This window comes from Tardiphaga sp. OK246 (assembly GCF_900188215.1).
In the GTDB taxonomy this organism is placed as follows: Bacteria; Pseudomonadota; Alphaproteobacteria; order Rhizobiales; family Xanthobacteraceae; genus Tardiphaga; species Tardiphaga robiniae.
Window position 1 is genome coordinate 1 of the sequence record NZ_FZOX01000003.1, and the last position, 55691, is coordinate 55691.

Sequence of the window (55691 nt, forward strand, 5' to 3'; positions counted from 1 at the left end):
ACGCCTGCACCGACGGTGCGGCCGCCTTCACGGATGGCGAAGCGCAGCTTCTCTTCCATCGCGATCGGCACGATCAGGTGCACTTCCATGGCGATGTTGTCGCCCGGCATCACCATTTCGGTACCTTCCGGCAGATGCACCACACCGGTCACGTCGGTGGTGCGGAAGTAGAACTGCGGACGGTAGTTGGTGAAGAACGGCGTGTGACGGCCACCCTCTTCCTTGGTCAGAATGTAAGCCTCGGCCTTGAACTTGGTGTGCGGCTTCACCGAACCCGGCTTGCACAGCACCTGGCCGCGCTCGACGTCTTCACGCTTGGTGCCGCGCAGCAGCGCGCCGATGTTGTCGCCGGCCTGACCCTGATCGAGCAGCTTGCGGAACATTTCAACGCCGGTGCAGATCGTCTTCTGCGTGGCGCGGATACCGACGATTTCGATTTCCTCGCCGACCTTGACGATGCCGCGCTCGACGCGGCCGGTCACGACCGTACCACGGCCCGAGATCGAGAACACGTCTTCCACCGGCATCAGGAACGGCTGGTCAACCGGACGCTCCGGCTGCGGGATGTAGCTGTCGACGTTCTTCATCAATTCGAGGATCGCGTCGTGACCGAGCTTCTGGTCCGAGTTTTCGAGAGCGGCCAGCGCCGAACCCTTGATGATCGGAATGTCATCGCCCGGGAAGTCGTACTTCGAGAGCAATTCACGGACTTCCATTTCCACGAGCTCGAGCAGCTCCGGATCGTCGACCATGTCGCACTTGTTCAGGAACACGACCAACGCGGGAACGCCGACCTGGCGGGCGAGCAGGATGTGCTCGCGGGTCTGCGGCATCGGGCCGTCGGCAGCCGACACGACCAGGATGCCACCGTCCATCTGCGCGGCGCCGGTGATCATGTTCTTCACATAGTCGGCGTGGCCGGGGCAGTCGACGTGGGCGTAGTGGCGGTTGGCGGTCTCGTATTCGACGTGCGCGGTCGAAATGGTGATGCCGCGGGCCTTTTCCTCGGGCGCCTTGTCGATCTGGTCGTAAGCGGTGAACGTGGCACCGCCCGTCTCTGCCAGCACCTTCGTGATCGCCGCCGTCAGCGACGTCTTGCCGTGGTCAACGTGACCGATCGTACCAATATTGCAGTGCGGCTTGTTACGTTCAAATTTTGCTTTGGCCATAGATCCACCTGTTAAGCCACGCCCGTGCGCAGCACCAAACCGGCGGCTGGTTACAAGGGAAAACGGCCCTGTTCAAGCCCGAACTTCTGGGCCAAGCTCGTCCAACCATGCCGGCGAGCCCCCTATGTAAGCCGGCAAATGACAAGATCAATCAAAGCACTATCGGGAGCCCCCATGAACGCCCAAACTGCCGCAAAACACGCCGTTTCCCTTGAGACCCCCGAGCTGCCGCAGGCCCGGCCGGAAACGCTGGGATTGTCATCAAACCGTCTTCAAATCATGTCGGACGCGTTCAAGCGCGAGATCGACAAGGGCACCACGCCGGGCGTCACCATGCTGGTCTCCCGCCGCGGCCAGATCGGCTATTTCGAGGCCTTCGGCAAGCAGACCCCGGACGGCGCCACTGCGATGTCGAAGGACAGCCTGTTCCGCATCTTCTCGATGACCAAGCCGATCGTGTCATTGGGCATCATGCAGCTGGTCGAGAACGGCCATATCCTGCTCAACGATCCCCTCGCCAAATACATCCCCGCATTCGCCGAGACCAAGGTCGGCGTCGAGCGCAACGGCGCGCTCGAACTGGCGCTGCCGCTGCGCCCGATCACGATCCAGGACCTGCTGCGCCACACGTCGGGCATCTCCTATGAGATCACCGGCAACGGCATGGTGCAGCGGATGTATCAGAAGTCGAATCTGCGCAATCGCAACATCACCAATGAGGAGCATGCGACAATCGTCGCCGGCCTGCCGCTGATCTGCCAGCCCGGCAGCGAATGGAATTACAGTCGCTCCACGGACATTCTCGGCCGCGTCATCGAGGTCGTGGCCGGCAAGTCGCTGGGCAACTATCTCACCGACAACATTCTGGCGCCGCTGCAGATGGCCGAGACCGGCTTCCACACCGCGACATCCAACAAGGATCGCATCGCCCAGCCCTTCCCCACCGATCCCTGGACCGGTGAGAAAGTCGCGCTGTTCGATCCGCTGGAGATTCCGAAAATGGAATCCGGCGGCGGCGGCCTCGTATCAAAGACGATGGACTATGCACGCTTCTGCCAGATGCTGCTCAATGGCGGCACGCTGGACGGCAACCGCGTGATCGGCAGCCGCACGCTGCACCTGATGGCGTCCAATCACCTCAGCCCCAACGTGAAGCTGGAGACACATCTCGTGCCGCCCGGCCACAGCTTCGGCCTCGGCTTCGCCGTGCGCACGGACGATGGTCACGCGCCTTATGCGGGATCGAAGGGCCAGTTCTTCTGGAGCGGAGTCGCCGGCACGTTCTTCTGGATCGATCCGCAGGAAGAACTGTTTGCGGTGTTCATGTCGCAAGGGCCGGGGCAGCGGGAATATTTCAGGACGCTGATCCGGAGTCTCGTCTACGCGGCGGTGGAGTAAGCAAGAAAAACTCGTCATTCCGGGGCGTGGCCGGCAATTGCCGGACACGAACCCGGAATCCCGACATTGCCTGGCGCCGTCAGAGACTCCCATGCCGAGGTTCCGGGTTCGCGTGCGCAAAGATGCGCCCGCGCCCCGGAACGACGAACGTGAGGCTCAACTGATCGTCGCGCCGCCGTCGATCACCATCGTCTGCCCGGTCATGAAATTCCCGGCCGCCGATCCCAGGAACACTGCAGCGCCCGCGATTTCATCGGGGATGCCGATGCGCAGCAGCGGCGAGCGTGCGGTGGAGGCCTTGAGGTTCTCCGGATTGTCCCACAGCGCTTTCGCAAAGTCGGTCTTGATGAGGCCGGGCGCGATGCAGTTCACACGGACATTGAACTTGCCGTATTCGCAGGCGAGATTGCGCGCGAGCTGCATGTCAGCCGCTTTCGAGATCGCATAGGCGCCCAGGATCGTCGAGCCCTTCAACCCGCCGATCGACGACACGATGATCACCGAGCCGTCCTTGCGTTCGATCATGTCCGGCACGACCATGCTGGTCAGCCAGTTGTTGGCGACGATGTTGTTGTCGAGAATCTTGCGGAACTGATCGTCGGAAATGCCGGCCAGCGGCCCGTAATACGGATTAGACGCGGCGTTACACACCAGCACGTCGATCTTGCCGAACGCTTTCTTGCTCTCGTCGACGAGGTTCTGCAGGTTTTCCTTGCTGGAGATGTTGGCGGCGATCGCCACCGCAGTCCCCTTGCCGAACTGCGCGTTGATCTCCGTCGCCACCTCGTCGCAGACATCCTGCTTGCGCGACGAGATCACCACCTTGGCGCCGTGCTCCGCCATGCGCTCGGCAATGGCGCGGCCGATGCCACGCGTCGAGCCGGTGATGACGGCAACTTTTCCGGTCATGTCGAACAGGTTCATGTGTGTTTCTCCCTAGTTTTTTCTGTTTGAGTTTTCCTCCGTCATTGCGAGGAGCGAAGCGACGAAGCAATCCAGTCCTTCTTGTTGACGAAAAGAACTCGATTGCTTCGTCGCCAAGAGGCTCCTCGCAATGACGGCTATGACTAAGCCAGTTTCGTCGGCGTCACTTCCGGCCCCGCCGGCTGATGCATCGCTGCATGCGACGGATCGGCGATCCATGGCTGCTGGTTGACCATTGGAATGCGCCAGCCACTGTGGCCGTCGCTGGCGAGATGATCGAGCCGCGTCACCGAGCAGTTGTCGATGGTGAAAGCGAGGCCGCGATCCGGCTGATCGTTGAGCGCAAGACCGATGGCCGCCTTGATCGTGCCGCCATGCGCGACCGCAATGATATCCTTGCCGGCGTGCTCGACATTGATGCGTTCGATGCCACGGCGGACGCGGTTGTAGAGGTCCATGAAACTTTCGCCATTCGGCGATGGCTCATCGATCGGCGCGAACCAGTAGCTGCCGACATTGATGGGACGGCTGGCGAAGAACGCCGCGCGGTTCATGCCCTGCCAGTCGCCGAGATGCTGTTCGGCGAAATCCGCTTCATGCGGCATCGAGTCGGGCTTCGGAAATCCCGCGGCCCAGATCGCACTCGCCGTCTGATGCGTCCGCTTGAGATTGCTGGCGACCCAGACAGCATTGCGCGGCAGTATCTTGCCGACCGCATCGAACACCACGCGGTCGCTGCAGTCGCAGTCCATGTCCTTCTGGCCATAGATGTTGCCGCCGTCACTCCGCACCGGGGCATGTCGCACCCACCACCACCGCGTCGCCGTCACGCCTTGAGGGACTGTATGCTGCGCCACGAACGGTTTCTCGGCGTTGGACATCGTGACCACCCTTCAATACTGTTTCATCCGTCCTACGTCAGAGCGCGAAGCGCCTCAAGCATCTTCGCAGCTTGGCACGCATCATTGAATTCCATATGGCGGCACGCCGCACAAAAAACATACAGGGAGAGAGTTATGGGCCGCCTCGCAGGCAAATCCGTCATCATCACCGGCGCAGGCAGCGGCATCGGCCGCGCCGCAGCGCAATTGTTCTCGCTAGAAGGCGCCAAGCTCATCATCGTCGACCGCAGCGAGAGCGTGCATGAGACAGCCAAACTTGTGAGCGATGCCGGCGGCACCATTGAAGCGATCACGGCGGATGCCGGTTCCGAGAGCGATGTGAAAGCCTATGTCGAAAAGGCGCTTTCAAAATACGGCAAGCTCGACGCGATCTGGGCCAATGCCGGCGTGTCGGGCGGCCTCGTGCCATTGCTGGAGCAGACCGTCGAGCAATGGCAGGAAATCCTGCGCATCAATCTGATCGGGCCGTTTCTCGCGATCAAGCATTCCATGCCGCATATGGTGAAACAGGGCCACGGCTCCATCGTTCTCACCGCCTCTGTCGCAGGCCTGAAATCCGGCGCCTCCGGCCATCCTTATGCGTCGAGCAAGGCCGGCGTCATCAGCCTGGTGCAGACCACGGCCTATTCGCTCTCCGGCACCGGCGTGCGCATCAATGCGGTATGTCCCGGCCTGATCGAGACCGGCATGACCAAGCCAATCTTCGACAACGCCAAGGAACGCGGCACGCAGGGCAAGATCGGCCAGCTCAATCCGCTGAAGCGCGCCGGCCAGCCGCATGAACTCGCGGCGATGGGATTGTTTCTGGCGAGCGACGAAGCGTCCTATGTGAATGGCCAGGCAATCCCGGTGGATGGTGGCCTGACGGCGTCGATGCCTTATGCAGGCAAGCCGATCTAAGACGGGACGCGGGATGGGTTTGGCTTCGCTCAACTCATCCTGCGATCCAGAACAACTGCTGCGTTCGTCGCCCGCGGGGCGGCCAGCACAGCAAGCGCCGAGGCCACCTGAATGGCGACGCCGATGAAAATCGGTGTCGCGTAGCCGCCCGTAAGGTCGCGCAGAAGCCCCATGGTTGCCGGCCCACAGGCATTGATCACGCCGGCAATCCCGATGGACAGCCCGAGCACAACGCTGAACGCGTTCGACGGGAATTCGCGCTGAACGATTAGCGCCGGCAGCGTGATCAGATTGCCCATCGAAAAGCCGAACACCGCGCAGGCAAGGAATAGCCCGGTCGTGCTGGTCGAGAACCCCAATACGCTCAGTGCCGCAGCCTGGCTGAAGATCGATACCGCGGCAGCGCGGCGTGGGTCGACGCGGTCGGCAACGAGACCAAGCGTAATGCGCCCGACCAGCGACATGGCCGTTGTGAGCGAGACCGCGCCGCCCGCCGACTGAAATCCGATTACCGGCGTCAGGATCGATATCTGATGCACGATGAACGCAACCTGCACCAGGATCGCGAACGCGAATGGTGCGGTCAAGCTCCAGAAGCCGGGATCGCGCAGGAGGTCTGCACGTGACAATGGCGGAGCCGCATGTACAGCTTCGGCAATCCGCCGTTCCCCTGCGCGCGGGAATCGAACCATGATTGCCACGACCGGCACGAGCACAATGGCCAACACCGCGGCGGCGATATCCAGCGCGTGACGAAATCCGGTGGCTTCGACCAGCAGGACCAGGCCGGGCATCAACAAGATGCCACTGAACGTCGCCCCGGTGAAGGTGAGACTGATCGCCAGGCCGCGCTTGCGGTCGAACCACGCACCGACGATCGCCGCAGCAGTGATCGTCCCGAGGCCGACCCAGGCCAGCGCGAGCACGACAAAGCCCGCATAGAGATGCAGGAGGGAGTCCGCCGATGCCAATAATACAAGACCTGTCGCAAGCGCGGCGACGCCCGCAAGGACCAGGCTGCGCGGCCCGATCCAGCGCAACAGATCGCTGACGAACATCGATAGCAGGGAGCCCAGTACGAGACAGAGCGTACTTCCCGTTGCGATTAACCCGGTCGGCCAATCGTTGAGGCGGCGGAGTTCGGCGACATAGATGCCCTGCCCGTACAGGCCGAAACCAAAGATCGAGATCTGGACCAGAAACAGGGCGGCAACAATCCGCCAGCCCATATAGCGCAACGACGTCTCGTCAGCCGGATCGGTCTCGGCCATCGCATGCGTTTGCATTTCCCCACCGCCGCGCTCAATGCGTCCTCATAGAACGCTACCTATGATTGCGGCGCCATGCCATCGCTGCGTATCGAATGGCAGTCAAGAAATAACGCAGACAGTTACAATCCATCGGGCGGAGCGTTCGATGAATTCGTCGCCAGCAAGCGGTCGCGCACGCGCTCGCGGTGGAATGTGTAGATGCCGGACAGCACGATGACGCTCGCGCCCAGCACCATCATGGCGTCGGGCACATCACCGAAGACCAGATAGCCCAGCAGCATCGCGTAGAGCATCTGCGAATAGCGCATCGGCGCGACCGACGAGACATCGCCGACGCGCAGCGCGAGGATGACGCACTGGAATCCGATCAGCGTCATCACCGCCGCCAGCGCCAGCAAAGCGAGCGAATGAAACGATAGCGCAGTCCAGTCCCCGTGCAGCAGGGTGAACACTGCCCCTGCCAGCGTCACCGCAATGGCGGTGAGAAAGGTGACGAACAGCGTGGGAATTGCGGCCGGAATGCGTTTGGTGACGAGATCGCGCGTGGCGTAGAACAACACCGATAGCAGCGCCACCAACGTGAACTGGCTGAACCCCTCGGCGCCCGGCCGCACGATGATCAGCACGCCAATGAAGCCCGCGGCAATCGCCAGCCATCGGCGCCACCCCACCGGCTCGCCCAGGATCAGCACGGCGCCGCAGGTCATCACCAGCGGCAGCGATTGAACGATGGCGGTCACATTGGCGAGCGGCAGCGCGCTGACCGCGACCAGGAACAGCGCCGAGCCGCCGATCTCGCCGGAGATGCGCAGCGCCACTGACGGCACGAACAGCAGCCGCAGCGGCCGTAGCGCGCCCTGATGCACCGCCAGCGCACCGATCATGACGCTGGCGAACAGCCCGCGCAGCATCATCACCTGGCTGAAATGCTACTGCACGGTCAGAAATTTGGCGATCGCGTCGTTGACGCTGAAGGTTGCCATGGACACAGCCATCAGCAGGCTGCCGCGCAGATTGGGAGAGAGAGGCAAGACAATCCTGGATGAGTTACGGTCAGAGCGGACAGGCTCCGAACAGAGCAAGACTCAGGCCAAATGATTGCGCCTCGTGTGCACCAAAACAGAAACGCGAGCCAGACGACCCGCGCGTCCCTGCCATTCACTGCGCGCTGGGCCCGGCGCTGACAGCCGAGTGGAGCGACGCCCATCCTGAGGATCCGCTGTGATCGCCCTACAACCCATCCGGCGGCATGCTCGGCGCACTGGCCGCCGGCAACCGGTTGCGAACACGCTCGCGATGGAACGCATAAAGACCGGACAGCACGATAACCGACGCGCCGAGAACCATCGGGCCGTCCGGCACATCGCCGAACACGAGGTAGCCAAGCAACATGGCCCACAGCAGTTGCGAGTACCGGAACGGCGCAACAGCGGAGATATCGCCGGCGCGCAGCGCCAGGATCACGCACTGATATCCAATCAGCACCAGCACAGCGGCGAGCGCCAGCAGGCCGAGCGACCGGTTCGAGGGTGGCGTCCAGCCGCCCAGCGGAACGAGCAGGATAGCGCCAACGATCGTCACGACGATCGTCGTCAAAAACGTGACGAACAGTGAAGGGATTTCGGTCGGAATGCGCTTGGTCGCGAGATCGCGCACGGTACAGAACGCGACCGACAACAGCGCCAGCAGCGAAAACTCGTTGAATCCCTCCAAACCGGGCCGGACCACAATGAGAACGCCGATGAAGCCCGCGGCAATCGCCAGCCAGCGCCGCCAGCCCACCTGCTCACCGAAGATGAGTGCCGCACCGAGCGTGATCGCGAGTGGCAGCGATTGAAAGATCGACGATACGTTTGCAAGGGGCAGATGTGCGAGCGACGCCAGAAAAGTCACGGTGCCGCCGATCTCGCCGAATATGCGCAGCGCCACAGACGGCACGAACAGGATGCGCAGCGGACGCAGGGCCTTCCGCTGGGTGGCGAGCGCGCCGATCAGCACGACGGCGAACAGACCGCGCACCAGCATCACCTGGCCGAAGTTCATGTGCAGCGTCAGGAATTTCGTGAGCGCGTCGTTGAGGCTGAAGCCGGCCATGGCCGTGGCCATCAGCACGCTGCCGCGAAGACTGGGAGAGAGAGACAAGTGCGTTTCCAGGTCGATCGACGCAGCAGCACTTGCTGCGGCCGGCCCTCTTGGCGGGGCATCTCTGAAGCGATCATGAAAGAGGCGCGATCCCCAGTCGGTCGCGCCTCCTCAATCGTTTATTTCGCGCCGGCGAGCTGTGCGTATTTCCACGACGCCTGCGCCAGCGGCACGGTGCGCTTGGCAGACTCCATCGCCTTGGCTGACGACGCGGTGCCGTCGCGCACGCGGCCGGCAATACCCTGCAGAATGCCGGTGAGCCGGAACAGGTTGTAGCAATAGTACCAGTTCAGATCGGGCACGCTCTTGCGGCCGGCCTTGTCGCAATAGATCTTGGCGGCCTCGTCCATGGTCGGGATGTTGAGCGCCTTGAAATCGAGCCCATCGAGGCCCGGCATGATCCACTGCATCAGGAGATAAGTGAAGTCGGCCATCGGATCGCCCAATGTCGACAACTCCCAATCCAGAACCGCCTGCACCTTCGGCTGCGTCGTATGGAACACCATGTTGTCGATGCGATAGTCGCCATGCACCACCGACACCCGCTCCTGCTCCGGAACGGAGGTCGGCAGCCATTCGATCAGCCGTTCCATTTCCGGAATCAGTTGCGTCTCGGAGGCGCGATACTGCTTGGTCCAGCGATCGACCTGGCGGGAAAAGTAATTGCCGGGACGGCCGAAATCGCCCAGCCCTATTTTCTCGGGATCGTAGCTGTGCAGTTGCGCCAGCGTCTCGATCTTCGCCGTGAAGATCGCGCGGCGATCTTCCTTCGGCACCGTTGGCAGCGCCGGATCCCAGAAGATCCGGCCGTCTTCCATCGACATGATGTAGAACGCCGAACCGATGACATTGTCATCGGTGCAGAGTGCGTAGGCCTTGGCGACCGGGAAGCCTTGCTTGCCGAGCGCCGCGATCACCTTGTATTCGCGATCGACGGCGTGCGCCGATGGCAGAAGCTTGCCGAACGGCTTGCGCCGCATCACGTAGGATTGCTTCGGCGTATTCAGCCGATAGGTCGGGTTGGACTGTCCGCCCTTGAACTGCAGGACGGTCAGCGGCCCCTCATAGCCTTCCACATGCTCGCGCATCCAGGCCTCGAGGCTCATCTCGTCGAAGCGATGCCGCTCCTCGACTGGCCTCGTGCCGTTATACTCGTCGTCGCGCTTCACACCATCGGTCACGTCAGTCTCCGCTTAGCGTTTCTTAGTGCTTCGACTCATTGGCATACTTGCGCAGTTCGAGCCGCGCAATGGCACGGTTGTGCACCTCATCCGGACCGTCGGCGAGACGCATGGTGCGCATCGACGCATAGTCACGGGCGAGACCCGCATCGTCGGACACGCCGGCGGCGCCATAAGCCTGGATCGCGTTGTCGATGATCTTCAGCGCCATGTTGGGGCCGGAGACCTTGATCATCGCGATTTCGAGCTGGGCGGTCTTGTTGCCGACCTTGTCCATCATGTCGGCGGCCTTGAGGCAGAGCAGACGGTTCATCTCGATATCGGTGCGGGCTTCGGCGATGCGCTGCTCCCAGATCGAATATTCGATGATCTTCTTGCCGAAGGCGGTGCGCGACGATAGCCGGCGCACCATCTTCTCCAGCGCTTCCTCGGCCTTGCCGATGGTGCGCATGCAGTGATGGATGCGGCCCGGACCGAGACGGCCCTGCGCGATCTCGAAGCCGCGGCCTTCGCCGAGCAGGATGTTGCTGGCGGGAACGCGGACATTGTCCAGCTTCACCCGCGCATGGCCGTGCGGTGCGTCGTCGAAGCCGAACACTGGCAGCATCTTCTCGATTGTCACACCCTTGGCATCGCGCGGCACCAGGATCTGCGACTGCTGCTGATGCTTCGCCGCGCTCGGATCGGTCTTGCCCATCACGATCATCACGGCGCAGCGCGGATCGCCCATGCCCGACGACCACCACTTGGTGCCGTTGATGACGTATTCGTCGCCGTCACGCTTGATCGAGGTCTCGATATTGGTCGCGTCCGACGATGCGACATCCGGCTCGGTCATCAGGAAGGCGGAGCGGATCTCGCCGTTCATCAGCGGCTTCAGCCACTTCTGCTTATGCTCTTTCGAGCCATAGCGCATGAACACTTCCATATTGCCGGTGTCAGGCGCCGAGCAGTTGAACACTTCCGAGGCCCAGCCGATATGGCCCATCTGTTCGGCGAGCAGCGCATATTCCAGATTGCTCAGTCCCGCGCCGTGGAATTCGTCGTCTTCATGCGACGACGGCGGCATGAACATGTTCCACAGGCCTTCGGCCTTTGCCTTCTTCTTCAATTCCTCGACGATCGGGATCACCTTCCAGCGCTCGCCCGCTTCGTCCTGCTGACGATAGATCGGCACGGCGGGGCGGACATGCTTGGTCATGAAGGAGGACACGCGCTCGAGCCATTCGCGCTGGCGGTCCGACATATTGAAATCCATGGGGCGATCCTCGCGTTTTTTAGAATTGTTGGCGGCACTGTTGTCCCGTCGCTGGATCACCGCAAGAGCAAATTTGTCTCTGCTGATGCGGCACAGATCCGCGCGGGGGCGATGGCGTTGAGCAGATGCAATATGCCATCAGGCGCACATTGACATTTCCCGACGCTCAAACGATAGTTTCATACACGCGTTTGAAATGCAATGACCCCGATCCGCGCCGCTTGCATGGGGCCATGTTGCAAAAGGACCGTTTTGATCAGGACGATCGCATGGCAGCAGACCACACACGGACGGCGATCATCACCGCAGCCGAACGGCTCTATGCCGAACGCGGCTTTGCGGATGTGACCATGCGCGACATCGTGGCCGCAGCGGACGTCAATCTCGCTGCGGTGAATTATCATTTCGGCAGCAAGGACGAACTGATCGCCGAACTGTTCGTGACGCGCAGCCTCGCCACCAATCGCGAGCGCCTGCGCGAATTGAAGGCGGCGGAGGAAGCCGGCGACGGCCGCGCCGACATCCATGCGATCTTCGCCGCCCTGGTCGGCCCGACGCTGCGCGGCTGCCTCGGCCCCGAGAAACAGCGCTCGGACGCCGCGCGCTTCATGATCCGCGCCTCGATCGAATCCGTGCCGCCGATCCGCAAGATCAAGAACCGCGAGGTCGATCACCTCAAGCGCTTCGCCGCGGCGATGCGCCGATCCCTGCCCGATCAGGACCCCGCCGATATCTTCTGGGCGCTGCATTTCGCGCTGGCCATGGCGCACCAGACCATCCGCGACAGCGAACGCCTGACGCGCATGTCCGACGGGCTGTGCGACCTCAACGATGTGCAGGCGATCACCGACCGGGTGGTTGCGGTCGCTGTTATGGCGCTGACGGGGAAACCCGCCAAGGCCGCGCAGAAGGAACCGGCCAAGGCGAAAGCGCGCGCCTGAACGGTAAAGCCCGGTTCCCGTTTCAGATTGCTGGTGACGTCCCGCCGATTCGCGGCGTAGGACGGGAGCGGATCGGGACCCCAGCATGAGCGCACAGGACGCTATCGACTTCGTGTCGGACAATATCGCGGAAGTGGGCACGCTGATGCGCTCGCTGTCCGGCCGTTATGAAGGCATCTTCGGCAATCTGCGCGCCGCCTATGGCGTCGCCTTCGAACAGGCGGGCAGCATCGCGGATGCCGCGCGCGACGCGACCACCATTGCGGATGCCGCCACCGCAAGCTTTCGCGACAACATCCCGAACCAGCCGGGCAATGCCTGCACCAGCGGCTGCGCGGCCTGCTGTCATCTCTATGTCCAGGTGCCGCCCGGCACCGCGACGGTGATGGCACAACATATCGCCGCGCATTTCACGCCGCACGAACAGCAGGCGCTGCGCGCGCGCCTCGAAGTCGCCGCGGCTGCCGCGCGCGATGCCCCCGACGTCATGAAACTTCGCATGCGCTGCGCGCTGCTCGGATCGGACAATCGCTGCACGGTCTATGAGGTCCGCCCGCTGACCTGCCGCGCCTTCACGTCACGTTCAGTGGCGCGCTGCCACGACGTGGTGTTCGGCGACGTGCCTGAGGGCACCGGCGTCGAACAGAACGCCGCGCATTTCCGCATTCACATGGAAGCGACCTTCGCGCTGGAGCAGTCAGCGCGCAATCGCGGCCTGCCCGATACGCAGAAGGGACTGGCGCAGGCGCTGCTGGACGAGATGGGAACCATCGCTGGGCCTGCACCGGAAGCTAAGCGCCATGCCGGTTCGTGATGGCGCATGCGCGACCCCGCTCACGACCAACAGCCGACATGATCGATGAGTATGTCCGTCCCTTCGTCGCGCGACTCTCCATTCATATCCAGGGGCTGACGCCCTCCCCGCCACCGGCTATCGGCGCCGCGATTTGCGTGAGTGCTGGACTGGCGCAGGCGCAGCCGGCTGCGACACGAGTGAGCCTGATTGGTTTGTGACGTAGCCGCGCGATTCCTGCAGCCGGCGCTGATAGCCCGGCGAGTTCATGAAGCTGCTGCCACCGCCTCGGGCAGATGCCGCGTCAGCGAGCGCGAGTTCAGCAACGGCAGCCAGGACGAGCAGCGCAGCTTTCTTTGACATGATGGTCATAGTTCGAACCTCTCCGACCTGAGCAAGCAGCGCAAGGCAAAATCGTTCCGATAATCACATGGCACATAGAACGAGGCTGCGGGAGCGCACCAGTGTTCCCGATCACCGCACCGTGATCCTCGCCCACGTAATCATCGCGATCCCCGAACGTAACGCTATCGGCACCACGCCAAGAGCGTTACGTGAAAGGACGAAATATGAGAGCGTTTTCTGCTGTAATCACCGGGCTGGGCATTGCCCTGCTAAGTGCAGCCAGCATTTCCGCCGCAAGCGCAGCCGAGACGGTTCGCGTGCGCGGCACGGTCGAGAGCGTCGACGGCGCGAAGCTGACGGTCAAAACCCGCGAGGGCGATTCGACCGCGATCAAGCTGAACGACAACTGGAAAGTCACCGGCGTCGCCAAGGCGTCGCTCAACGACATCAAGCCCGGCGACTTCGTCGGCATCGCCTCGCTGCCCAAATCGCGCGGCGGCGACGGCGCCCTCGAGGTGCTGATCTTCCCGGCGGGCATGAAGGGCACCGGCGAAGGCAGCTATCCCTGGGATCTGAAGCCGAACAGCACCATGACCAACGCCACCGTCACCAACGCCGTCAAGGACGTCGACGGCCGCAACATCACGGTGACCTTCCACGGCAAGGAAAAGACCATCTCGGTCGCGGATGACACGACAGTCGTAACCTTTGCGGCTGCCGCGCAGGGCGACCTGAAGCCGGGCATGACGGTGTTCGTACCGTCGCAGAAGGCGGATGACGGAACGCTCTCCACCGGCAACGTGGTCGCCGGCACCAACGGCGTCGTTCCGCCGATGTAGTCCGCGCGAAGCGCGCATTGCGCCGGGGGATCAGTCGAGCGGTTTGTCGTCATCGGTCGGAGGCTCTGCCTCCGGCGAGCAGATGTCGCCGCCACCGAACTGATCCTCCGGAGCGGGATGATCTCCGAGAATCGTGAGCGGGTCCGGCTTTTCGCCCGGACCTTCCGGGGCCCGCTCCGCTGGCTTGCGAACATTCATGCTGGTGCCTCCCTTTGCAAGCCAACGCGGCCCCGTGCAATCCGTTGCATGGGAGGCGACGTCTGCGTTCTGAATGGGAGCGTCCTGGATCCGCGCCGCGATCAGTTGCCGGATGCGCAGAAGGGACTGGCGCAGGCACTGCTGGACGAGATGACGGGTTGATACGGGCCCTGCTCGATGCCGGACGCAACGACTGGCCGGAGAGCTATTTACCGCGCATTAAGCATAAACTGCCATCTTCCCATCGAAGCCGCCGACATAGGTGCCTCAGATGATTTCGGAAGCACAAATTTTACGTTTGATTGCCCTGCCACTGGCAGGTTGCGCCTTCCTGATCGCCGTTTATCTCACGACCGGAATCGGCTTGAGATAAAGCAACGCGGAAGCCGAGCAGCGGCTCATCCGGAAGCGGAAGAATGCGCTATCCCGCAACGCCCTGCCTGCGTTGCCTCCCTTGCGCGGCACCGCCAAGGTGCAAGCTTTAAAGCTCCACGTCCGAACGGAAGCGTTCTAGATCCGCGCCGCGATCAGCTGCCGGATGAACTCCGGCGCCTTCGCGCTGGGGAGCCACCGCGTCACCGCGATCATCTCCGCGTCGCGGTCGATCCAGATCATGTTGCCGCCGGCCCCTAACGCATAGACGGCGGTGTCCGGCGCGCTCTTGTTGGCATGCGGCCCGCGGTTCAGCCACCACAGGAAGCCGTAATTCGGCTGCTGTGACGACTGCGCCCACATCGCGTCGACCCAAGCCTGCGACAGCAGCCGCTTGCCATCCCAGTCGCCGCCGCGCGCCATCAACAGGCCGAAGCGCGCATGGTCCTCCGCGCCGATGAACATGCCGCCGCCCCAATGGCCGCCGCCCGGCACGGACTGCATCCGCTGACTGCCGATCTCGACAAAGGAATTCTCATAGCCAACCCACTCCCAGTCCCTGGACGCGCCGATCGGATCCATGATGCGCGCACGCAGCACCTCCGGCAGCGGGTGCTTGAACAGATTCAGCAGGCAGAGCGACAGCAGGTTCACGCGCACATCGTTATATTCGTAGAAACTGCCCGGCGCCTGCAGCTCACGCAGCTCGCCCTTGCGGCTATTGTCGGCATTCGGCGCGACCAGACGGTTGTGATCGATCTGGTCGGGTTTGCCGAACAGCTCGCCGCGCCATTCGCTGGTCTGCTCTAAGAGATGCCGCCAGGTAACCTTGGCATTATTCGCATCCGCAAACAGCGGCCCGGGCACGCGCTTGCCCACCGGCTCGTCGATATCCCCGATCAGCCCGTCATCGACCGCGAGGCCCGCCAGCACGGCGAGATAGCTCTTGGCGATGGAGAAGGTCATGTCCGCCCGCGCGATCTCGCCCCACGCCGCCAGCACGCGACCATTTTGCAGCACCATGCCCGCCGAGCCACCGCGCTCGCGCACCGGCCCCAGCACCGCGCTCCATGGCCCGGTCTCATTCCAGTCCACATTCGGCGCATAGCGGCCGTCGTCGTAGTAGAAGCCGCGCGGCCACGGCGTTTCATTGGCCTGCGCGAATGCGACGGCAGCAGCGAGCCTGTCGGGGGCGTAGCCGGCGGCGCGCGGATCGACCTTGTCCCAAGCGTTTGCGGCGGGGAAATAATGGGGGTCTGTCATGGGGATATCGGGCTCGCTTTGGATGACGCGGCACCGTTATTGACCGGATGGGAGGCGGCCACAAGCTATCGAGACGTCGTTGAGTTCGAAAGTGTCGCAAGCACAGCCCGGATGAGCGCAGCGATATTCAGTATCTTGGCCGACACACCCTGCCATTGCTAAATTATAGCACTAACCGCTATGCTCGCAGAGATTGTGGGGTGTGATGGACAAAGCAGAGTACGTTGCACGGGCGCCATTGTATTACGCGTTAGCGGTTGCTGCGGTCTTAGGCACAGTGTCCGGCCCGCTGACCGAGTATAAAATACGCGCAAAGTATCCACGAGACGACGATGGCAGTCCAGAGCCAGGCAGTCTTCTAGATCGTATGCTCGTATGGGATCGAGCGATATCGTGGTTGGCCGAGCGAGAAATGATCGCCGTAAAATATGACACTTTCGGGCCGCCGATCTATTTCAAGAATCCAGATTTCGACGAAAAGTTCGACGAGCTTACAATTGATGAAGCGTTGCCATTTGCTTCGTACCATGCTGCCGGCAGAACTGATGACTGGCTGGTGCCTGCCTTATACGGCGTGGATAACGCTTACGATAACTTGGGAATAAGCCTGAGAGACTTCGAAAATCCTGATGAGGAGTGGACTCCAATTAGGATTGAGCGGGGAGACGTCGAGTTTGAGAGTGCAGTTGCATCTCTACAGACCGTCATCGAAGAAGTTCGGGGTGATAACGGTTACGCAGCCAAACACCCGCATGAGCGGGACTTCGTGATTGAAGGCCTTCAGGGCACGCTCACTAAATTTCAGTCACAGTCCATAAGCGCAGGATACGTGAAACTCGCACTTGAGCGTCTAGCTGTGTTGGGACGGCGCTTCGCGGGAACGGTTAGAGAAGGAAGCATTACCGTAGCGAAAGCGGCATTGCTCGAGTTCGGTAAAAAGCACTTCGGCCAACTGTTAGAGCATCTTTGGCGATGGTTTATCTAGAGAGGCCTACAGGTACTCCATACACCTCCCTTGCTAGTTTCGTTTATGTGATCCTCTATTGTAGCTCGAATTTGAGCGCGGCATCGCTGCATGAATCGTGAAGTTGCGTGATCGCTACTACCTCTTTCAGCAAGGGCGTTCTCGATGAACTCACCACGCAAGAAGTTGGCCGTCAAACTGCTGATCGACGACGACACAATGCGCGCCATCGGGCACGTGACTGCCCAATGGTCATTCCTTGAAATCGAGTTCGATACTCTTCTCGGGAGACTGCTTAGGCACCCTGCCGCGAAAGCGATCGTGCCGAAGAATATGCCTCAAGCCTTTGACCGGCGAGCCAAGCTATTTCGCGGCTGCGTCAATCTTCTTTTGAGCGATCAGCCCGATCTACTCAAAGAGATCAGCGGCATCGTTAATGATGCGACTTCTGCTCGCGGCCAGCGCGACAAGGTGGTTCATGGCCAATGGCACCTCGGGCGCAAAAAAGGAAAACTTGGCACAGCGGTCACTACCGTGCGCCGCCGACCAGAATTCAAGATGGAGCTTCAGAACATGTCGGCTGAACAAGTTGAGAACGTGGCTGCCGAGATATCGAACGTTTCATGCAGACTTATTTGGTGGGCACAGATGAACATTAGAGACGGGTCTGAAGGCTAAATCACGCAGGAGCTTTGAACTCTTTGGTTACAGCCATACGCACACTGTTTTATTCGAACGGCAATCGCGCAATTGCCTTCGCTGCTTCTTCCTCGGTGCCGGCAAGATCCTTGCAACTCTTCAAAATAATGACGGGTTTTACCCGATCGTTTTCTTCTTTCATTTTGGTGATCTCAGCCAAAGAGCTTTCGAGCATTCTTTGATACGGCGCTCCGGTCTCTGGATATGTAATCGAGCCGGCGAGCGTGTAGACACGACTGACGCCGTCGAAGGTTGCGCTGGTTTGTGCGTCCTTCTTCTCTTTGGGCGCCTCTTTGTTGATCACGGCGTATAGCAGTCCACATTGCGTCAGACGCTTCGACACCGTCGCGTAAAGATTGATGCGCTGGTCCAGCGGATATTTCGTGACGGCGGCCCGGGCATTCCACATGACGTCAATAGTCATGGAAATTTGGTCTGCCCGATGAATCGGCGGGCGCTTGTCCTGGGCGAACGCAGACAGATGCAAACTCAAAAATAAGACCGCCACCAAAATGCCGCGCATGGTCTGCCCCCGGATCTTTAAAGACTCTATCTCAAGTGGAAAAAGCAGCGCCAGCGTCTACTGTGCTCTGATCGGGCGACTGCTACCTCACCAAAGTTGATCTCGTAGAGTCATACATCCGGCAGATGGTCACTCCCACGCGCAAGGTATCCCGCGGATTCACTCAAACCCTCCTCGCACTCACAGGTTGAGCGACGCGCAAATTCGTCGCAGGGCTGTGTACTCAGCGTGAAGATATAGTGTCTTAAGCGATATTCTGAAAATCGATTCAGGATCAAATACTTAAGGGCAACTTGCGCCCTAAGTGCGCCCGAAGACTCATCCACATGCTTCGAAACGTCTGCTTGACCGAAGACGCCAAGCGTCTACAACGCATTGATATTTCGGGACTTTGAGAGAAATGGGGCTGGAGCGGGTAGAGGGAATCGAACCCTCGTATTCAGCTTGGAAGGCTGCTGCTCTACCATTGAGCTATACCCGCGTGCCGCGTCAGGTAACACGTTGCGCGGCGCGTCTCAACCTCATGCGAGGTCGCATCCCCTGCCCGCTGCGACCGGCGGATTGCGGTTGGATTTCAAGGAGATGGCGTGTGGAAATGGGATGTCCGGCTGTAGGCCGGGCCACCTCTGCTCGTCATTCCGGGGCGCGCGAAGGCGGCAATGCCGCCGAAGCGCGAACCCGGAATCTCAGAGTGTTTTGCGCTGACTAGAGATTCCCATGCTGAGATTCCGGGTTCGCGTGCGCGAAGGCGCACCCGCGCCCCGGAATGACGAGTGTGGGGCGGGCAAGAATATTTTCTCCTACCTCTCGTTGACAAAATCCCTATAAGGTTTATATTCCCCCTCGTCCGGCCCCGATGAGAGGGGCGAGCGCGATCGTCACGTTCGCGGGGCTGGATGCGGTGGACGCCGGAGATGCGGCGTCACGCGGTTCATGGGGGACGTCTGTCTTCGGGCAGGACGGATCTGCGCCAGCACTGCCACTGGCAAGGACACGGCCGACCTTGAGATCGAAAGACCCCTGGACAGTGTGACGGACGACCAAATCGAAACGCGTTCGGCCAAGTGCTTTGCGGCTACCCTGTCCCTCCGCCCTGGGACACTAATTTTGGTGATGGGGCCGTTCGCCAAGGCAGATGTGCAAGCAACCGAAAAAACACCGCAGGCGGAACGCTGGGCAATCGCTCGTGCTTCCGAAAGTCCTGATGCACTCCAGATTGCGGAAGACCGCATTCGCATCAGGCCCAAGGGTGCAACGGGCACCCGGCGTTCCGCACGCCCTCTTACAGGGAGGGTGGGAAGGAATGCGCAAAACTCGGACGCCATTGGCGCCGCGAGAATGCGAGCGCGTGGCTCTTTGAAATTTTGGAGATGCGATGGCGCACGGACGCCAGAGGAATCCCTCCCTCGCGCGAAGCGAAGCTTCGCTAGGCGGGGAGGGTCGGCCGAGCGAAGCGGAGGCCGGGGTGGGGGTTGCCCCACGTGAGGGCGCCGCTTGTGGCACCCCCACCCGACCGGCCAAGCGGCCGGCCACCCTCCCCGCAAGGGGGAGGGAAAAGAAGGACCCTACCAGGTAGCGAGCACCGAGCCCTTGAACTTCTCGTCGATGAACGCCTTCACTTCCGGCGACTGATAGCTTTCCACCAGCGTCTTCACCCAGGGCTTGTCCTTGTCGGCGGCGCGCACGGCGATGATGTTCGCATACGGGCCCTTCGGGTCCTCGCGCAGGATCGCGTCCTTCACCGGATCGAGACCGGCCTGGGTCGCGTAGTTGGTGTTGATCCCTGCGACGTCGACGTCAGGCAGCGTGCGCGGCAGCTGCGCGGCGTCGACTTCGGTGATCTTCAGCTTCTTCGGATTGTCGGTGATGTCGAGCAAAGTCGGCTTGAAGCCGACGCCGTCTTTCAGCTTGATGATGCCCTTGTCGCGCAGCAGGATCAGCACGCGGCCGCCATTGGTCGGATCGTTCGGGATCGCCAGCGTGGCGCCCGACTTCACCTCGTCCCAGGTCTTCACCTTCTTCGAATAGATGCCCATCGGGAAGTTGATGGTGTTGCCGACAGCGACGATCTTGTATTTGCGATCGGCCACCTGGTTGTCGAGATAGGGCTGATGCTGGAACGAATTGGCCTGCAGGTCGCCGGCTTCCAGCGCCGCATTCGGCACCACATAGTCGGAGAATTCGATGATCTGGATGTCGAGGCCCTTCTTGGCGGCGACGGCCTTGGCAGCTTCCAGCACCTGCGCATGCGGACCCGGCGTCACGCCGACCTTGATGGTCTCGGCTGACGCAGCACCGGTGAGCGCGGCGAAGGCGAGGATGGAGAGAAAGTAACGACGAAGAGACATTGTGTTTTCCATTGTGAGTAAACGAGTGTGAGCGGGCCCGCTGCAGCGGGTGACCACTCAGGAATGTCGCGTGCGCTTGTCGAGGCGGCGCGAGATGAAGTCGCCAAGGCTCTGCACGCCCTGCACGAGGCAGATCAGCACGGCGACGACCGTCGCCATGACTTCCGGCATGAAGCGCTGATAGCCGTAGCGGATACCGAGATCGCCGAGCCCGCCGCCGCCGACGGCGCCGACCATGGCCGAATAACCAATCAGGCTGACGGTCGCGAGCGTCAGCGCCAGCGTCACCGCCGGCATCGCTTCCGGCAGCAGCACCTTCCAGACGATCTGCAACGGGCTGGCGCCAAAGGCACGCGCGGCTTCGACCAGGCCCTGATCGACTTCGCGGATGGCGCCTTCGATCACGCGCGCGATGAACGGCGTCGCGGCAATGGTCAGCGGCACCACGGCGGCGCTGGTGCCGATGGAGGTGCCGGCGATCAGGCGCGTCAGCGGCACGATGGCGACGACGAGAATGATGAACGGCGTCGAGCGCGTGGCATTGACGACGAGGCCAAGCAGCCGATTGACGTTCGGCGCCGGGAACAGCTCACCGGCGCGGCTGGTCGCCAGGAAGATGCCGAGCGGCAATCCGGCCAGCGTGCCGAAAATGCCAGCCAGCGCCACCATGGTGAGCGTGTCCAGCGTCGACCACAGGATCATGTTGATCAGTTCAGGCGACATAGCCGAGATGCTCCACGGTGTTACGGGTCGCGGTGAGATCGGCGATCAGCTTCGCCTGCAATTCCGGCTCGGCCGCGACGGAGGCGATCAGCGTGCCGAACGGATGGTCGGCGACATATTCGATCTGGCCATGCATGATGTTGAAGTCCACGCCATAGGTACGCGTTAGCCGTGAGAGTACGGGCTCATCGGCATCGGCGCCGGTGAAGGCGATGCGGATCACCGCCTGACGGCCCGGTGCGTAATCGGCCAGCAGCTTGCTTTGCAGCCATTCCGGCACATTGCCGCCGGTGACTTCGCCGACGAAACGCTTGGTCGTGGCGTGGGTCGGCTTCGAGAAGATCTCGTAGGTCGTGCCCTGCTCGATGATCTGGCCGCCTTCCATCACGGCGACGCGCTGCGCGAGCTTCTTCACCACGGACATTTCATGGGTGATGAAGAGGATGGTCAGGTTGAGATCGGCATTGATCTGCTTGAGCAGCGCGATGATCTGCGCGGTGGTCTCGGGATCGAGCGCGGAAGTCGCCTCGTCCGACAGCAGCACTTTCGGTTTGGTGGCGAGCGCGCGTGCGATGCCGACGCGCTGCTTCTGACCGCCGGAGAGTTCGGCCGGATAGCGGTCGCGCTTGTCGGCAAGGCCGACCATGTCGAGCAGCGGCTCGACGATTCCCTTGATGTCTTTGCGCGGCGTGCCGGCGATCTCCAGCGGCAGCGCGATATTGTCGAACGCAGTACGCGACGACAGCAGGTTGAAATGCTGGAAGATCATGCCGATCGAGCGGCGCGCCTGGCGCAGCGCTTTCTCGTCCAGCGATCCGATGTCGAGGCCGTCGACGGTGACCTTGCCGTGGGTCGGCTGTTCAAGTCCGTTGATCAGGCGGATCAGCGTCGACTTGCCGGCGCCGCTCTTGCCGATCACGCCGACAATGGCACCTTCGGGAACGACGAGGTCGATATTGTCGACCGCCTTCACCTCGGCGGAATCCTTCCGCGACGGGAAGATCTTGCTGACACCATCGAAGGAGATGATGGCACGCCCTTGTTGGCCAGGATCTTGCGGATCGAGAACTGGCACGGGCGCTCCGGTCGGCTTGGACAGGGGAGCGTTCATTGAATGACGTTTCTGCGCAGTTGTGAAGCACGGGGCCGGCCTGCGTGTCGCGGGCGCCGTGGCGGCAACCTACTGATTTCGGGCATTATTTCAACCGCACTGCATAAATGAGGAAAATCCAGCGGTTTCAATGGCCTGCGGGAGTAAAAGAGTGCCGGGAGACGGCTGGTGACAGCGCTAATCGTCTCCCGGCGAGTTTTCGGGAGCTCAGGAGCCCGGGGTCCAGGTCCAGACGATGTCCTTCACGTTGATCGCCTTGGGGATCAGGCCGAGCTTGTGGAAGCGATCCGCAGTCTCCTGCTGGGTAGCAATGATCCGGTCGTTGATCGGCACCACCGTATAGTTCGACCGCTCGACGGCCCGCGTGGTCGCTGCCTTGTCGACGCCGGTCGCCTCCTGAAGCTTCGTTGCGACCTCCGGCCGATTGGCCTCGGCCCACTTTCCTTCATCGGCAAAGGTCTTGTTGAACAGCGCGACGATGTCCGGGTGTCTGGTGGTGAAATCCTTGTTGGCGAGGAAGAACGAAATGGAATCCTGCACGTCCTTGGAGAAGGCAATCACCCGCGCCTGTTTGCCCTCGGCGAGCGCCAGATACGGATCCCAGATCGACCACGCGTCGATATTGCCACCGGCGAATGCCGCCACCGCGTCGGCGGGGCCAAGATAGACCGGCGTGATATCCGCATAGGTCAGTCCGGCCTTCTCCAGCGCGGCGATGATGGTGTTATGTGCGCTCGATCCCTTGCCGAAGCCGACCTTCTTGCCCTTGAGATCGGCGAGCGTCTTGATCGGCGAATTCTCGGGAACCACGATGCCCTGATTGTAGCCGCGCGACGGGATGGCGGCGATATAGACGAGATTGGCACGCGCAGCCTGCGCGAAAATCGGCGGCGCGTCGCCGGCATAGCCGAAGTCGACATTGCCGGTGTTGATCGCTTCGAGGATCGGCGGCCCGAACTGGAATTCGACCCATCGGACGCTGATGCCCTTTTCCTTGAATACTTTTTCGAGCGTCGCGCGCTGCTTCACCGCCGGGAAGATGCCGGCCTTCTGAAAGCCGATGCGGATTTCCTTCAGCTCCTGTGCCGCGGCTGGCGATGCCATCAGCCCGGCTGACAGCAACAGTGCTGCGGAGAGACCTGCGACCACGGATCGTCGGGAATAGGACATGCGCTGTTGCTCCATTTGCGCCCGGGCGATGCAGGGCGTGATGCTGAAACGCTACGCGCGATTGCGAAGATTGTGCTTTCAAAGGTCGCGGGCAGTCTGCAAGTTTTGCAATCCGAAGGTCAGCTCCGGGAGCAGCTTCATCTCCGCCGCAGGGAAATAACCTGCTCTTCCGGCGCCACCCGGAAGGCATGCAGAGAACGTTTCCGCTGCACAACAAGGCCATCGCAGCATGCCTGCATCGCCGCGCCCGGAACTACAGTTGGCCATTTCATTGACGGAAACGAGCCGCTCTCGCACCTTTGCTGCTCACGAAACATCATCAGCAAAGCAGTCCCAACATGCTTCCGATCCACATCGCCCGCTTCATCGAACGCTTCGTGTTCCGGCGCACCCGGGCGCTGCAACTGGCCGCCGTGGCCTCAATGCTGTCGGTATCGTTTGCCTGCGCGCAGACGCCGGACACGGTGCGCATCGGCTATCAGAAGTCGTCGACGCTGATCGCCGTGCTAAAGACCAATGGCGAATTGGAGAAGGCGCTCGCGCCGCTCGGCGTGAAGATCAGCTGGCATGAATTCACCAGCGGCCTGCCGCTGCTCGAGGCTATCAATACCAACAATGTCGATTTCGGCGCCGATGTCGCCGACACCGTGCCGCTATTCGCGCAGGCGGCCGGCGCCAAGCTCGCTTACATCGCCGAGGAAGCCGCCTCGCCAGCCGCACAGGCGATTGTGGTTCCAGCGGAGTCGCCGCTCAAGACGGTCGCCGATCTCAAGGGCAAGAAGGTCGCGGTGACCAAGGGTGCCGGCAGCCACTTCCTGCTGCTCGCTGCGCTGAGCAAGGCCGGCCTCACCTTCAAGGACATCCAGCCGGCCTATCTACCGCCGGCCGACGGCCGCATTGCTTTCGTCGGCGGCAATGTCGATGCCTGGGTAGCATGGGATCCGTTCCTCACCAGCGCGCAGCGCCAATCCAACGCGCGCGTGCTCGCGGACGGCAGTAACGGGCTTGCCAGCTACAAGCGCTACTATCTCTCATCGGCCGCCTATGCCGACAAGCGCGGCGACGTGCTGAACGTGATCTTCAAGAAGCTGGACGAGACCGGCAAATGGGCCAAGGCCGAGCCGAAGGAAGCCGCCAAGCTCCTCTCAAGCCTGTGGGGCATCGACGCCGCCACTGTCGAGGAAGCCAACAGCCACCGCTCCTACAAGGTCGGCGCCGTCACCAAAGCCGGCCTGTCCGAGCAGCAGATCATCGCCGATGCGTTCTTCAACGAAAAGCTGATCCCCGTGAAGGTCGACGCCAGCGACGTGAAGATCTGGGCGCCGAAATAATCCCATTCTGACATTCCCTGAAAGACAACGACAATGAAGACCGCCCTCTCCGTCATCGCCGCCGCGATGCTCGCACTCGTCTCCTTTGGTGATCATGCCGACGCGCAGTCTGCCACCAAGCCTGAACTGAAGGTCGGTTTCGTGCCCGGCCCCTATATCGACGGCTTCAAGAAGGGCGTCGAGCCCGAGCTGAAAAAGAAGGGCTATACTGTCAAATATTACGAGTTCTCGACCGGCCTGGAAGCCAACACCGCGGTGTTCAAGAACGACATCGACGCCAATGTGATGCAGCACACGGTGTTCCTCGACAGCTATAACCAGCGCCAGAAGACCGACCTCACCGGCATCATCACGGTGCCGACGCCGCCGATGGGTCTCTATTCGACCAAGCACAAGACATCCGATGCCGTGAAGGCCGGCGCGACCGTGGTGGTGCCCAATGATCCCGTGAACCTGCAGCGCGCATTGTGGATCCTGCGCGACCTCGGCTGGATCGAGATCAAGGACAACAACCCCGTCGATGTCACCGAGCTCGACGTGATCAAGAATCCAAAGGGCATCAAGATCGTGCCGCTGGAGAATGCGCAGGCGCCGCGCGCCCTTGGCGATGCCGACTTCGCCGCCGTGCAGGGCAATTTCGCGATCTATAGCGGGCTGAAGCTGACCGAGGCCTTCGCGCTGGAAAAAATGACCAAGCCCTACACCAATGTCGTGGCTGTCCGCCGGGGCAATGCCGAGGCGCCATGGGCGAAGGACATCGTTGCGGCCTATCAATCGGACACGTTCAAGACCGCGATCCGCAACGACAAGTTCTACGCCGGCTTCACCCTGCCCGAATACTTCAACTGAGCGCAACCTACGCGCGCAGGCTGCCCTAGCGCGACGATCATACCGAGCCGCGGATTTGACTCCCAGCGCGGCTCGGTTACGCTTTCCGGAGGCGTTATGAGACGCCTTCGGAAACGAGGGACATGAGAGGTCAGGTCGTCGGGCTATTGCTGGTTTTGTGCGCGATCGCCACACCTGCGACCGCCCAGACGCCTTCGAGCTTCGAAATCGCCGCCCGCTCCCGGGGCACCCCCGACATTCCCGGCCTCAACATGGTCTGGCTAAGGCCATGGACCGATCTCCGCCACGCCCGTGAATGGCGCAACATCGTCGTGCATCAGTCGGAAGGCGCGGTCGGCTCCGCCTGGCGTAACGCGGTCGCGCAGATGCAGAAACCCGATCGTCGCGGCGTCGCCATCTGGATCGAGACCGACGGCACCGTTTACTGGTCGACGCCCGAATGGGCGGTGCCGAACCATCTCAACCGCGGCAACCGCAACGACAACAAGTATATCGACAACAGCGGGACCTATCAGCAGATCGACAATGACTCATCGATCGGGGTCGAGTTCGTCGGCAACTACCCCAATGTCCGCAAGCCGCCCACCGATGCCCAGATCGCGGCGTGGCGCATGTTGGTCCGCGTGCTGCAGGCCCGCTACGACATCCCGAATGAGCGTGTCTTCGCCCATAACTGGATCGACTATAAGGATCGCCGCTACTGCGAAGGCTGCGAACTCGCCAGGATCGCCCGGACCCAGGGAATCGAGACTGCACAGCGGATAGCCCCTGCGCATCAAGCCGAGAGCAGCAAGTAGGCCTTACGTTCCGACGCGCAGCGCCGCGCGCTGCTTGCGCAGATAGGCGATCACCGACAGCGCGGTGATGCGGCCGGTCTTCGGGTTCTCCGACGGGATGTTTTCGATCTGCATCGAGAACCGTGCGGAATCCGAATCCACCTCGACGCGGTGAACGTTGCGCGTCAACGCCGGATCGGCCCAGATTTCCAGCGTTGTGGCATCAGGGCCCGCGCCCGCAAGCGACAGCGCGACGGCGACATTGAGATTGGCGGGAAAGCCCTTGGCGGCCTCGCGCGCCGTGCCCTCGAAAATCTTCAGGGGTTCGGTGATGCTCTCGATGTCGATCTTGTTCTCGACGATATAGGGCGCGCCGGCGAGGCCCTTCACCGGTTTGCGCGTCACCATCTTCACTGACGAGATCTTGCCCTCGGCGGCAGCCGTCACGGCATCGAGCCCGATCAACGCCCCGGTCGGCACCACGATCTGACCGCCGTTCTGCTTGGCCAGCGCAACGAGATCCTCATTGAACAACAGCGCTCCAGCGCTCAGCACGATCGCGGTCTTGCCCTTGCTGACGAACGGCTTGACGATTTCGGGCAGCAACGCTGCGGGCGCACATTCGATCACGATATCGGCGACATCCACGAGATCCGCGATCGGCAGCACCGGCGGCGCCTTGCCGAGACCGGACAGGAACGCCTGATGCTTCTCCGGATTCTGCACGGCGACCGCCGCCAGAACCAGGCCATCGATGCCGCGGTCCAGGGCTTCGGCCACCTTGCGGCCGATCGGGCCAAGGCCAACAATGGCCACGCGCGTGGGAGACTTTGCTTCAGTGCTCATCAGGTCTATCTCGTCCAACAATTTCGGGGGGCACGCCGCCACATCCGGAAACGGTTCTCCCCCGGAAAGGCCGCAATGTCCATGCGGTGACATCAGCCAGTTTAGAAGGCTTCCGGCCTCACGCCATCGTGCAGCACGTGCGACAATCCCGGGCTTGCACGTAAAAGGACGTTTCGCTACCTCTGCCGTGATTGCTGTCTCGGCGAGGCCGCACGTAAGCGTTAACGTGAACCAACGCGCCGATCGAACCTGATCCAGGCTCGACCTGCGCGACATCGCGTCAAACAGGCCGATCTGGATTCCCCGGGAATCCACATGATCGACACATCTTCAGACACTATTTCAAACGATCTTCATCGCATCACGCGGGTTCGCCACGAGCTGAAGCGCCGTCTGCTGACCGTCAAACGCGTGACGTCCGTGACGCCGCACATGAAGCGCATCACCCTCACGGGCGACGACCTCGATGGCTTCGTCAGCGCGTCCTATGACAACCACGTCAAGGTGTTCTTCCCGCGCCCCGGCGAAACCGAACCTTTGATGCCCGCCTTCAGCGAAGGCCGCGTGCTGGTCGATGAGAGCGCGCGGCCAATCGCGCGGGACTACACGCCGCGGCGCTATGACGAAGCCGCCAAAGAGCTCGACATCGATTTCGCCATTCATGATGCGGGGCCTGCCACGACCTGGGCTACCCAAGCGAGGCCAGGCGATAAAGTCGGTATCGGCGGCCCGCGCGGCTCGTTCGTGGTGCCGGACGACTTCGACTGGTACCTGCTGATCGGCGACGAAACTGCCCTGCCCGCCATCGGCCGCCGACTTGATGAACTGCGTCCTGCCACACGGGCCATCGTGATCGCGGAAGTCGCCGATGCTGCCGAGGAGCAGATCTTCGCATCCAAGGCCTCCGTCACCATCAACTGGTTGCATCGTGGCCAGCAGAGCGCCGGTTCGACCACCCTGATGGAAGATGCCCTGCGCAGCCTCAAACTTCCCGTTGGCGACGGCTACGCCTTCATCGCCGCGGAATCCGAAGGCGCCAAGCGCCTCCGCAAGATTCTTGTCGACGAGCGCCAGCATCCCAAGGCGTGGGTCAAGGCGTCAGGCTATTGGAAAGGCGGCGCAGAGAACTATCATGAACCGCATGACGATTGATCGTCACATTTGCAGATAGCAGGGAGTACCGGTGTCCCATCGTTTCACGCGCCGCGATTTTGCCGGAGCGGCCGGCGCGCTCGCCGCCGGCCTCGCCGTCCCGACTGCGCAGGCCGGGGCTCAAACAGTCTCGGTCACACCGGCGGCGCTTCCCAACGACCGGCGTTTTCCGGCGGATTTCGTCTGGGGCACCGCAACGTCGGCCTATCAGATCGAGGGCGCCGTCTCGGCCGAAGGCCGCGGCCCCTCAATCTGGGATAGCTATTCGCACACGCCGAACAAGATCCGTGGCGGCGGCAACGGCGACCACGCGGTGGATCATTTCCGTCGCTACAAGGAAGACATCCAGCTAATGAAGGCGTTGGGCGCCAAGGCCTATCGCTTCTCCATGTCATGGTCGCGCGTATTTCCGACCGGCGTGGGCACGCCCAATCCGCAAGGGCTGGATTTCTACAACCGCCTCATCGACGAGCTATTGGCCAATGGCATCGAGCCATACGCCACGCTGTATCACTGGGATCTGCCACAGGCGCTGCAGGACCGCGTGGGCGGCTGGGCGTCGCCAGATACATCGAAGGCGTTTGGTGATTATGCCGCCCATGTCGCACAGCGCATCACCGACCGCGTCAAAAACATCTTCACCATCAATGAATGCGGCACCTTCGTGGATTTCGGCTACGGCCACGGCCCGGTGGAGCTCGCGCCCGGCCTCAAGCTGCCACAGTCGCAGCTCAACCAGGTTCGCCATCACGTCGCACTGGGCCACGGCATGGCCGTGCAGGCGATCCGCGCCAATGGGCGTACGGACACCAGGGTTGGCCTCGCCGAGAATGTCGCATCCTGCGTCCCGGCCATTGAGACGCCTGCCAATATCCGCGCAGCCGAAATCGCAACGCGCGAGATGAATGGCGGCTACATGACCGTCATTCTCGAAGGCAGATATACCGATGCATTCCTGGCCTATGCCGGCAAGAATGCGCCGAGCTTCACCGCCGAAGAACTGAAGATCATTTCTTCCCCCGTCGATTTCGTCGGTCTCAACGTCTACATGCCGCAATATTATGTGGTAGCGAGTGGGGATCAAAACGGCTTCGCACTGGTGCCGTTCCCGACCTCGTTCCCGCGCATGGATTCGGACTGGCTGCGGATCGGGCCGGAGGCGCTGTATTGGGCGCCCCGCAATGTCGCCAAGGTCTGGAACGTCAAGCAGATCTATATCAGCGAGAACGGTACATCGGCCGCCGACCGGCCGGCCGGTGACGGCAAGATCCACGACCTCGACCGCGTCATGTATCTCAGGAACTATCTCACGCATCTGCAGCGCGCGACGTCGGAAGGCATCCCCGTAAGGGGGTATTTCCACTGGAGCCTGATGGATAATTTCGAGTGGTCGGATGGCTATGAAAAACGCTTCGGGCTGTATCACGTCGACTTCGCGACGCAGAAACGAACGCCGAAGCTGTCAGCCGAATTCTATCGCAGCCTGATCGCGGCCAACGCGCTGGTCTAGCTCAGAGCAACTTCCCATCCGCGCCGAAGAACGGATGCGGGCCGTCGAAGTCGCCGATCGGCACCTGATGCGTGACCAGATGGCCGCCCTCCTCGCCATCCGGAAACCAGACATGCAGGTGGAAAGCCGGCGGCTCGACACGGAAGGACGGCGGACGCAATTCGGCGATGTCGAGATCGACCGCATGGTTCGGCGCCGGGCAAATGGTCGCAACCGTCCCGGCGAATGTCGTCAGTGTCGCGCGATGGACGTGGCCGGCGGCGACGATGCGCACGCGCGGATGCCTGCGGACGATGGCAGCGAGCTCATCCGCGTTGAACAGGTCCTGCACGTCCATATGGGTGATGCCCGTGCGGAACGGCGGATGATGCAGGAACAACAATGCCGGCCGCTCGCGCGATGATGCCAGCGTGGCATCCAGCCACTCCAGCGTTGCCGCTTCCAGCGTGCCGTGCGGCTTGCCCGAAACATGCGAGTCCAGCAGGATGATATCGAGCGGGCCAACCGTCCGCGCCTGATCGAGCGGGCCCGACGACTTGGCATAGGCCCAATCGGGAAATGCCGCGCGCATCATGTCGCGGGCGTCGTGATTGCCGGGAACACCGATGAACGGGATCTTGAGCGGCGCCAGCAGTCGCCACAGATACTCGTATTCGCCGGGCGTCGGCGTATCCACGAGATCGCCGGAGATGACGACGAGATCGGGCCGCGGATCGAGTGCGTTCAGCTCGGCCACACAGCGCTCCAGCGCCTTGGCCGTGTCGACCTTGCCATAGGCCAGCTCGCCCAGCGCCTTGATATGCAGATCGGAGATCTGCGCGATGATGGTGGGCTTAGGCTTCAACATCAGTCTTCTTTCGGCAACACGCGAACCGCTTGAGGCGTGACCGACAGGCCGACGCGCTCCCCTGCACGCACATTGATGGTGTTCGGCGCGTCCACCGTCAACGGCTTGTTCGCCGCACCCGTCACCACGAGGCGCTGGCGATCACCGATAAAGGCGACGCTTTCGACCATGCCGCGCAGGAAGGCGTCCGCCTCGGCGACAATTCCGATGGTCTCCGGCCGGATCATCGCCACTGCCGCAGCGTTGTCGGCGGCGGCATCGAGCGCCAGCCAGCCACCGGGCAGCGTCAGCCGACCGCCGCTCACCGGCCCCTCGACGATATTGGCCGCACCGACGAATTCGGCGACGAAACGATTCTGGGGAGCAAAGTAGATCTCGCGCGGCGTGCCGATCTGCGCGATGGCGCCCTTGCGCATGACAACGATACGGTCGCCGAGTTCCATCGCTTCGGCCTGATCGTGAGTCACATAGATCGCGGTGATCCCGAGCGAGCGCAGCAGGTTGTTGAGTTCACTGCGCAGCCGGTCGCGCAGCGACGCATCAAGCGCTGTCAACGGCTCATCTAGCAGCAGCACGCGTGGACGCACGGCCACCGCCCGCGCCAAAGCTACGCGCTGACGCTGGCCGCCAGATAATTGATCGATACGGCGGTTTTCGAGCCCGCCGATATTGGTCAGCGCCACCATTTCGGCGACACGCGCCGCGCGCGCGGCCTTGTCAACGCCGCGAATCTTCAGCCCGTAGCCAATGTTCTCGGCCACCGTCATGTTGGGAAACAGCGCATAGGACTGGAACACCATGCCGACATGACGCTGCTCGATCGGCACCGCAGTCATGTCTGTCTCGTCGAACAGTACGCGGCCGCCGACATCGGGTGTCTCCAGCCCGGCGATGATCCGCAGCATGGTGGTCTTGCCGCAACCGGAAGGGCCGAGCAGAACCAGCGTCTCGCCTGACACGATATCCAGCGAGGCCGGCGCCAGCGCCTGCGTGCCATCCGGAAAGGTCTTGCCGCAATTCTCGATATGAACGGCCGCACCGTGGCCCGCAATCCCGCTCATTTCTTTTCGCCCTTCTCGGCAAACATCTGCATCGCCACCAGAAGAGGCACAATCATGATGAAAAAAATCAGTGTGTAGGCCGATGCCACTTCGAGCCGCATCGACGCGTAGCTGTCGGCGAGACCGACCGGCAGCGTCTTGGTGAGCGGCGTGTGCAGCATCCAGGTCAGGTTGAATTCGCCGAGCGACAGCGTCACCACCATCAGCGATCCGGCGAGAATGCCGGGCATGGCGTTCGGAACGATGACATTGCAAAACCGCGCCCATGGCGACGCACCGAGCGAGGCAGCCCCCTCGTCCAGCGTCTTGATGTCCACCGAAGCGAACACCGCCATCACCGAGCGCACCATGAAGGGCATGGTGAAGACCACATGGCCTGTGAGGATGAACAGCCACGACTGCCGGAAGCCACCGAAACCGCCATAGGTCAGTAGCAGCGCCAGCGCGATAGCCAGGCCGGGAATCGCCAGCGGCAGCGTGATGATCTCCTCGATCACGCGCGACAACCTCCCGCCCTTCACGTGTAGTCCATAAGCCGCGGGCACGCCGACAACCAGCGTCACCGCCAGGGTCGCGAAGGCGATCAGGAACGACAGCCCGATTTCACCGGCATAGAGGTTCCAGACCTGCACCACCCATTGCAGCGTGACGCCCGACTGGATACCGCGAAAGTAATTGACGGTGACGCCGGCGGAAATCGACAACACAACGGGCACGACGAGAAACGCCGCAACGAGCAGTGTAAATCCGAGCTGGCCAGCGAAGATGAGGCGATCGCGCATCGGCTTACCCCGCTGCCGCGACAGCGCCGCCGCTCATTGAGCGGGCCAGCGCGAGGATTGCCCAGGCGATCACGCCGAGTCCGATCGACAGCGCCGCCGAGATCGCGAAATTCGCCGCCAATGTGAACTCGGTATAGATTAGCATCGGTAGCACATCGATGTTGGTCGCAAGCGTGAAGGCTGTCCCGAACGCACCCATCGCCGTCGCGAAGGCGATTGCGCCCGAGGCTACGAAAGCCGGCCCGAGCGCCGGCAGTACCACGTCGCGCTGGACCGCCCACGGGCTCGCACCGAGCGAACGCGCCGCCTCCTCCAGCCCGATATCGAGCTTTTGCACCGCGGCCATCACCGTGAGGATCACGCGCGGAATCGAGAAATAGAGATAGCCGAGAAACAGACCGAAGATCGAATAAGCGAACACGACTTTCTCACCCGTCACCGCGGCGGTGATGGCGCCGATCAGGCCCTGACGTCCTGCAAGGAGAATGATGAGAAAGCCGACCACGACGCCGGGAAATGCCAGTGGAAATGTCAGCATCGCGATCAGCACAGCGCGGCCGGGGAAGCGGTGACGCTGCAGGAACAGGCCGGCGATGGTGGCAATCACCAGCGTGGCGACGGTCGTCGCCGCAGCGAGTACGACCGTATTGATCAGCGTGGCGCGATAGCGCGGCTCGGTGATGATCGCGAGATAGGCGGACACGCCGCGCGATCCACCGGCACCGACGGCGAGCAATTGCGCCATCGGCAAGAGGAAGAAGGCTGCTGTCACCACCACGAGCGGCAGCAGGCAGATCCAGATGAAATTACGATGCGACATGAAATTATGGTGCCCCTGCCCCCGCCGGGGCACCATTGTGCATCAACGGACTTCGGCGAGATAGCGGTCGCTGAAGCCTTTCTGCGCCAGCTCCATCTTGCCCCAGTCCACGCTCTTGGCGCGGGCATATTCGCTGTCCGGCAGGAACTTGGCCTTCACGGCTTCCGGCAGTTCAATCTTGCGGGCCGGACGGAGGTAAGCATTGGTCCAGATCGCCTGGCCCTTGTCGGACAGGAGATAGTCCATGACCTTCTTGGCCTTGTCCTTGTGCGGCGCGTTCTTCACGAGACCGACCACATAGGGAAACACGACCGAGCCTTCGCAGGGAATGACGAATTCGAAACTGCCTTTCTCGGAATACTTGGCGCGATAGGCATTGAAATCATAGTCCAGCAGGATCGGCATCTCGCCGGAGACGACGCGGGCATAAGACGTCTGCTTCGGCACGATCGCGTCGTTCTTCTTCAGCTCCTTGAAGAAGGCGATGGCCGGATCGAAATTCTGGTCGGTGCCGCCGAGCGCGAGATTGACCGCAACAGCACCGACATAGCCGACGGCGGCCGAGGTCGGATCGAGATAGCCGACCATGCCCTTGTAGTCGGGCTTGGCGAGATCCTTCCAGCACTTCGGCACCGGCTTGCCAGCGAGGGCATCCTTGTTGACGAAGAAACCGAGCGTGCCGGAATGGATCGTGGTCCAGTAGCCTTCGGAGTCCTTCAGGCCGGCATCGACCTGATCCCAGCCAGCGGGCTTGTAGGGTTCGAGTGCATCCTGCGCCTTGGCCTTCATACCGAAGGTGACGCCGAAATAGCCGATGTCGCCGACCGGATTGGCCTTCTCGGCGAGGATCTGCGCCAGCGCCTGACCGGAATTCTTGTTGTCATGCGGCATCTCGATGCTGAGGTCGGTCTTCACCGCCTTGATCATCGACGCCCAGTCGGCCCATTCCGGCGGACAGTTGTAGCAGATGACATCCGCAGCACGGGCGGGCTGCGATAGGGCGGCGAGCGCCAGCGCGGACAGAGCAAATACCAAGCGGAACGGTTTCACGGCGATCGTCTCCATCCTGACGCAGGCTTTATGGCCGGCGCATAGAAGTCTGAGGGGAATGCGTGACGCCCCACTATAGGCCGCGGATGAAACTTTTGCGACAAAGCCAACCCGCAGCGCATTTGTGCACCGCAATGACCGTGAAGCCCATCGACAACACCCCGCGGAGGATGTGAAATCGCCCGTCGCCGCTGATATTGGACCGTTGATGTGAAAGAGACGCCCGAACGCGATCGAGGCCTGCTCGGTCTGGTCGAACGACTCATGAGGAGGCCAGGCGATCCCGAACCGATCAGGACTGAGCCAGACGCGGACACCAGAGACGGTTTCGATCCGGTCGTCGCGGAGGAGAATCCGGCGGCATCGCTGGAGCCGCAACTTGCGGTCGAGAGCACCCGCACGCTTGACCGCTCGGAAATCGCGGATGTGATCCTGCGCGCGCTAAGGGGTATCGATGGCTGTCCGACAGCCGGCTTCGAGGTGGTCGTCTATGGTACGCGCCCATGGAACGCCATGTTGCGCATCACGCCGGCCGCCGGCGCTGTGCCTGACGCGCGTGCCTGGCGCCAGCGGGTCCAGGACATGGTTCAGCTGTTGCGACATCAATACGAGTTGCGCGAATAGACCGGAGGCCTAGCCTTCCATGCGCACCAGCACGACCTCAAACGGCACACCGGGCCGTTGCTTGACGACACCTCTGCAGGACGCCGTCGTGGTCTTGGATGTCCCGACCAGATCAATCTCGACCTCGTCGATGCCGAAGATCGTTGGCTGGCCGTCCGCATGCCGGCGGGTCGCAATCGTCGCCGTGAAAGCATCGCCGTTCTGGATATAGGAACCGCTATAGGCAATCACCGTATCGCCGCCCGACAATCGACCATCAGCGAGCGTGATAATCCCCATGCCTTCCTTTTCGGGAATACGAAACCACGCCGAGTAACGGCCATCCGGGAGCATGACAAACCTGAACTGTAAGTTGCGGTACAGCCAATTACCACCAACCCATCAGAAAGACGTTAACCAGATCGGTCGCATTGAAACGATCGATCTCGCCTTCCCCAATGTAATGCCGCGCTACTTGCCGCCCCCGATATTGCCGCCCTTGATATGGCCGAGCGAGTTGCTGCCATAGGCAGAATTGCCGTGATTGCCGCTCATCGCGGCATTACCACGAAAGATCGCCGGCCCCCGCATCTGGCCATAGGCCCCGTAATATCCGTGGTGCGCCTTGTAGCCACGATGGACTTTCTTTGCAGACGCCGCCGTCGCCGTGAAACTCGCGATCATCAGTGCAGCTGCCGCCGTCGCCAGAATCTTTTTCATGTTCAACCCTCTGTAACGCCCTGCAGGAAAACGCCGGTAGCTGCGTCTCGTTCCGGCACAAATCGTTGCAAAAACGATCTTACGACGATCTCCGGACATCCCTTCCATCGGTCTGGTAACGCTTTGCTCACCATACAAAATGGGTGGCCCCGACCGCGATCGGTGGTAAGTGGGTGCTGCTTATTGCGCATCAAATAAATTACACCGCGTTCGGACATCATGTTGCTAGATCAGTCCTCCATCTTCGCAGCGATCGGACTCTCGAGCGCGGCGCTCGCGCTCACATTGCTCGCCACCTGGCTCGTCGCGCGATCCGAGACCTATCTGCTGACTTGGTCGATCGGTCTCGCGACCACGGTCGTTGCCGTCATCATCTATGCAGGCTTCGAACAATATGATTCGAGGCTACAGCTCGCTGCATTCATATTGCTGCTTGTCGGCTTCGGGGTGATCTATGCGGGCACCACGCAATTTTGCTCGAACCAGGCCCATTGGATCCGCGCCGCCCTCGTCACCGCTGCAGGGCTCGTTCCGATGATCATCGGCTTTGCGCTTGGTTACACCGGCGTCGGCACGATGGCCGCGAATTTTGGCACGGGCCTTCTCGTTGCGCTCTCGGCCGCGCAATATTGGCACGCGCGCGCCGAAGCACCGCTGCTGATGGTCGCAAATGCGCTACTCTATCTCGTCACGGCCGCATCGTTCGTGGCTTGCGGTGCCGAACTCTTGCGTACCGGGCAATTCGTGCTGACCGATCGACCGATGAATTGGGCAGAGCAGTTCAATTCACTGATGGTGATTGTCGGTCTGACCGGGATCGGTGCGCTGTCACTGACGATCAACCAGATCCGGACGTCGAACCGGCATAAATCCGATGCCATGACCGATCCTTTGACCGGCCTGCTCAATCGGCGCGCGCTGTTTGGCGAAAAGGTAACGGAGACAGCATCCAACACTGCAATTCTGGTGATGGATCTCGATCACTTCAAAACGATCAACGATCAGTTCGGCCACGCCGCCGGCGACCGCGTGCTGCGGGCCTTTGCTGAAGTGATCTTCTCGAACATTCGCGCCGAAGACGTTGCCGCGCGTCTGGGCGGCGAGGAATTCTGCATTGTCCTAGCCGCGTCGAGCCCAAAAGCGGCGGCCGCTGTCGCCGAGCGCATCCGATCAACGCTGGAGACAAAGACGTTCCCGACTTCCGCCGGTGTTATCCACGCCACGGTCAGCGTGGGCATCGCGATCCGTTCAGCCGAGCCTGAAACACTGCAGGCATTGCTTAGCCGAGCAGATGCTGCGCTTTACCAAGCCAAGGCGGCAGGCCGAAATCGCGTACAGATTTCTGATTTTCATCTGGCCGCCTAAGCCGCGCGACGCCCGGTTCCACGAAAAATTAAGCACTGGCTGGCAGCGTAAGGTTTTTCGGCAGAATGCCCCGATGCCCGGTCAGAAAACCATCGCCATAGAGACGCTCAATCTGCTGCGCGCCTCAGAACCTCGTCCCAACGACAGCCACCTCAAGGCGGCGTCGATCGTCGCTTTTCCGCTCGGCCCCATCGAGGTCGAGCAAATCACGCCACGGTTCTTCGCCTCCTTCGCCATCGAGAGCCTGCTGCGCTCGATCTGCTATCGCGAAGAACAGTGGTTGATCGAAGCCCGGCACAGCCATGCGATGCGGATGACGCTGAACTGGGTCGAGGCTGAAAGCTGACGACAGAATTACCCCTCGGCCGGAAACGTATCTCGCAGTGACGGCCGCTCCGATACGGTTGCGAACCAGTCGGTCAGGGCAGGCCGCGAGCTGCGCCAGTCGAATGATGCGAAACGAAAATCCAGATAGCCGAGCGCGCAAGCGATGGTGAGACTGCCGATGCTGACGCGGGCGCCGAACGATGCGACAGAGTTTTCCATCTCATCGAGCGCCGCAGCAATCTTGGTCATCTGACCATCGATCCACTCCGCCGATCTGATCTCGTCGCGACGGCAGGTATTCTCATAGCGCGTGAGCAGCGCCGCATCGAGCAAGCCATCTCCGAGCGCCTGCTCGGTGAGCACCTGCCAGCGCTCGGCGCCGCGCGGAAACAGCGAACCATGTCCGAGGTCGTCGAGATATTCGCAAATCACCCGGCTGTCGAACAGCAACGTGCCATCCGCCAGCTTCGCCGCGGGCACCTTGGCCAGCGGATTGAAACTTGCGATCCGCGCGTCGCGCTTGAGCGGATGCGCGGCGCTGGGCAGCTTCACGATACGATCGGCAATCCCGAGCTCGATCGCACAGGCCATGACCTTGCGGACATAGGGCGATGTCGGCGCGTAGAACAGTTCGATCTTGTTGCTCATGGCTTCTGATCCTCCGCGTCGATGGCTGCCAGCGCGGCACGCGCGACTTCGACGTCCTGCGCGCCGGTGCCCGATCCAACGCCGACCGCCCCGATACATTGACCAGCAATCACGATGGGCAATCCGCCTTCGAGATTGGTCAGGCGGCCACCGCCTGCAATGGCCAGCTTGATCTCGTCGGCGGGATTGAGCCGCGATGTCGGCTGCCGATGCGACGCGGCTGTGATGGCCTTGGACATCGATGTTTCCCGCGAAAGCAATTTGGCGCCGTCCATGCGGACGAAAGCCAGCAGATTGCCGCCGTCGTCGACGATCGTGACGTTCTGTGCCACGCCAAGCTCCTCCGCCTTGGCGACGGCACCCGCCAGCGCTTTGAGCGCGCCTTCATGTGTCAGCTTGAGAGAGGGTTTAGTCATCGCCATGGGACTGCTCCTGTATCGATATGCGGCTTTTGCGCTCGACATCGCTGCTCATGCGGCGGCGCCAGCCGGCAGCAGCAGGACCTTGCCGATATTTTCATTGGCTTCCAGAATGCGATGGGCCTGCGCAGCCTCACCGAGCGGCAGCGTCCGCCAGATCAACGGCCTCACCTCGCCGGATGCGACCAGCGGCAGTACCTCGGCACGGAGCGCGGCAGCGATTGCGGTCTTCTCCTCGTCGGACTTCGGCCGCAGCGTCGACGACGTCAGATACAATCCCTTCCGCATCACCAAACCGAGATCGATCGGCACCACGCCGCCTTCCATGAAGGACAGGCTGACGTGCCGTCCGCCCGGCGCCAGCGCATCGAGATTGCGCGTCACATAGGAACCGCCGACGATGTCGAGCACGACATCGACGCCTCGCCCGCTTGTGGCGTCGCGCGCTGCGACAACGAAGTCGTCGGTACGATAGTTGATGGCGATGGCGCCGAGCGCTTCCACCGCCTTCTTCTTGGCATCGCTGCCCACGGTGGCGATGACCGTCGCGCCGCGAGCGGTGGCCATGCGGATCGCGATGGTACCGATGCCGCTGGCACCGCCATGCACCAGCACGGTCTCGCCCTTCGATAACCGGCCGCGCTCGAACAGATTGTGCCAGACGGTGAAGAGCGCTTCGGGCAATGCCGCCGCCTGCTCCATCGTCAGCCCCTCGGGCACCGCAAGACAATGCGACGCCTTGGCGATGCAATAGCGTGCGTAACCGCCGCCCTTGACCAGGGCCATGACAGCCTGACCGCGCAAGGCGGCGTCGCCGCCGACCACGCGGCCGGCGACTTCGAGACCGAGTACGTCAGTGACACCCGGCGGCAGCGGCACGGCACCACTTCGCTGCATTAGGTCCGGGCGATTGACGCCGGCCGCGGCGACCTCGATCAGCACTTCGCCGGGGCTAGGCAGAGGCACTGGTCGTTCGACTAGCGTCAGAACGTCAGGACCGCCTGCTTGCGTTGCGATGATCGCCTGCATGGTCGACATGATCGTCGACACTTCGTTCTTCATGATACGCGTATCCACTCTTCACTCGGCCGATGCAGCAAATCCGCCAGCCTGTCCATCATCGCGTTCGCAGCCGCGAGTTCGTCGAAACCGATCCATTCATCAGCCTTGTGGCCGCGGGCCATATCGCCGGGTCCGCAGACCAGCGTCGGGATGCCCGCCTCTGCGTAGAGGCCGGCCTCGGTGCCAAAGGCGACTGTGGTTGCGGGCTGCGTATCGCCTGCCATTCTTGCGACCAGACGCGTCACAGCTGCGTCGGCGGCAGTATCGAGCCCGGGATAGGCCGACAGTTCCTCGGAGACGATGTCAGCTTCCGGCGCATTGGCGCGGAGCCGATCGCGCTCGCGTGCAACCACCTCATCGATCCGCGCGAGAATTTCGCCCGCGTCACGGCCGGGCATCGTGCGGATCTCGTATTCCAGCGCGGCCCGTTCCGGCACCAGATTGACCATGCTGCCGCCATGCAGCGAGCCAACGTGAATGGTCGTGTATGGCGGATCGAACGCCGCATCGCCGCCGCGCGCGACTTCCTCATCAGCGAAGGCACGCAGCGTATGCGCGATCGCAACGCCCGCATCGACCGCATTGGCCGCACGATGCGGCATCGCCGAATGACCGGTACGGCCTGTTACTGTCAGGCGACGCGCGACCTTGCCCTTGTGCGCGCGCACGACGCGCATCGTGGTTGGCTCACCCACGATGGCGAGCGCCGGTGGCACGACGGACTGCATCAGCGCACGCACGAGATCGGGGGCACCGCGGCATCCGACTTCCTCGTCATAGGAAAACGCAAGATGCACGGGCGCGGCAGTTGCCGCATCCTTCAACCGCGGCACGCTTGCGAGAACGACGGCGAGAAAGCCCTTCATGTCGGTCGCGCCGCGACCATAGACGCGCTCATCGCGGATCACGCCGGCGAATGGCGGCACGGTCCAGGCCTGCCCCTCCACCGGCACCACATCCGTATGCGCCGACAGGACCACACCGGGACGATCCACGGGACCGATAGTCGCGAGCAACGACGCCTTGCAGCCATCAGGCGACGGCACGCGGCGCGAAGACACGCCCGACGACGCAAGTATCCGCTCGATATACGCGATGATATCGAGGTTCGAATTCGCACTTATACTTTCGATACTGATCAGATCGCAAAGTATTTGAGCTATTTTCTCGATCATCTATACTACCAATACTTTTACGATTGCAGGAGCATCACGATGACCTATTCCATCTCGGCACGCTGTCCGGAGACCGGCGCGTTCGGCATTGCCATTACGTCGTCGAGCATTGCCGTGCCGGCGCGCTGCGCCTGGGTGGGACCGCTCGGCCTCGTGGTGTCGCAGAATGTCACTGATCCGTCGCTCGGCCCGACCGGCCTTGCACTGCTGCGTCAGGGCCTCGGCGCGGGTGCCGTCCTCAACAATCTCACGCTCGGCACGCCGCAGCCCGCATGGCGGCAGGTCGGTGTGATCGATCGCTACGGCCAAGTAGCCTGGCATTCCGGCGAACAGGCATTGCCGATCGTCGGCATTGCGCAAGGCGCTGGCTGCCTCGCGCTCGGCAATCTGCTGGTCGATGAGAAAGTGCCGAGCGTGATGATCGCGCAGTTCGAGGCGACCGCCGGGCAACCGCTGGCGGAGCGGCTGATGTCGGCGCTGGAAGCCGGCCTCGATGCCGGCGGCGAGACCGACGACGAACATGCCGCGGGTCTGCATGTGGCGGATCGCTTCGACTGGCCGGTGGTCGACCTGCGTGTCGACTGGCACGACGCTCCGATCGGTGAACTCCGCGCACTGTGGGAGCGCTATCGGCCGCAGCAGAAGGACTATGTCGCGCGCGCGATGAATCCGGGCGCCGCGCCGTCGTTCTAGACGCGGCCGCCTCACGCCGCCTCGCCTGGCGGAAACGCCACGATATCGTCGGAGCCGATGGTCAATCCGATCTCGGCTCCGACCGGACAGGACGACAGCGCCGCAATGCCCGGCGAACGCAGCAGGATACGCTCACGCGCACTGCCAGGCGAGTCGATATAGAGATCGACATGGCCGCCCTGAAACACCTGCGTCGTCACAGTGCCGGGCAGCGATCCCGAAGCGCCACGCGCCGTGACGGCGAGATGCTCCGGCCGCACGAAGACATCCACGGCATCGCCGATCGAAAGCGCGGCAATCGGCGCCGCAGGAACGTCGGCGCTGATGTCGCCGACCGAAACGACCGCGACATCGCCGCGCTTCTCGACAAGGCGCCCGTTGAGGATATTGGCATCGCCGACAAAGGACGCGACGAAGCGATCCGCCGGACGGCGATAGATATCGTCGGGTGCCGCGATCTGGCGGATGCGCCCGGCCGACATCACCGCGATACGATCCGACATCGACAGCGCCTCGCCCTGATCATGCGTGACGAAGATCGTGGTGACGCCGAGCTCGCGCTGGATCTGCTTGAGCTCGACCTGCATCGAGCCGCGCAGATTCTTGTCGAGCGCCGAGAATGGTTCGTCGAGTAGCAGCACCTTCGGCTTGATCACCAGCGCCCGCGCAAGCGCGACGCGCTGCTGCTGGCCGCCGGACAATTGCTTGGGCTTGCGATCGGCAAAACCTGTGAGCTTGACCAGCGCCAGCGCCTCGTCGACGCGGCGCGCGATCTCCCTCTTCTCGACGCCGCGGGTCTTCAATCCGTAAGCCACGTTCTTGGCGACGCTCATATGCGGGAACAGCGCATAGTTCTGGAACACGATGCCGATCTCACGCATATGCGCGGGCGTCTCCGTGACCAGATCGCCGTCGATGAAGATCTCGCCATTATCGGCTTCGAGGAAGCCGGCAACCAGATTGAGCAGCGTCGTCTTTCCGCAGCCGGATGGGCCCAGCAGAGTCATGAACTCGCTCGGCCGGATCTTCAGCCAGGCCTCATGCAGCGCCATGGACTCGCCGAAGCGCTTGGTGACGCCGTCGAGCTGCACCGCCGGACGGATCTTGTCGGCTGCCGCGGCTGGCGTATTGGCTGTCATCGGATCAGTGCGCATCAACATTCAGGATTTTCCCGAGGCCCAGGAAGGAATTTGCGATCGTGAGCAAAGTCGCAGTCACGACGATGTAGATGACCGAGAGTGCGGCCAATGTGGGATCCGCGAATTCGCGGACATAATTATACATGGCGACCGGCAGCGTCTGCGTGGCCTGGCTGCTGACAAACAAAGTCGCCGTGAATTCGTTGAAGGACAGGATCGCGGCGAACAGCCAGCCGCTGAGCAAGCCCGGAATCAGCAGCGGGATCGTCACAGTAAACAGGATCCGTAGCGGCGTGGCGCCAAGACTTGACGCGGCCAACTCCAGGCGCGTGTCGAGATTTTCCAGCGAGATGTAAGTGCTGCGCATCACGAAAGGCAGCACCATCACCACATGGGCGAAGATGACGAGCGGAAAGCCGCGTCCGATCCCCGTCTGCGAGGCGAGGATGAGAATGCCAAGACCGACGGTGTAATGCGGGATGATCAGCGGAGACAGCAGAATGCCTTCGAGAAAATCCCTGAGCGCGAATTTGTAGCGATGAATGGCAAAGGCAAAGGCCGATCCCACCACCACCGCGATGCTGGATGCCCAGACCGTCACCGTCAGGCCATTCCAGAACCCCTTCGCGAAATCGGCATAAGAGAAGGCGCGGTAGAACCAGCGCAGCGACCATGACTGCGGCGGAAATTGCAGGATCGCGCGATCGTTGAAGGCCGAGATCGCTACGACAACGCCGGGCAACAGCACGAAGAGGAGAATGGCGGCGACGAGGACGCGGCCCGACCAACGCAGCGCGAGGGTTGCAGGTGAGCGCTTCATGTGGTGCCCGCCATGCGTTCGAGCGGGCTCGCGGCTTTCTTCAGCAACGCAATTACAGCCAGCGAGAGTGCAAGGCCGATGATGGAGAGACTGGCGGCGAAGGGGAAATTGAACGACGAGAAGCCGAGCTGATAGATCAGCGTCGAGACGGTGGCGACACGGCCGCCGCCGATCAGCTGCGGCGTCGCAAAGGCACTGAAGGTCCAGGCAAAGGCGGTCGAGAAGCCGGCAACGATGCCGGGCATCGACAGCGGCAGCGTGATGGTCATGAAGATGCGAATCGGACCCGCGCCAAGACTTTCGGCCGCCTTCTCGTAATTGCGATCGATATGCGACAGCGCCGCAGCCAGCATGATGACCATGATCGGCATGGTCACATGCACCAGCGCCGCAATCACACCGCCCGAGGTAAACATCATGCGTAACGGGCGGTCTACCAGGCCGAGCTTGAGCAGCAGCGTGTTCAGAAATCCGTTATTGCCGAGCACGATCATCCAGGAATAGGTCCGCACCACCTCGCCGAGAAACAGCGGCGTGACCGACACGATCAGGATGAAGGAGCGCAGCGCGGAGCTGTTGGTGCGCGTCAACGCATAGGCTAGCGGATAGGCAAGAAGCAGCGTGAACACCGCCGTTTCAAAACAGATCAGTACCGTATTCCAGAATGCCAAGGCGTAAAGCGGCCGCAGCATGGCCTCGAAATTTGCCCAGGTGAATCCACCGACTTCGAGCGTACCGGGAATATAGGCCCGCACGCTGTACTGAAAGACAGCCAGCATCGCCGCGATCAGGCCCACAGCAACGAGGCCCGCCGGCGAGACAAACCATCCGAGAAATGGACGTGCGTTCATGGACAAACTCGAAGTGGGCGAACGTGATGTCGTGGACCGCGATCCGGCGGAATCAGCCGGATCGCGACCGGGACTCGTTTATGGAGCCATGATGTTTTCGGTGAACCACTTGCGCCAGGTACCGGTCTTCTCGGCACGCAGCTTGGCGTCGATCACCAGCGTCTGCTTCGCCCACTGATCCGCGGTCGTGAACACGCCCGGCAGTGCTGCGATCTCGGGCTTGACCTTGGCGTTGTCCACCACCGGGCTGCCCTTCTTCAGTTCGGCGATCTTCGCCTGCACGTCCGGATCAAGCGCGGTGTTGATGAACTTGTAGGCCAGCTCCGCCTTGGTCGAGCCCTTGGTGATGCCCATGGTATCGACGCCGAGTACGGCGCCTTCCTTCGGAATCGCCAGCTTGATCGGCACGCCCTGGGCCTGCATGTAATAGGCGTTCATCGACAGCACGACCTGCACCGGCGTCTCACCAGTCGCAAAGAGCTGCTGACTGTTGGCATCGTTGGTGTAGAACGCCTTGTAGTTCGGCTTCAGCGCCTTCATCTTGGCTTCGCCGACTTCCCAATTCGATGCGTCGCCGCCGGAGAGCTTGGCCGCAACAACCATCACATGGCTCGGATCGAAATCGGGCGACGAGATCATGCCCTTGAGCGCGGGATTCCACAGGCCTTCCCAGCTTTCGAAGCTCACGCCCTTCGGCAACTGATCGGGCAGATAGCCGATCGTGTAGACATAGGCCCAGGAGCCGATGTGATACGGGCTGATCTTGGCCTGCTCGACCAGATGGCTGGCGTTCGGAATCTTCGCCATGTCGAGCTTCTCGAACAGATTGTCGTTGGCATAGAGCCAGCCGACATGCGCCGTCGTGAAGGTGACGTCGCTCTCCGGCTTCGCAGCAGCGAGCTTGGCCTGGTTGAGACGGTCGATCGTGCCGCCGGTGATGTATTCGACCTTCACGCCGGTCTCGGCAGTGAACTTCTTGGCGATCGCTTCATCGATCAGATCGCGGAAACTTCCACCCCAGGTGCTGACTACCAGCTTCTCCTGGGCGGATGCCTGCCCGCCAATCGCGAGCGTCGACAGCAACATCAATGCAGTAAACTTCAAGGCGCGCTTCATCTCGAAACCTCACAAGGATTATGACGTAGAAAGAAAAGCAAACATCGTGCCAGACGATTGATAAATCTCAAGAATTTCCGCCGGACAGCCGCGTGCAACCACGCTCATCGATCATGCGAAAGATGAAGCCGCAAACGCCCGATTGATCTCTGTAGTGCCGACGAAAAACGCGTCGTTACGCCGGAATTTCCGCGATGATGTCGATTTCCATCAGGTATTCAGGCTTGGCGAGGCCCTGAACGATAATCCCCGTCGAAACCGGATAGACGCCCTTCAGCCATTTGCCGACGACGCGATAGACCGGCTCGCGATAGGCGCGATCGGTGATGTAGATGACGATCTTCACCACGTCCTCGAGCTTGGAGCCTGCCTCTTCAAGCAGCACCTTGGCGCATGTCATGGCATTCTCCGTCTGCGCAGCGGCATCGCCGATGCCGACGATCTTGCCGTCGAGATCCATCGCCGTCTGGCCGCGCACATAAACGGTGTTGTTGGCGCGAACGACCATGCAGACATCGTTGTCGAGCGACTGCTCGGGATAGGCTTCCTTGGTGTTGAACTTGCGAAAACGCTGATGGGTGGTCATGGAGCAGATCCTCAGGCGGCGAGACGACGGAATGTGCGATCGGAGAAGATCAGGGGCAGCGCAGCTTGGTTGCGAACGTTCAGCACCTCGCCCGCGACGATGCGATGCGAGCCGAAATCGAACACGCTGGCGACACGGCAATCGAAATTGCATAACGCGCCATCGAGCGCAGGCGCGCCGGTCAGCAGTTCCGACCAGTCACCGGCAAGAAAACGGTTGTCGCGCAGTTCAGGGATCAACCCGGCGAAGCTGTTGGCAATACGCTCCTGCACATCGGACAGAATGTTGGCGACGAACACGCCATTGGCCAGCAGCTTTTCGAGATGGCGATTGTCGCGGTGAACGCTGAATACAACCGATGGCGGCTCCATCGACAGTGAGCACAGTGACGACACCGTAACGCCCGCGCGGCCCGCCTCGCCATCCGTTGTCACCACTGCCACGCCCGAGGCCGTCATCCGCATGGCGTCGCGAAAGATATCGACCTCGACCAGCGGATGCGCCGCAGCGCTCATGATTTCACCCCGTCGATACGGTCGGACAGCCCGGCCGACTTCTTCACGAAATCCAGCGGCCCGGCAAAGTCGAAGCTGTTATAGACCGCCGCCAGATGATTGAAGTGCGGCGCCTGTGCGAATTGCACGAAGGTCAGGCGATGACCGGCATAGTCGGAGTTCAAGAGATCGCGCGCAAAAGCGAGCAGCTTGCGGCGATCGTCGGCCTGCCACTGGTCGTTCAGGGAATAGAACTTGTTGAGCCACTTGCCTGATCCCTCGGCCTCGAACGCATCGGCATTCGGGGTGATGCAGATCTGGCCGCCGCACAGCTCGCGGGCGATATGCATCATCGCCGGAAGCTGCGAACAGGCGAACACGCGGCCGGCATAGAGCATCGACTGCTGCGGCATCAGAAGGCCGCCCGGGCTCTTCTCCGCCATGGCGATCGAGGCGGTGAGATGCGCATTAATGCCTTCGCGGTAGCAGACCAGATCGGCCAGCTTCTCACGCACCGACTGCAGCTTGTCGAGACCGGTCTGCTTGGCGTTCCACATGGCCGCGCCGATCATCATGTCGGCGGTGTAAAGGAGACGCAGCACGTAGGGGAATGCCGAGTAGCGATGCAGCGTCGAACGCACGAACTGCGCAGCGCGGGTATGGCGATAGAAGAACACGTCTTCCCACGGGATCAGCACGTCGTCGAACACCACCAGCGCCTCGACCTCATCGAAGCGATTTGCAAGCGGATAGTCCTTGGCATTGGCGCTGCTGCGATTGGCGAAGCCGCCGCGGCAGATATGTTTCACGCCCGGCGCGCCCATCTTGACGATGCAGCCCACCGCGTAGTCGGACAGCTTCTCATTGGCCCAGGCGCCGACAGTCGGCTTCAGATAGGCCTGATCGGCATAGGCCGCAGCGGTCTCGTATTTCGCGCCGCGAATGATGATACCGGCATCGGTCTCGCGGGTGACGTGAACCATGAGATCCGGATCCTGCTGCTGCGGCGGCAGAGAGCGGTCACCCTTCGGATCGGTATTGGCCGAGACGTGGAAGATGTCCTTCTCGATCACGGCACGGATGTGATGATCGATATTGGCGGCGAAACGCGGATCGATCTCGGCCAGCACGTCGCGCCCGTCGGTCAGCGACCACATCTCGCCGATGGTCTCATCGCCGACGCGGGTGACCACGCCGCCGATATCCTTCATCACGTGATCGACGGCCTTGATCTTGTCGTGCCAGTCCTTCTGTTCCGTCGGCGGCTTGTAGAAGACCGAATGTGTCTCGTTGTCTTCAACGTAAGTGAGGTCGGCGGCGTAACGCTCTTCACGCGCCATGTCATACATCCGGGCCTTGACGTCGATGATCGGCTTCAGCGCCGGGTGCGTGGTCACGTCCTTGACGCGCTCGCCATCGATCCAGACCTCGCGGCCATCGCGAATGCCCTGTTTGTATTCTTCACCCGTGCGGATCATTGATCGGCTCCTGTTCGACTGGACGACAGGGTGCCGAAGGGCCTATCATAAGGAAAATATTTTTATGTTTGGAGATGCATAGGAAAACACGATGAGGTTCTCGCTCCGGGCCCTGCGTTATGTGGTTGAGACGGCCGATGCGGGCAGCGTGACAGAAGCCGCCAAGCGCCTGAACGTGTCGCAGCCCTCGATTTCGGCCGCCCTCAGCCAGCTGGAGGCCGAACTCGGCGTCCAGATCTTCATTCGCCATCTCGCCAAGGGCGTGACCCTCTCCCCCGCCGGCCAGCGGCTGGTAAACGACGCGCGGCTGCTGCTCGCGCATGCGCGCGATTTTGCCCAGAGCGCCCAGTCGCTTGGCAGCACCCTGCACGGCGAGATCGTGGTCGGCAGCTTTTCGACCCTCGCCACACGCTTCATGCCGGGGCTGCTGTCCGGCTTTCGCGAACGGCAGCCGGGCATCTCGGTAAAACTTGAGGAAGGCGACCAGCAGGAGATCATCGACGGGCTGGTCTCCGGACGGACCGAACTCGCGCTGTCCTATTCCTTTGCCGTCCCCGACGAGATCGTCGGTGAGAAATTCTGCGAGCTGCCACCCTATATCGTGCTGTCGGCGGATCACCCTCTGGCGAACCGGTCGTCGATCAGCCTGACCGAAATGCGCGACGAGCCGTTCATCCTGCTGGACCTGCCGCATTCGCGCGACTACTTCGCCAGCCTGTTTACGGCATCCGGTATCGAGCCGCGTATTTCCTTCCGGACCCGGTCATTCGAGCTGATCCGCGGACTGATCGGGAATGGCCAGGGATATTCGATCCACAATGCCGTGCCGCGCACCACCATCGGCTATGACGGCAGTCGCGTGGCCGTGGTGCCCATCACTGAAAAGCTTCCGGCCACGCATGTGATGGCGCTGCGTCTGAAACGCCACGCGCTGCGACCGGCGGTGCAGACATTCGCCGACTACGCGCGTGACGCCTTTGCCGTTGGCGGCCAATTCGCGCCGGGCTCAATAGCCCCGGCGCGGATCGACGCAGCTTAGCAGCTCCTGCCCGGACCGCAGCCGGCGTACATTCTCGCCTATCTGCTGTGCCGCGGAGCCCGGCAGCGCCACCGATGCGAGATGCGGCGTGATCAGCACATTGTCCATCGCCCAGAGCGCGCTGTCCGGCGACAGTGGCTCGGAGGCAAACACATCCAGCGTGGCCTCCGCAATATGGCCCGAACGCAACGCCTCGATCAGCGCCGGCTCATCGACGATGCTGCCGCGCGAGACATTGATGAAGACCGCGCCACGCTTCATCTGCGCCAGGCGCTCGGCGTTCAGCAGCCCACGCGTCTGTGGCGTCTGCGGCAGCATGCAGACGAGAATGTCGCTATCGCCCAGGATATCCGGCAACGCGGACAGACCAGCCGATGTCTCGATGCCCTCCACCGACTTCAAGGAGTTGGACCAGCCGCACACGCAATAGCCCTGTCGCGCGCATTCCATCGCTGCGGTCAGGCCGAGTTCGCCGAGGCCCAGAATACCGACGGTGATGGTCTCGGGATCGCGCGGATGAATATAATGCCAGCGGTGCTCACGCTGCGCCCGCTCGAACGCGGGGATGTCCCGTGCGTGCCGCATCACCGCGAACAACACGTAGCCAGCCATCATCCGCGCCATCTTCGGATCGGACAGGCGCGTGATCGGAACCTCCGGCAGGTCGTCACGCCCGACCAACGCGTCGACACCGGCGCCAAGATTGACGACGAGACCAAGATTCGGATAGCGCGCAAAGAAGCCATGCGGCGGCTTCCAGACAAGTGCCTGCCGTACGCTGGCGGGGTCAGTGATATCGTCAGCCTGACGCAGATCGATCCCCTCCGCGGCCAGCGCCGCACGCCAGGTTTTGAAGTCATCGAGGACGCTGTAGAACGCCATCACCTCCGACGTCATTGCGCGGCCTTTTCGGCGATCAGACGCGATACCGCCGTCAGCGCCAGCTCATAGCCCAGCGCGCCGAGCCCGGCGATCACGCCGGTCGCCGCGCGCGACACATAGGAGTGATGGCGGAACGGCTCGCGCTTCCAGATATTGCTCATATGCGCCTCGATGATCGGTCCCTCGAAAGCGAGCAACGCATCAAGGATCGGGACCGACGAGTAAGTGAGACCGGCGGCATTGATGACGATCCCCTCGGCCCTCTCCCTCGCCTCCTGAATCCAGTCAACCAGAACGCCCTCGTGGTTGGATTGGCGGAAGTCGACCGTCAAGCCGAGCGAAACTGCATGGTCTTCGCAGCGCTTCTTGATCGAGACGAAACTTTCACGGCCATAGGTGCCGCTTTTGTCCAGCCCATAAAGATTGGCATTGGGACCATTGAGGAAATAGACGGTGGGAGAACTCATGGTTGTGCTTTCATGTGTACTGGGAGGGCAATGAGCATTTCCTGAAGAACAACGGGACAGACAAAAGCCGCGAACGGACAATGGGGCCAGTTGATCTCAGATGTTCACCCATTCCCCAAGGTGAAGCGCACGCGGCCGCGCTACGCCGCTCACCCACAGACAAGACCTTAAAGAGGCTTGCTGCAGTGTAGAAATCGAAAGAACCTATGCGGTTCGACGGATTTCAGTATGGTTCAAAGGTTGCCTTTGCCATAGGTGAAGCGCCCGAAGGCTGCGTCGTCCGTCGCTGGGTAAAAATGTGCGAGGCGCCAATCGAAGGAAACCGCCCGAAAAAGTCGGCCCGGGTTACATGCGGTGCACGGTCAGCATCCGGCTAGAGCGTTTTCGAGCGAGCTCGGTTCTGCTTCGATCAGAACCGAAAAGGCTCTAGTGCATTGGCGCGTGTTTCAAGGAATCCCTGATTTCGTGCCAGATGTTCACACACCAATTTCTCGCTCTTTGGGTCAACACGTTTCTCAAGATTCACTCTCGCTATCGCCCTATCTCCTTTTTACGATGAGCAAGAGTCGTGCCAACAATTGAAATCCTGGATCATCCACTCATCGGATACCCGGCACAGCGGTACTTCGACCGATCCTGCGACTATTATTTCGATAGATTGAGCGAAAACCGCAGATTGATCGGCTGCAGCATTTCGGGCGGCGGCGCTTCACCGATATTTCCGCGGGTCAGCACAGTGCGCAGATCGGTGGTGGCACGATCATCCTTGAAGCTCGCGAATGACACGCGCTCGACCGTACCGTCGGGATTAAGCCAGGCCTTGACGACCAGTGACGACGGTGGTCCGTCCTGCGTGCCATTGGCCTCTTTCAACCAGGCGCGGAAACGATTGGCGATCGCCTCGTCAGCGGAAACCCATTCCTCAAAGCGATACTTCACCAGCTTGGCAAATTGCCCCCAGGCAGGCGGCGCCGCTTCGGGGCTACGATAGTCTAGCCCCTGGGCACGCGCCGGCGGCACTGGTGCGGAGATCAGACCGATCGACGCCAGCAGCGCAGAGAGCCTAGCAAAGCGCCATCGCGACGGAGATGGGGACAGCCGGCGAAATAGCATCATGACAATAGCTCCTCTAATTCAGACAGATGACACGTGCTGAAATGCTGGCGGCGCGATGCGCACGAGATCCCGAACCCGCGATTTGCGGCCGGTCATTTTCCTGAAATCGGATGTTGCTGGCCGCGAGGAACGACTTGGCTCCGGCGGAGCCGACCGCGAGCACCCGATTGACAGATGTCTTCCTGCTGACAACACCTTCGATCAGGCCGCGTGAATCCATAACCGGCGCGCCACTGCTGCCGAATGTTACGGTAGAATTCAGCGCAATATGCCCTGCTTCACCGCTACCGGATGTCATGCCCACCGACGCGTTGGCAAGCACGCCCCCGCGCGCGAGCATCATCGACAGGTTCGCATAATCGGCCGCAAACATCATATCGTTGGGGGATGACGTTACGTTGCGGGGAAAGACGGCTGCGAGCCCGCGGGTCCTTGTTGTGCGCAGCAGAGCCAGGTCATAAGGCGTCGACAGAGCGACAACGCGAGCCGACGTTGTACGACCTTCCTTTTGGATCACAATGCGACTGCAATCCTGAACCACATGGCGCGCCGTCAGCATATGCCCGGAATCGTCGACAAAGAATCCGGTCCCTGCTCGCTCACCGCGCTCAACCGGCGGCAGTTCCGTTCGCGACAAAGGCTTGGGCGGCGCGATCTGCGGCGCTTCGTTTCGCGTCGGCATCAGCATTTGCGCGCGCGCCGGCATAGGAGCCGCGCAGGAAAGCACGACGGCGACCAGTGCAGCGCTGGTGATTGAAATCGTCGATGGCACGTGGTGAACCTAGCGCCGGCTGACTGGTGACGAATAGATCGGCGGCGGCAGCCGATACGGAATCACGGATCGCCCGTAATTCTGGCCGTATTGCTGTTGCACTCCCGGCAAATTCACGACGCCGACCTTGGTATCGCCCGACCTCGCATCGATCGGCGGCAAATTCAGGGTTGGATTGACCTTCTCGACGTCGCGCTTCAGCGTCTGGTTGAGACATCCGAAGCTTCGCGCACCGCCGATTTCGACCTCGACGCAGCGTTCGCGCACGGTCGGCGGAGGCGACTGGCCGCCGATGATGACCTCAGGCTTTGGCTGCTCCGGCGGCTGTTGTGCCAGCGCTGGCATCGCAAGCGCGAGTAGCGCCGAGATCGTCAAGATTCTCGTTGTCATCGCTCTCTCACCTCGTCATCGGCTTCGGGCCATTTGCCTGCATCACAACCTGCGTCAGCCGGTTGTTCAGCGCCGCGAAATCGACCCGGCCGGAATTGCGTGACATCAGGCATCGGCTGCCGCGACATCCGGCAACGAGGCTGGAGCCAACGCCAACAGGCGATCCGAAAGAGGCGACCGGCACCGTGCCCGTTACGGGATAGCCGACCGCCATCAGCCTGGCTCGCGCACGCAAACAGTAGGTCACGGACAGATGGGAGAAACGCGTCTCGCCATGCCCGGCGCGATACTTCATCAGCGCTGTGCAGAGGTCGCCGCCGGCCTTGTTCCAGGCCTGTGCGAGATACATGATGCCATAGCGGATATTGACCTCGGGCGCCGCGAACTCTGCCATCGAGCCGCTGAAGCCCAGCATGCGCGCGGTGGGCGGCATCACCTGCATCAGGCCGATCTCGCCATCGGCGCCGATGCGGCTCGGATCGTAGCCACTCTCCACGCCCATCACAGCCTCTGCCACATCGGCCGGCAGATTTGTGTTGCGCACCTCCCGCTCGATCAACGAACGATAGAGCGCCCTGGAATTGGAAGCACCCGACAGCTTTGGTGGGGCTGCTAAGTTTGGTGGAGCCAAGGCTGCCGTTTTATTGCCAGCGGCAGCCTTGGGGGGATTCGGCACGGGCGGCGGCGACTTGGCGACTTCCTCGGCGCGCTGCTCGGACTCGGCTTCCGCCAGTACTGGTGTCGATATCAGGACAGCGCAGGACAACATCCCAGCCCAGGCCACCGCCAGGACGCCTCTTGCGAAGGCGCCACTGGCCAGTCGGCCATACAAGCTGATCGGTCGTCCTGACACGCTAGATTTCCAGACTCGTCAGGCGACGCGAGCTTCGGCAGCAGCCCTGGGCTCCAGCGGCGCCTGCGCCTCAGATTCCACGACAGGTGCATCGACAGTCTTCGCCGTATCGAGTTTCTGCAGTTCTTCGCGCAGATAAGGCACCAGTGCCTGAACGAGATGGTCCCAGATCTCGACCTGCGCGCGAACATGGTTCGGCATGACGCCGCCGATGAAGGAGACATCCATCGTCATGGCCAGATAACCAGGGACGACCTGCAGCCGACCAAAGCGGCGCAGCGCGTTCCAGCGATTGACGACATCGAGCGGCAATTCGCCCTCGATATTGAGCCACGCACTAAAGGTGAAATCGACATAGCCACCATCTTCATTGGCCAGACGGTTGCCCGGGCGAATGTCGAACGCAAAGCCGGCGGTCGACGAGCGCAGCACCGGCATATCGGCATTCGACACGATCTCGACGCGATAGCCAACGGTCTGCAGCAGGTCACGCAGCGATTCGAGGGTGAAGCTGTTCAATACGGTATCGGACATGGGACGCGTTCCTTAGTTACGGGATTTGCCGTCGAGCAGCTTGGCAAGAGCAAGTTCGTTGATGATCGGCGGCTGCTGCTTGAGCAGTTCGGCGAGATAGGCGCGGCGCAATGCAGCGGCGCGTTCGGTGCGTATCTGCCGGACGAGTTGATCGCGTACTTCGGGCAGCGTGCGCGTATAGGCGGCCTTGGTGTCGACCAGACGGATGATATGGTAGCCGTCGTCCAGCGTGATGGGTTCGGACACAGCGCCCTTGGCCAAGCCGACGACCTGGCTGCGGATTTCCGGCCGGATCTGATCTTCCGGCAGCAACCCGAGATCGCCGCCGCGCTCGGCGCTGTCGCCGGCGCCGCTGTCGCTACGGGCGATCGCCGCGAAGTCGGCCCCGGCAACCTTCAGCTTCTTCTGCACCTCGTCGAGCTTCTTCTTCGCGGCGTCGGCGGTTGCCTTATCCGCATCCTTCGCCATCGGAATGAAGATCTGCGCGAGCTGATACTGCCGCGGCACAAGGAGTGCAGCGCGGTTGGCATCATAGACCTTTTGCAAATCCTCATCGCTGGGGAAATTCGCGGGCGGGTTGGAAACCGACTGCAAGTACAGTTCCACCATCGCGTTCTCGCGCACCTTTTCCAGCTGCGCTGCGACGGCTGGCTGTTGGTCCCACTTCTTCGCGGCCAGTTCCTGCATCACGAGACGGTTGGACAGCAGCATGCGCACCGCCTGGCTCAGCAGTGCCGGATCTTGCGCCAACGCCGCCTGCTCACGCGGCCCAAGTGCCGCGATGTAGGAGCGCATATCATCGGCGCTGATGTCACTATTGCCGACGCGGGCGACCACTTCACCCGATGACTTCGCCGACGCTACAGTGCTCGGCGCGGCAGCGCTTGACGCAGCAGGGGCCACGGGAGTAGCAGCGGCAGGTGCCGCTGCGGCCGGCTTCGGCCGCGCCGGCGCCGGCATCTGGGCCTGTGCGTTGCGAGGCTGGACCGGCTGCGCCGGCGTCTGAGCAATAGCAGACGACAGCATCAGGCCGGTGAATGTCGCGACACCGGCCGCTTTCAGGAAGATTGCGGGGGAACGGGAACGCGTCATGGGGTCACCTTTTGCTCGAGCAGCTTGTCGTCGTAATCCTGCAGTAGATTCTGGATCTGCACGCGCCGCGCGCCGATCAGCGGCTCGTTGATGACCACCATGTCGCCAAACGATATACCTTCATAGCGGTGCAGCAACTCGCGCCCGACCTTCGTCAGCAGCGCATTCTTTGCCACGCAGCTCTTGGTGTTCGCCTTGTAGGCTGTCGCTTCGCCTTCGAATTTGGCGCGCTCGGCGTCCTTGGTACGGGCGACGGTTGCGGCCTCCTCGTAGGCGCTCTTCCACTTCTCCAGCGTCTGGTTGCGATCTTCCAGACGCTGGTTGAATTCGTCGACCGCTTCGCGGTGGGTCTTCTCGACCTCCTTGACCTGCGCCTTGGCCGCCGCGATCTGCGACGTCATCGCCGCCTTCTCGCGCTCGGCATCAGCTACCTTGGCCTGCAAGGCAGTCCGCTGGTCCTCAAGGGCGCGGGTCTGAGCCGTCGCACTGCGCAAAGCATCACGCAGCTTGTCCGACTCGGCGTCCGCCCGGGCTTCCGGGCTGACCAGCATGGCGAGCACCGCCACTGAACTCAGAATACGATATCGCATGA

General features: G+C 61.8%; 61 protein-coding genes and 1 tRNA gene. 17 read left to right on the forward strand and 45 right to left on the reverse strand.

The features are described from left to right. Positions 1-1169, reverse strand: a 1169-nt coding sequence (gene tuf / locus CHC01_RS12895) for an elongation factor Tu (RefSeq protein WP_089264735.1), incomplete at its 3' end; no start/stop codon positions are given. A gap of 174 nt (positions 1170-1343) precedes the next feature. Between tuf and CHC01_RS12900 the strand changes: the two genes are divergently transcribed. Then, positions 1344-2567 (forward strand): serine hydrolase domain-containing protein, encoded by a 1224-nt coding sequence (locus tag CHC01_RS12900; RefSeq protein ID WP_089264736.1) that lies wholly within the window; start codon positions 1344-1346, stop codon positions 2565-2567. 156 nt (positions 2568-2723) lie between these two features. Here CHC01_RS12900 and CHC01_RS12905 read toward each other — a convergent pair whose 3' ends face one another. Next, positions 2724-3491: an SDR family NAD(P)-dependent oxidoreductase gene (locus tag CHC01_RS12905; protein ID WP_089264737.1), complete on the reverse strand. Its 768-nt coding sequence runs from the start codon at positions 3489-3491 to the stop codon at positions 2724-2726. A 143-nt stretch (positions 3492-3634) separates the two neighbouring features. Then, positions 3635-4372, reverse strand: coding sequence for a histidine phosphatase family protein (locus CHC01_RS12910; RefSeq protein ID WP_089264738.1), 738 nt, complete (start codon positions 4370-4372; stop codon positions 3635-3637). A 135-nt stretch (positions 4373-4507) separates the two neighbouring features. Here CHC01_RS12910 and CHC01_RS12915 point away from each other — a divergent pair, with 135 nt between their 5' ends. Continuing rightward, positions 4508-5293 (forward strand): SDR family NAD(P)-dependent oxidoreductase, encoded by a 786-nt coding sequence (locus tag CHC01_RS12915; RefSeq protein WP_089264739.1) that lies wholly within the window; start codon positions 4508-4510, stop codon positions 5291-5293. A 29-nt stretch (positions 5294-5322) separates the two neighbouring features. On the opposite strand, the gene CHC01_RS12920 is transcribed toward CHC01_RS12915, so the two are convergent. The 5 genes from CHC01_RS12920 to CHC01_RS12940 form a co-directional block, all read right to left on the reverse strand. Beyond that, entirely contained in the window at positions 5323-6579 is a 1257-nt protein-coding gene (locus tag CHC01_RS12920) for an MFS transporter (RefSeq protein WP_089264740.1), read from the reverse strand. 104 nt (positions 6580-6683) lie between these two features. Next, positions 6684-7478 (reverse strand): DMT family transporter, encoded by a 795-nt coding sequence (locus tag CHC01_RS12925; RefSeq protein ID WP_244558400.1) that lies wholly within the window; start codon positions 7476-7478, stop codon positions 6684-6686. 316 nt (positions 7479-7794) lie between these two features. Further along, positions 7795-8706, reverse strand: coding sequence for a DMT family transporter (locus CHC01_RS12930; RefSeq protein ID WP_089264741.1), 912 nt, complete (start codon positions 8704-8706; stop codon positions 7795-7797). Positions 8707-8825: 119 nt separating this feature from the next. Then, positions 8826-9887, reverse strand: a complete 1062-nt coding sequence (locus CHC01_RS12935) for a phosphotransferase family protein (RefSeq protein ID WP_068731551.1) — start codon at positions 9885-9887, stop codon at positions 8826-8828. 22 nt (positions 9888-9909) lie between these two features. Then, positions 9910-11145, reverse strand: coding sequence for an acyl-CoA dehydrogenase family protein (locus CHC01_RS12940; RefSeq protein WP_068731553.1), 1236 nt, complete (start codon positions 11143-11145; stop codon positions 9910-9912). 269 nt (positions 11146-11414) lie between these two features. On the opposite strand from CHC01_RS12940, the gene CHC01_RS12945 reads away from it, so the two are divergent. Next, positions 11415-12086 (forward strand): TetR/AcrR family transcriptional regulator, encoded by a 672-nt coding sequence (locus CHC01_RS12945; protein ID WP_089265633.1) that lies wholly within the window; start codon positions 11415-11417, stop codon positions 12084-12086. Between the two features lie 85 nt (positions 12087-12171). Beyond that, positions 12172-12900 carry a YkgJ family cysteine cluster protein gene (locus CHC01_RS12950; RefSeq protein ID WP_089264742.1) on the forward strand — a complete coding sequence of 243 codons (729 nt, stop codon included), beginning with the start codon at positions 12172-12174 and terminating at the stop codon, positions 12898-12900. 117 nt (positions 12901-13017) lie between these two features. Here the strand turns inward: CHC01_RS12950 and CHC01_RS12955 are convergent, their stop codons facing one another. Beyond that, on the reverse strand, positions 13018-13251 hold the full coding sequence (locus CHC01_RS12955) for a hypothetical protein (RefSeq protein WP_089264743.1): 234 nt from the start codon (positions 13249-13251) through the stop codon (positions 13018-13020). A gap of 197 nt (positions 13252-13448) precedes the next feature. On the opposite strand from CHC01_RS12955, the gene CHC01_RS12960 reads away from it, so the two are divergent. Continuing rightward, positions 13449-14063 (forward strand): hypothetical protein, encoded by a 615-nt coding sequence (locus CHC01_RS12960; RefSeq protein ID WP_089264744.1) that lies wholly within the window; start codon positions 13449-13451, stop codon positions 14061-14063. 30 nt (positions 14064-14093) lie between these two features. Here the strand turns inward: CHC01_RS12960 and CHC01_RS32550 are convergent, their stop codons facing one another. Together CHC01_RS32550 and CHC01_RS12965 are read right to left on the reverse strand one after the other, a co-directional pair. Beyond that, positions 14094-14261, reverse strand: coding sequence for a hypothetical protein (locus CHC01_RS32550; protein ID WP_158596884.1), 168 nt, complete (start codon positions 14259-14261; stop codon positions 14094-14096). Between the two features lie 510 nt (positions 14262-14771). Next, entirely contained in the window at positions 14772-15896 is a 1125-nt protein-coding gene (locus CHC01_RS12965) for a serine hydrolase domain-containing protein (protein ID WP_089264745.1), read from the reverse strand. 412 nt (positions 15897-16308) lie between these two features. On the opposite strand from CHC01_RS12965, the gene CHC01_RS12970 reads away from it, so the two are divergent. Both CHC01_RS12970 and CHC01_RS12975 read left to right on the forward strand, forming a co-directional pair. Next, on the forward strand, positions 16309-16881 hold the full coding sequence (locus CHC01_RS12970) for a hypothetical protein (RefSeq protein WP_141137098.1): 573 nt from the start codon (positions 16309-16311) through the stop codon (positions 16879-16881). A gap of 144 nt (positions 16882-17025) precedes the next feature. Next, a complete protein-coding gene (locus tag CHC01_RS12975) occupies positions 17026-17538 on the forward strand; it encodes a hypothetical protein (RefSeq protein ID WP_089264747.1) in 513 nt (170 codons plus the stop codon). A gap of 49 nt (positions 17539-17587) precedes the next feature. On the opposite strand, the gene CHC01_RS12980 is transcribed toward CHC01_RS12975, so the two are convergent. From CHC01_RS12980 to CHC01_RS13005, 6 genes are all read right to left on the reverse strand, one after another. Beyond that, positions 17588-18082 carry a hypothetical protein gene (locus CHC01_RS12980; protein ID WP_089264748.1) on the reverse strand — a complete coding sequence of 165 codons (495 nt, stop codon included), beginning with the start codon at positions 18080-18082 and terminating at the stop codon, positions 17588-17590. Between the two features lie 407 nt (positions 18083-18489). Then, a tRNA-Gly gene (locus tag CHC01_RS12985) sits at positions 18490-18563 on the reverse strand. A gap of 1084 nt (positions 18564-19647) precedes the next feature. Continuing rightward, positions 19648-20442, reverse strand: a complete 795-nt coding sequence (locus CHC01_RS12990) for a MetQ/NlpA family ABC transporter substrate-binding protein (RefSeq protein ID WP_502695650.1) — start codon at positions 20440-20442, stop codon at positions 19648-19650. A 45-nt stretch (positions 20443-20487) separates the two neighbouring features. Then, positions 20488-21153: a methionine ABC transporter permease gene (locus CHC01_RS12995; protein WP_068732062.1), complete on the reverse strand. Its 666-nt coding sequence runs from the start codon at positions 21151-21153 to the stop codon at positions 20488-20490. Continuing rightward, positions 21143-22264: a methionine ABC transporter ATP-binding protein gene (locus CHC01_RS13000; RefSeq protein WP_089264750.1), complete on the reverse strand. Its 1122-nt coding sequence runs from the start codon at positions 22262-22264 to the stop codon at positions 21143-21145. Before CHC01_RS13000 ends, CHC01_RS12995 begins: the two co-directional genes overlap by 11 nt. Positions 22265-22471: 207 nt before the next feature. After that, positions 22472-23434, reverse strand: coding sequence for an aliphatic sulfonate ABC transporter substrate-binding protein (locus CHC01_RS13005; RefSeq protein WP_089265634.1), 963 nt, complete (start codon positions 23432-23434; stop codon positions 22472-22474). A 422-nt stretch (positions 23435-23856) separates the two neighbouring features. Between CHC01_RS13005 and CHC01_RS13010 the strand changes: the two genes are divergently transcribed. From CHC01_RS13010 to CHC01_RS13020, 3 genes are all read left to right on the forward strand, one after another. Beyond that, the gene (locus tag CHC01_RS13010) at positions 23857-24765 is read left to right on the forward strand and encodes an aliphatic sulfonate ABC transporter substrate-binding protein (protein WP_089265635.1); all 909 of its coding nucleotides are present in this window, start codon (positions 23857-23859) and stop codon (positions 24763-24765) included. 33 nt (positions 24766-24798) lie between these two features. Continuing rightward, complete coding sequence (locus CHC01_RS13015; protein WP_089264751.1) at positions 24799-25614, forward strand: MetQ/NlpA family ABC transporter substrate-binding protein; 816 nt, start codon at positions 24799-24801, stop codon at positions 25612-25614. Between the two features lie 122 nt (positions 25615-25736). Next, the gene (locus CHC01_RS13020; RefSeq protein ID WP_089264752.1) at positions 25737-26411 is read left to right on the forward strand and encodes a peptidoglycan recognition protein family protein; all 675 of its coding nucleotides are present in this window, start codon (positions 25737-25739) and stop codon (positions 26409-26411) included. A 3-nt stretch (positions 26412-26414) separates the two neighbouring features. Here the strand turns inward: CHC01_RS13020 and CHC01_RS13025 are convergent, their stop codons facing one another. Further along, a complete protein-coding gene (locus tag CHC01_RS13025) occupies positions 26415-27236 on the reverse strand; it encodes an aspartate dehydrogenase (protein WP_089264753.1) in 822 nt (273 codons plus the stop codon). A 315-nt stretch (positions 27237-27551) separates the two neighbouring features. On the opposite strand from CHC01_RS13025, the gene CHC01_RS13030 reads away from it, so the two are divergent. Continuing rightward, positions 27552-28388, forward strand: coding sequence for a siderophore-interacting protein (locus CHC01_RS13030; protein WP_089264754.1), 837 nt, complete (start codon positions 27552-27554; stop codon positions 28386-28388). 31 nt (positions 28389-28419) lie between these two features. Further along, a complete protein-coding gene (locus tag CHC01_RS13035) occupies positions 28420-29898 on the forward strand; it encodes a GH1 family beta-glucosidase (RefSeq protein WP_089264755.1) in 1479 nt (492 codons plus the stop codon). Position 29899: 1 nt separating this feature from the next. Here the strand turns inward: CHC01_RS13035 and CHC01_RS13040 are convergent, their stop codons facing one another. Genes CHC01_RS13040 through CHC01_RS13060 form a run of 5 tightly spaced genes read right to left on the reverse strand, consistent with a single transcriptional unit; the run spans position 29900 to position 34458 of the window. Beyond that, on the reverse strand, positions 29900-30745 hold the full coding sequence (locus tag CHC01_RS13040; protein WP_502695651.1) for a phosphodiesterase: 846 nt from the start codon (positions 30743-30745) through the stop codon (positions 29900-29902). Beyond that, on the reverse strand, positions 30745-31806 hold the full coding sequence (locus CHC01_RS13045; RefSeq protein WP_089264756.1) for an ABC transporter ATP-binding protein: 1062 nt from the start codon (positions 31804-31806) through the stop codon (positions 30745-30747). Before CHC01_RS13045 ends, CHC01_RS13040 begins: the two co-directional genes overlap by 1 nt. Further along, a complete protein-coding gene (locus CHC01_RS13050; RefSeq protein WP_089264757.1) occupies positions 31803-32588 on the reverse strand; it encodes an ABC transporter permease in 786 nt (261 codons plus the stop codon). Before CHC01_RS13050 ends, CHC01_RS13045 begins: the two co-directional genes overlap by 4 nt. Positions 32589-32592: 4 nt before the next feature. Further along, entirely contained in the window at positions 32593-33408 is an 816-nt protein-coding gene (locus CHC01_RS13055) for an ABC transporter permease (RefSeq protein ID WP_089264758.1), read from the reverse strand. 42 nt (positions 33409-33450) lie between these two features. Beyond that, the gene (locus tag CHC01_RS13060; protein WP_089265637.1) at positions 33451-34458 is read right to left on the reverse strand and encodes an ABC transporter substrate-binding protein; all 1008 of its coding nucleotides are present in this window, start codon (positions 34456-34458) and stop codon (positions 33451-33453) included. A 210-nt stretch (positions 34459-34668) separates the two neighbouring features. Between CHC01_RS13060 and CHC01_RS13065 the strand changes: the two genes are divergently transcribed. Then, on the forward strand, positions 34669-35082 hold the full coding sequence (locus CHC01_RS13065) for a hypothetical protein (RefSeq protein WP_089264759.1): 414 nt from the start codon (positions 34669-34671) through the stop codon (positions 35080-35082). A gap of 9 nt (positions 35083-35091) precedes the next feature. Here CHC01_RS13065 and CHC01_RS13070 read toward each other — a convergent pair whose 3' ends face one another. Together CHC01_RS13070 and CHC01_RS13075 are read right to left on the reverse strand one after the other, a co-directional pair. Continuing rightward, positions 35092-35361 (reverse strand): hypothetical protein, encoded by a 270-nt coding sequence (locus tag CHC01_RS13070; RefSeq protein ID WP_231080251.1) that lies wholly within the window; start codon positions 35359-35361, stop codon positions 35092-35094. 171 nt (positions 35362-35532) lie between these two features. Further along, complete coding sequence (locus tag CHC01_RS13075) at positions 35533-35781, reverse strand: hypothetical protein (RefSeq protein WP_089264761.1); 249 nt, start codon at positions 35779-35781, stop codon at positions 35533-35535. 219 nt (positions 35782-36000) lie between these two features. Here CHC01_RS13075 and CHC01_RS13080 point away from each other — a divergent pair, with 219 nt between their 5' ends. Both CHC01_RS13080 and CHC01_RS13085 read left to right on the forward strand, forming a co-directional pair. Continuing rightward, complete coding sequence (locus tag CHC01_RS13080; protein WP_089264762.1) at positions 36001-37146, forward strand: GGDEF domain-containing protein; 1146 nt, start codon at positions 36001-36003, stop codon at positions 37144-37146. A 73-nt stretch (positions 37147-37219) separates the two neighbouring features. Next, positions 37220-37492, forward strand: a complete 273-nt coding sequence (locus CHC01_RS13085) for a hypothetical protein (RefSeq protein WP_089264763.1) — start codon at positions 37220-37222, stop codon at positions 37490-37492. Positions 37493-37500: 8 nt separating this feature from the next. Here the strand turns inward: CHC01_RS13085 and CHC01_RS13090 are convergent, their stop codons facing one another. Genes CHC01_RS13090 through argE form a run of 4 tightly spaced genes read right to left on the reverse strand, consistent with a single transcriptional unit; the run spans position 37501 to position 40777 of the window. After that, a complete protein-coding gene (locus tag CHC01_RS13090; RefSeq protein WP_089265638.1) occupies positions 37501-38109 on the reverse strand; it encodes a glutathione S-transferase in 609 nt (202 codons plus the stop codon). 8 nt (positions 38110-38117) lie between these two features. Continuing rightward, positions 38118-38543, reverse strand: coding sequence for a GlcG/HbpS family heme-binding protein (locus CHC01_RS13095; protein WP_089264764.1), 426 nt, complete (start codon positions 38541-38543; stop codon positions 38118-38120). A gap of 48 nt (positions 38544-38591) precedes the next feature. Next, positions 38592-39602 (reverse strand): NAD(P)H-quinone oxidoreductase, encoded by a 1011-nt coding sequence (locus CHC01_RS13100; RefSeq protein WP_244558345.1) that lies wholly within the window; start codon positions 39600-39602, stop codon positions 38592-38594. After that, complete coding sequence (gene argE, locus CHC01_RS13105; RefSeq protein ID WP_089264765.1) at positions 39599-40777, reverse strand: acetylornithine deacetylase; 1179 nt, start codon at positions 40775-40777, stop codon at positions 39599-39601. Before argE ends, CHC01_RS13100 begins: the two co-directional genes overlap by 4 nt. Before the next feature lie 39 nt (positions 40778-40816). On the opposite strand from argE, the gene CHC01_RS13110 reads away from it, so the two are divergent. Then, on the forward strand, positions 40817-41470 hold the full coding sequence (locus tag CHC01_RS13110; RefSeq protein WP_089264766.1) for a DUF1028 domain-containing protein: 654 nt from the start codon (positions 40817-40819) through the stop codon (positions 41468-41470). A gap of 11 nt (positions 41471-41481) precedes the next feature. Here the strand turns inward: CHC01_RS13110 and CHC01_RS13115 are convergent, their stop codons facing one another. From CHC01_RS13115 to CHC01_RS13145, 7 genes are all read right to left on the reverse strand, one after another. Further along, positions 41482-42630, reverse strand: a complete 1149-nt coding sequence (locus tag CHC01_RS13115) for an ABC transporter ATP-binding protein (protein WP_210421668.1) — start codon at positions 42628-42630, stop codon at positions 41482-41484. Beyond that, on the reverse strand, positions 42614-43429 hold the full coding sequence (locus CHC01_RS13120; protein WP_089264767.1) for an ABC transporter permease: 816 nt from the start codon (positions 43427-43429) through the stop codon (positions 42614-42616). Before CHC01_RS13120 ends, CHC01_RS13115 begins: the two co-directional genes overlap by 17 nt. Beyond that, positions 43426-44280 (reverse strand): ABC transporter permease, encoded by an 855-nt coding sequence (locus CHC01_RS13125; RefSeq protein WP_089264768.1) that lies wholly within the window; start codon positions 44278-44280, stop codon positions 43426-43428. Before CHC01_RS13125 ends, CHC01_RS13120 begins: the two co-directional genes overlap by 4 nt. Positions 44281-44358: 78 nt before the next feature. Beyond that, complete coding sequence (locus tag CHC01_RS13130; RefSeq protein ID WP_089264769.1) at positions 44359-45396, reverse strand: ABC transporter substrate-binding protein; 1038 nt, start codon at positions 45394-45396, stop codon at positions 44359-44361. A gap of 175 nt (positions 45397-45571) precedes the next feature. Further along, positions 45572-45982 carry a RidA family protein gene (locus CHC01_RS13135; RefSeq protein ID WP_089264770.1) on the reverse strand — a complete coding sequence of 137 codons (411 nt, stop codon included), beginning with the start codon at positions 45980-45982 and terminating at the stop codon, positions 45572-45574. Positions 45983-45993: 11 nt separating this feature from the next. After that, positions 45994-46497 carry a flavin reductase family protein gene (locus CHC01_RS13140; RefSeq protein ID WP_089264771.1) on the reverse strand — a complete coding sequence of 168 codons (504 nt, stop codon included), beginning with the start codon at positions 46495-46497 and terminating at the stop codon, positions 45994-45996. Further along, positions 46494-47954 (reverse strand): 4-hydroxyphenylacetate 3-hydroxylase family protein, encoded by a 1461-nt coding sequence (locus tag CHC01_RS13145; protein WP_089264772.1) that lies wholly within the window; start codon positions 47952-47954, stop codon positions 46494-46496. Before CHC01_RS13145 ends, CHC01_RS13140 begins: the two co-directional genes overlap by 4 nt. Positions 47955-48045: 91 nt before the next feature. On the opposite strand from CHC01_RS13145, the gene CHC01_RS13150 reads away from it, so the two are divergent. Then, positions 48046-48993 carry a LysR family transcriptional regulator gene (locus tag CHC01_RS13150; protein ID WP_068732018.1) on the forward strand — a complete coding sequence of 316 codons (948 nt, stop codon included), beginning with the start codon at positions 48046-48048 and terminating at the stop codon, positions 48991-48993. Here the strand turns inward: CHC01_RS13150 and CHC01_RS13155 are convergent. The 9 genes from CHC01_RS13155 to CHC01_RS13195 all read right to left on the reverse strand — a co-directional run bounded on the left by CHC01_RS13155 (position 48961) and on the right by CHC01_RS13195 (position 55689). Then, positions 48961-49890 (reverse strand): 2-hydroxyacid dehydrogenase, encoded by a 930-nt coding sequence (locus CHC01_RS13155; RefSeq protein WP_089264773.1) that lies wholly within the window; start codon positions 49888-49890, stop codon positions 48961-48963. The genes CHC01_RS13150 and CHC01_RS13155 overlap by 33 nt on opposite strands. Beyond that, the gene (locus tag CHC01_RS13160; RefSeq protein ID WP_089264774.1) at positions 49887-50342 is read right to left on the reverse strand and encodes a type II 3-dehydroquinate dehydratase; all 456 of its coding nucleotides are present in this window, start codon (positions 50340-50342) and stop codon (positions 49887-49889) included. Before CHC01_RS13160 ends, CHC01_RS13155 begins: the two co-directional genes overlap by 4 nt. Before the next feature lie 645 nt (positions 50343-50987). Next, positions 50988-51458, reverse strand: a complete 471-nt coding sequence (locus CHC01_RS13165) for a hypothetical protein (RefSeq protein WP_244558346.1) — start codon at positions 51456-51458, stop codon at positions 50988-50990. Between the two features lie 13 nt (positions 51459-51471). Further along, positions 51472-52230, reverse strand: a complete 759-nt coding sequence (locus tag CHC01_RS13170; protein WP_244558347.1) for a S1 family peptidase — start codon at positions 52228-52230, stop codon at positions 51472-51474. A 9-nt stretch (positions 52231-52239) separates the two neighbouring features. Next, positions 52240-52620, reverse strand: coding sequence for a hypothetical protein (locus tag CHC01_RS13175; protein WP_244558348.1), 381 nt, complete (start codon positions 52618-52620; stop codon positions 52240-52242). Positions 52621-52627: 7 nt separating this feature from the next. Further along, positions 52628-53473 (reverse strand): lytic transglycosylase domain-containing protein, encoded by an 846-nt coding sequence (locus CHC01_RS13180; RefSeq protein WP_244558349.1) that lies wholly within the window; start codon positions 53471-53473, stop codon positions 52628-52630. 18 nt (positions 53474-53491) lie between these two features. After that, positions 53492-54007, reverse strand: coding sequence for a YbjN domain-containing protein (locus CHC01_RS13185; protein ID WP_089264777.1), 516 nt, complete (start codon positions 54005-54007; stop codon positions 53492-53494). A gap of 12 nt (positions 54008-54019) precedes the next feature. After that, positions 54020-55099, reverse strand: coding sequence for a peptidylprolyl isomerase (locus tag CHC01_RS13190; RefSeq protein WP_089264778.1), 1080 nt, complete (start codon positions 55097-55099; stop codon positions 54020-54022). After that, on the reverse strand, positions 55096-55689 hold the full coding sequence (locus CHC01_RS13195) for a hypothetical protein (RefSeq protein WP_502695652.1): 594 nt from the start codon (positions 55687-55689) through the stop codon (positions 55096-55098). The genes CHC01_RS13190 and CHC01_RS13195 overlap by 4 nt, the downstream gene beginning before the upstream one ends. Positions 55690-55691 lie beyond the last annotated feature (2 nt).

Bases quoted from the DNA above. Each gene is read 5' to 3' on its own strand.
- CHC01_RS13000 (WP_089264750.1), bottom strand. From the start codon at position 22,264: ATGAACGCTCCCCTGTCCAAGCCGACCGGAGCGCCCGTGCCAGTTCTC.
- CHC01_RS13175 (WP_244558348.1), bottom strand. From the start codon at position 52,620: ATGACAACGAGAATCTTGACGATCTCGGCGCTACTCGCGCTTGCGATG.
- CHC01_RS12915 (WP_089264739.1), top strand. From the start codon at position 4,508: ATGGGCCGCCTCGCAGGCAAATCCGTCATCATCACCGGCGCAGGCAGC.
- CHC01_RS12940 (WP_068731553.1), bottom strand. From the start codon at position 11,145: ATGGATTTCAATATGTCGGACCGCCAGCGCGAATGGCTCGAGCGCGTG.
- CHC01_RS13075 (WP_089264761.1), bottom strand. From the start codon at position 35,781: ATGAAAAAGATTCTGGCGACGGCGGCAGCTGCACTGATGATCGCGAGT.
- CHC01_RS13100 (WP_244558345.1), bottom strand. From the start codon at position 39,602: ATGAAGAACGAAGTGTCGACGATCATGTCGACCATGCAGGCGATCATC.
- CHC01_RS13165 (WP_244558346.1), bottom strand. From the start codon at position 51,458: ATGATGCTATTTCGCCGGCTGTCCCCATCTCCGTCGCGATGGCGCTTT.
- CHC01_RS13140 (WP_089264771.1), bottom strand. From the start codon at position 46,497: ATGAGCGCTGCGGCGCATCCGCTGGTCGAGGTCGATATCTTTCGCGAC.
- CHC01_RS12910 (WP_089264738.1), bottom strand. From the start codon at position 4,372: ATGTCCAACGCCGAGAAACCGTTCGTGGCGCAGCATACAGTCCCTCAA.
- CHC01_RS12900 (WP_089264736.1), top strand. From the start codon at position 1,344: ATGAACGCCCAAACTGCCGCAAAACACGCCGTTTCCCTTGAGACCCCC.
- CHC01_RS13110 (WP_089264766.1), top strand. From the start codon at position 40,817: ATGACCTATTCCATCTCGGCACGCTGTCCGGAGACCGGCGCGTTCGGC.
- CHC01_RS12920 (WP_089264740.1), bottom strand. From the start codon at position 6,579: ATGCAAACGCATGCGATGGCCGAGACCGATCCGGCTGACGAGACGTCG.
- CHC01_RS13095 (WP_089264764.1), bottom strand. From the start codon at position 38,543: ATGGCGATGACTAAACCCTCTCTCAAGCTGACACATGAAGGCGCGCTC.
- CHC01_RS13005 (WP_089265634.1), bottom strand. From the start codon at position 23,434: ATGTCCTATTCCCGACGATCCGTGGTCGCAGGTCTCTCCGCAGCACTG.
- CHC01_RS13185 (WP_089264777.1), bottom strand. From the start codon at position 54,007: ATGTCCGATACCGTATTGAACAGCTTCACCCTCGAATCGCTGCGTGAC.
- CHC01_RS13055 (WP_089264758.1), bottom strand. From the start codon at position 33,408: ATGTCGCATCGTAATTTCATCTGGATCTGCCTGCTGCCGCTCGTGGTG.
- CHC01_RS13120 (WP_089264767.1), bottom strand. From the start codon at position 43,429: ATGAAGCGCTCACCTGCAACCCTCGCGCTGCGTTGGTCGGGCCGCGTC.
- CHC01_RS13085 (WP_089264763.1), top strand. From the start codon at position 37,220: ATGCCCGGTCAGAAAACCATCGCCATAGAGACGCTCAATCTGCTGCGC.
- argE (WP_089264765.1), bottom strand. From the start codon at position 40,777: ATGATCGAGAAAATAGCTCAAATACTTTGCGATCTGATCAGTATCGAA.
- CHC01_RS13015 (WP_089264751.1), top strand. From the start codon at position 24,799: ATGAAGACCGCCCTCTCCGTCATCGCCGCCGCGATGCTCGCACTCGTC.
- CHC01_RS12965 (WP_089264745.1), bottom strand. From the start codon at position 15,896: ATGACAGACCCCCATTATTTCCCCGCCGCAAACGCTTGGGACAAGGTC.
- CHC01_RS13160 (WP_089264774.1), bottom strand. From the start codon at position 50,342: ATGAGTTCTCCCACCGTCTATTTCCTCAATGGTCCCAATGCCAATCTT.
- CHC01_RS13115 (WP_210421668.1), bottom strand. From the start codon at position 42,630: ATGTTGATGCGCACTGATCCGATGACAGCCAATACGCCAGCCGCGGCA.
- CHC01_RS13125 (WP_089264768.1), bottom strand. From the start codon at position 44,280: ATGAACGCACGTCCATTTCTCGGATGGTTTGTCTCGCCGGCGGGCCTC.
- CHC01_RS12925 (WP_244558400.1), bottom strand. From the start codon at position 7,478: ATGATGCTGCGCGGGCTGTTCGCCAGCGTCATGATCGGTGCGCTGGCG.
- CHC01_RS13030 (WP_089264754.1), top strand. From the start codon at position 27,552: ATGATCGACACATCTTCAGACACTATTTCAAACGATCTTCATCGCATC.
- CHC01_RS12960 (WP_089264744.1), top strand. From the start codon at position 13,449: ATGAGAGCGTTTTCTGCTGTAATCACCGGGCTGGGCATTGCCCTGCTA.
- CHC01_RS13150 (WP_068732018.1), top strand. From the start codon at position 48,046: ATGAGGTTCTCGCTCCGGGCCCTGCGTTATGTGGTTGAGACGGCCGAT.
- CHC01_RS12945 (WP_089265633.1), top strand. From the start codon at position 11,415: ATGGCAGCAGACCACACACGGACGGCGATCATCACCGCAGCCGAACGG.
- CHC01_RS12995 (WP_068732062.1), bottom strand. From the start codon at position 21,153: ATGTCGCCTGAACTGATCAACATGATCCTGTGGTCGACGCTGGACACG.
- CHC01_RS13070 (WP_231080251.1), bottom strand. From the start codon at position 35,361: ATGGGGATTATCACGCTCGCTGATGGTCGATTGTCGGGCGGCGATACG.
- CHC01_RS12955 (WP_089264743.1), bottom strand. From the start codon at position 13,251: ATGACCATCATGTCAAAGAAAGCTGCGCTGCTCGTCCTGGCTGCCGTT.
- CHC01_RS32550 (WP_158596884.1), bottom strand. From the start codon at position 14,261: ATGAATGTTCGCAAGCCAGCGGAGCGGGCCCCGGAAGGTCCGGGCGAA.
- CHC01_RS13145 (WP_089264772.1), bottom strand. From the start codon at position 47,954: ATGATCCGCACGGGTGAAGAATACAAACAGGGCATTCGCGATGGCCGC.
- CHC01_RS13050 (WP_089264757.1), bottom strand. From the start codon at position 32,588: ATGCGCGATCGCCTCATCTTCGCTGGCCAGCTCGGATTTACACTGCTC.
- CHC01_RS12950 (WP_089264742.1), top strand. From the start codon at position 12,172: ATGAGCGCACAGGACGCTATCGACTTCGTGTCGGACAATATCGCGGAA.
- CHC01_RS13195 (WP_502695652.1), bottom strand. From the start codon at position 55,689: ATGCGATATCGTATTCTGAGTTCAGTGGCGGTGCTCGCCATGCTGGTC.
- CHC01_RS13040 (WP_502695651.1), bottom strand. From the start codon at position 30,745: ATGTTGAAGCCTAAGCCCACCATCATCGCGCAGATCTCCGATCTGCAT.
- CHC01_RS13190 (WP_089264778.1), bottom strand. From the start codon at position 55,099: ATGACGCGTTCCCGTTCCCCCGCAATCTTCCTGAAAGCGGCCGGTGTC.
- CHC01_RS13025 (WP_089264753.1), bottom strand. From the start codon at position 27,236: ATGAGCACTGAAGCAAAGTCTCCCACGCGCGTGGCCATTGTTGGCCTT.
- CHC01_RS13020 (WP_089264752.1), top strand. From the start codon at position 25,737: ATGAGAGGTCAGGTCGTCGGGCTATTGCTGGTTTTGTGCGCGATCGCC.
- CHC01_RS12905 (WP_089264737.1), bottom strand. From the start codon at position 3,491: ATGAACCTGTTCGACATGACCGGAAAAGTTGCCGTCATCACCGGCTCG.
- CHC01_RS12980 (WP_089264748.1), bottom strand. From the start codon at position 18,082: ATGCGCGGCATTTTGGTGGCGGTCTTATTTTTGAGTTTGCATCTGTCT.
- CHC01_RS13010 (WP_089265635.1), top strand. From the start codon at position 23,857: ATGCTGTCGGTATCGTTTGCCTGCGCGCAGACGCCGGACACGGTGCGC.
- CHC01_RS12990 (WP_502695650.1), bottom strand. From the start codon at position 20,442: ATGGAAAACACAATGTCTCTTCGTCGTTACTTTCTCTCCATCCTCGCC.
- CHC01_RS12975 (WP_089264747.1), top strand. From the start codon at position 17,026: ATGAACTCACCACGCAAGAAGTTGGCCGTCAAACTGCTGATCGACGAC.
- CHC01_RS13080 (WP_089264762.1), top strand. From the start codon at position 36,001: ATGTTGCTAGATCAGTCCTCCATCTTCGCAGCGATCGGACTCTCGAGC.
- CHC01_RS13155 (WP_089264773.1), bottom strand. From the start codon at position 49,890: ATGACGTCGGAGGTGATGGCGTTCTACAGCGTCCTCGATGACTTCAAA.
- CHC01_RS13130 (WP_089264769.1), bottom strand. From the start codon at position 45,396: ATGAAGCGCGCCTTGAAGTTTACTGCATTGATGTTGCTGTCGACGCTC.
- CHC01_RS13045 (WP_089264756.1), bottom strand. From the start codon at position 31,806: ATGAGCGGGATTGCGGGCCACGGTGCGGCCGTTCATATCGAGAATTGC.
- CHC01_RS12970 (WP_141137098.1), top strand. From the start codon at position 16,309: ATGATCGCCGTAAAATATGACACTTTCGGGCCGCCGATCTATTTCAAG.
- CHC01_RS13135 (WP_089264770.1), bottom strand. From the start codon at position 45,982: ATGACCACCCATCAGCGTTTTCGCAAGTTCAACACCAAGGAAGCCTAT.